Below are 57558 nucleotides of genomic sequence, written 5' to 3' on the forward strand. Positions count from 1 at the left end.
GACTGAAATCGCCTTATATCACGCGCTTGGAGCGCTACCTGCCCCGAAAACTACCCATGAATTTTTCTGACGAGGCTGTTTTATTTACTCATGCCGTTGGTTGTTCTTGAGGGCATTACCTGTATAGCGGCCTTTGCGACGTGCACGCTCCTCACGATGACTTGCAGGGCGCGCCTTTTGGAGGTGGCCCGCGGTCAGGTAATGGCATCGAGTTCTATCCAGAAGGTGCTGCCCTGGCCGATAGTACTGTCTATACCGATAGCCCCGCCCATCATTTCGATGAGATGGCGGGTGACGGCCAGGCCGATGCCGGTGCCTTCAATCTCTGTGGTTGCATCAAGCCGCTCAAAGTCAGCAAACAGGCGTTGCTGATCGGTATCTGAAATGCCCGGTCCGGTATCACGAATGCTGATGCGAATGCGTTGCTCACGGGTTAATTCCGCATCCAGGTAAACCGAGCCTTGTTCCGAATTGTACTTGATCGAGTTGGCCAGAATATTGATAACGGCCTGCTTGAGTCGCAGCGGGTCAACCTTGAGGCGTAGCGCAGATCCATGGATGTTGTTTTCTATCGTGATCCCCTGTTTATCTGCAAGCGGGTGCATCAGTTTGACACATTCCCGGGCAAGCTCGTGCAGCTCGAATTCAACCGGAAACAGATCCATCCGCCCCGACTCGATACGGGCGAGATCAAGAAGCTGGTTGATGAGGTTCAGCAGGTGTTTGCCGCCCGCGACAATTTCATTGACGTGCGCGTGCTGGCTGGCACTGAGTGGTTCTTTCTGGTCGTATTCGAGCAGCTGCGAGAAACCGAGAATCGCATTCAAAGGTGTGCGCAATTCATGACTCATGCGGGAGAGAAACTCGGTCTTGGTCTGACTGGCGGCCTCAGCCTCTTCTTTTGCGCTTTGTAACTCGGCGGTACGCGATTCGACCAGTGCTTCAAGTTCGGCCTCGCGGGCCTCGGCAGCCTGCTCTGCGAGCTTGCGGATCGAGATGTCGCGTACCACCAGAACCCGGGCACCGGAAGTATGGCCATCAATTTCATGCAAGGGTCGCGCACTGACTTCTACCGGGAAGAATCGCCCATCTCGAGCCGTGCATGAAGCCTCTTTATCAAATTCGGGCAAACCGTCGGCATCGATGCCTTGCAGATTGAGAACGGCGCCAAGCGGCTGGCCACTTGCGGCGGCGATGCTGTAGCCGGTCAGGTGCTCAGCCGCCTCATTCATGTCAATGACTGTGCCATCTATGTCACAGCTGATGACACCATCGGCAATCGAATGCAGTACGGTTTCGGCATATTCTTTCTCGCGAAACAACTGCTGTTCGGAATGGGCAGTGTGACGGATGATATAAATAGCGATTGCTATTCCGGCGAGGATAACGACAACGGCCATGAAAGTAATGACATACAGCGAGGTACGCAGCTCACGGCCGATATCCAGCGTCGCCTGGCGGGTGCTTTCACGTTGCATGGCCTGGAGCTTGCCGGCATAGGCATAATTGGCCCGTTGCAGGGGGACGGCGCGGGTCACAAACACCTGACGGGCCTCGTCGAAACGCTCCTGATCAATGAGTTTGATGATCTCATTATGCGACTGCGCGATCTCAAAGGACTTGAGCCGTGCCGTTTCCAGTAGCCGCTCCTCTGCAGCACTGAGCTGGCTTTGCCGCAGGGCGTCGCGGGCCAGAACGAAGCGGGTACCATGGCGGTTGAAGCGCAGAAATTCCTCATCACGTTCAAAGGGGTCATCCATGAGCAGCATCTGGCTGAGTGAGATTGAGCGGTTGCGGCCGGCCAGGCGCATATCGTGAAGCAGGTCATTTTTAAGGTTATTGCTGCTGATCACCTTTTCAAGGCGCTGGGTTCCCGAATGGATGTGCATGGCCGCCAGCGCGGTAAACAGTGCTACCAGGCCGAGCACAAGGGCAAAGGCACCGACGAGGGCCGTTTGGGTCGTTCGAAATTGCATTCAGGCGCTCCGCGTTTATTCTTCTATGCCTGGCCGCGCGGGTTATTATCGGTTAACCGGCCTGGACGAAGGCGTTACTGGCATATCCATTCGCCAAGTCTTCCGTTAAAATACACACCTTCCACGTATTTATCGACCGAATCACATTATTTTTGAGATAAGAACATGTCGACACGGATAAAAATCTGCGGGATCACGCGCCCGGAAGATGGTATTGCAGCGGCACTGGCCGGGGCGGATGCCATCGGCCTGGTCTTTTACCCGACATCACCCCGGGCGGTGAGCATCGATCAGGCCGCCAGGATCTGCGCAGCATTGCCGCCGTTTGTCACTACAGTAGCGCTGTTTGTCGATGCCGGGCAGCTTGCTATCGAGGACGTGCTGGATGCTGTGCCGATCGACCTGTTGCAATTCCACGGCAACGAAACACCTGCCCAGTGTGAGGTATTCGCGAAACCCTATATAAAGGCCATCCGCATGAGTGAAGAGGCGAACCTGGCCGAAGCCGCCGCTGAATATGCCTCGGCGCGCGGCCTGCTGGTTGATGCCTGGTCGCCGACCGAGGCCGGCGGTACCGGCGAATGCTTTGACTGGGCGCGTGTCAGCCCGGCTATGCGTGACGGGCTGGAAACCCCTATAATCCTTGCTGGTGGTCTGCACCCGGGTAACGTTGCCGAGGCCATCGCCACCGTTAAACCATACGCTGTTGATGTGAGCAGCGGGGTAGAGATAAGCAAGGGCAGCAAGGATATCGACAAAATCACGGCCTTTATGCAGGCCGTCAGACAGGCAGACAACACATGAATGACGAAGCAAACGCCAAAGACTACATGCACATGCCCGACGCGCGTGGTCATTTTGGACAATTCGGGGGCCGTTTTGTCTCCGAGACGCTGATGGAGGCGATTGATGAGCTGACCGCGGCCTACGAGAAGTACAGCAAGGACCCCGATTTCCTCGCCGAGTTTGACTACGACCTCGAACATTATGTCGGCCGCCCGTCGCCGCTGTACCATGCCGAGCGCTGGAGTCGTGAGCTCGGCGGCGCACAGATCTATCTGAAGCGTGAAGACCTCAATCACACCGGCGCGCACAAGATCAACAACACCATCGGTCAGGCGCTGCTCGCCAGGCGCATGGGCAAGAAGCGGGTCATTGCCGAGACCGGCGCCGGGCAGCACGGCGTGGCTTCGGCCACAGTCGCGGCCCGCTTTGGCATGGAGTGTGTCGTCTACATGGGCGCTGAAGATATCCAGCGACAGGCCCTGAACGTCTATCGTATGAAACTGCTCGGTGCCAAAGTGGTGGCGGTGGAATCGGGCTCGAAGACGCTAAAAGACGCGCTCAACGAGGCCATGCGTGACTGGGTTACCAATGTTGACGATACCTTTTATATTATTGGCACCGTGGCCGGACCGCATCCGTATCCGACCATGGTGCGTGATTTCCAGGCAGTGATCGGCCGCGAGGCTCGTGCGCAGTGCCAGAAACAGACCGGTCGCCTGCCGGATGCGCTGATTGCCTGTGTTGGCGGTGGTTCGAATGCGATTGGCCTTTTCCATCCTTTCCTCAATGATGCAAGTGTGAAGATTTATGGCGTCGAAGCCGCCGGTGACGGTCTCGATACCGGTCACCACGCCGCACCCTTGTGCGCCGGCAAGCCAGGTGTGCTGCATGGTAACCGCACCTACCTGATGGAAGACAACGACGGCCAGATCACCGAGACCCATTCCATTTCCGCCGGCCTCGATTACCCGGGTGTGGGGCCTGAGCACGCCTGGCTGAAAGATGTCGGTCGCGCTAACTATGTGGCGGTGAATGACGAAGAGGCGGTGGCGGCCTTTCATGACCTGACCCGTATCGAGGGTATTCTGCCCGCCCTCGAGTCGAGCCATGCCCTGGCCTATGCGAAAAAGCTCGCCCCGACCATGGGCAAGGAAGAAATAATAATCATTAATCTGTCCGGTCGTGGTGACAAGGACATTCATACCGTCGCGGCACGGGAAGGTATTCAGTTTTAATCATGAGTCGTATTACAGCAAAATTTGAGGCCTTGAAAGCCACCGGGCGAAAGGCCTTGATACCTTATGTGACGGCCGGTGACCCTAATCCGAACGTGACCGTACCGCTCATGCATGACATGGTCGCAGCCGGTGCCGACATCATCGAACTTGGCGTGCCGTTTTCCGATCCGATGGCCGATGGACCTGTGATCCAGAAAGCCAGTGAGCGCGCCCTTGTGCATCACACCAGTCTGCGCGATGTGATCAGCATGGTGAAAGAGTTTCGCAGTGTAGATAACGAGACACCCGTGGTGCTCATGGGCTACCTGAACCCGATTGAGATCATGGGTTACGAGACCTTTGCCCGCGAGGCCGCGGGAGCCGGTGTCGATGGTGTCCTCACCGTGGATTTGCCGCCGGAAGAGGGTGAGGTTGCCATCCAGGCCTTTGCTGTCAATGGTCTGGACCCGATATTCCTGATTGCTCCGACGACGACCGCTGCACGTATGCAAAAGGTCTGTGATGCGGCGCGTGGTTTTGTCTACTACGTCTCGCTGAAGGGTGTAACAGGTGCGGCGACGCTGGATACGGCTGCCGTGGCCACGAAGATAGCGCAGATCCGCCACTGTACGGAGATGCCGGTCGGGGTCGGGTTTGGTATCAAGGATGCCGAGACGGCCGCTGCGGTGGGCACCGTGGCCGATGCCGTGGTGGTCGGTAGCGCCCTGGTCAACCAGGTGGAGGCACATATCCTTGAACCCGAGGCGATTTCGCCGGCTATCTGCGCCATCCTGGGCAGTATCCGCAAGGCGCTGGATGGCCTCTAGCAGTCGGCATCGGCTGGGCAATCTGGCAGGATAGGTCTATAATCAAATCTGCCCGTTTCAATTCGGGTGACTTCTCAGAAATATGATAGAACATTATGAGCTGGTTCGAAAAATTACTACCATCAAAGATTCGCACCGATAGCACGACACGCAAGAGCGTGCCCGAAGGCCTGTGGAAGAAATGTGCAGCCTGTAACGCGGTGCTGTACCGGGCCGAGCTCGAGCGTAACCTGGATGTCTGCCCGAAGTGCGATCATCATATGCGCATCGGTGCCCGTCGTCGTCTCGAGACCTTCCTCGACCCTGAACCGCGTGTTGAACTTGGCCGCGAACTCCGCCCTGTTGATGCCCTCAAGTTCCGCGACAGCAAAAAGTACAAGGATCGCCTCACCAGCGCACAGAAGGCCACGGGTGAAGAAGATGCCCTGATCGTGATGCATGGCCAGGTCAATGGTATTCCACTGGTGGCATGCGCATTTGAATTTCGCTTCATGGGTGGCTCGATGGGTTCCGTGGTCGGCGAACGTTTCCGTCGCGCCGCTGAATTCTGTATCGTCGAAGAATTGCCGCTGGTCTGCTTCTCCGCCAGTGGCGGCGCGCGTATGCAGGAGGCCCTGTTCTCCCTCATGCAGATGGCCAAGACCAGCGCCGCGCTGGCCAGGTTGTCACGCCGCGGCCTGCCGTTTATTTCGGTGATGACCGACCCGACCATGGGGGGAGTCTCGGCCAGTCTGGCCATGCTCGGTGATATCAACATGGCCGAGCCGAATGCCTTGATTGGTTTTGCCGGCCCCCGCGTGATCGAGCAGACCGTGCGCGAGACCCTGCCGGAAGGTTTCCAGCGGAGTGAGTTTCTGCTTGAACATGGAGCTATCGACATCATCGTCGATCGCCGCCAGATGCGGGATAAGGTCAGCCAGCTGCTGGCCATGCTGACACGTCAACCGGCTCCCGTGCTGGCGACTGCCGCCGAACGTGAGGCAAAACATGCCGAAGACGCCGACGTCACTGAAATACCTGCCGTTACCACGCCGGTATGATCAACTGATGCCCCTGGCTAACACGCAGTTCTGACAGCATGCCGGCACTTGACGCCACCACTTCATTGAGCGACTGGTTAACGTGGCTCGAGACACTGCACCCCACTGAAATTGAGCTTGGTCTGACCCGTGTCGCCGAGGTTTACCAGCGCATGGGCTGCCGGCGTCCTGCCCGCTACGTCATCACCGTGGCCGGCACTAATGGCAAGGGCTCAACAATTGCCATGCTGGAAAGCATTTTGCTCAGTGCCGGTTACGCGGTTGGCAGCTATACCTCGCCTCACCTGCATCACTACAGTGAGCGGGTTCGCGTCGATGGCGTCGACAGGAGCGACAAGAGCCTGTGCCGCGCCTTCACACGGGTGAACGCGGCACGCGGCGAGGTGTCATTAACCTATTTCGAGTTTGGCACCCTCGCCGCCCTGGATATATTCAGCCGCAATCATCTCGATGTCGCGCTACTTGAAGTCGGTCTCGGCGGTCGACTGGACGCCGTCAATATTATCGACCCGGATATTGCCGTGATCACCAGTATCGCGCTTGACCATGAAGAATGGTTGGGCAGTGACCGTGAGGCGATAGGCCTTGAAAAGGCCGGCATCATGCGGGCGGGGATCCCGGTAGTGTGCGGGGACCGCCAGCCGCCACAAAGCCTGTTGCAGTGCGCGGCAGACTTGAAGGTCAGCCTGTCTTGCCTCGGCCAGCAGTTTGGGTATGAAGCCGACACTGAAACCTGGACCTGGTGGAGCGATAACGGGCAGGGTCAGTTGAGCCATGTCGGCTTGCCGCAACCCGCGCTCTCCGGTGGCTTCCAGCTCGACAATGCGGCCACCGTGCTGGCGACCCTGCAATGTCTCAGAGAGGTACCCGTGGATCGGTTCGATATCGAGGAAGGCCTCAAACATGTCCGCTTGCCGGGGCGTTTCCAGCTCCTGGCGACGACGGCCATCCCCAGCATTTATGACGTGGCGCATAACCCGCATGCGGCCGCTGCCCTGGCGCTGAGTCTACAGGCGCAGCGGGTGACGGGGCGCACCCGCATGGTATTTGGTGCCATGGCCGACAAGGATATCGCCCTTATCGTGAACGAGTTGTCCGCCGTTGTGGATCGCTGGTACCTGGCCGCGCCGCGGATTGCCCGTGCCGCACAACCCGAACAGATATCGACTATATTGCGGGAGCAGGGTATCAGCGAAGACAATATGCAATCGTATGCAGGTGTCAGCCAGGCCTTTGAGGCGGCGCAGGCCGAGGCGGAAGAAGATGACCGCATTGTGGTCTGTGGTTCCTTCTATACTGTGGCAGAGGCATTGCCAGCGCATGTATAATGCTTGCAGCAGGGAAACAGAGGTATAGGTAGTGGACGATATTAATCTCAAACAGCGACTCGTCGGGGCCGTGGTGCTCGTCTCGCTGGCCGTGATCTTCATCCCGATGATTCTCGATGGCCGTGATCCGACGGTGAACTACATTACCAAGAGCAACATTCCGCCCAAACCGGAGCGTGACTTTGTCTCCCGCGTCATCCCCCTGAATCCCTCGCCCGTTCCGCAACCGGAATTGCTGAGCGAAGCACCGGCGGTGGAAACCGGACTGCAGGTCGATGATACCCCACCAGCGGAGACAGACACCGAAACACCGGCAGAGGCGCCAGCTGCCCCGAAGCCGGTGGCCAAACCCAAACCTGAAGCCGTGGTTGCCGCCAAACCGGAGATAGTCGTCAAGCCCAAAACCGGTCTGAGTGCGTGGGCCGTGCAGGTGGGTAGTTTCAGTTCAAAGGAAAATGCCTATGCCTTGCGTGACAAGCTGCGCAAGCAGGGCTTCACCGTCTTTGTTGATACCATATACAGCAAGGACACACCGGTTTTTCGGGTCCGCGTCGGACCGGAAATCAAGCGTGAACAGGCCGATGCCTTGCAGGCAAAACTGGCCAAACAACTCAAGGCCAGGCCCATTGTTGTCCAACACCCCTGAGCAGATGAGTATACTGAGACATATTGTTGCGCCTCTGCTAGGATCCGCCGCTCTGATTACCGGCCTTTGATGAGCCGGCGGAGTTAAAGCATGATCTGGGTAGATTACGGCATTTTAATTATCGTGGCACTGTCGGCAGTGATTAGCGTCATGCGCGGTTTTGTCCGCGAAGCCCTGTCACTGGCGGCCTGGGTGGCGGCCTTCTGGGTAGCCTTCAGTTTTCATCAACACCTGGCCGTCCTTTTCACCGATTATATTGACGCACCTTCCATCCGCCTGATTTCCGCCTTTGCCCTGCTGTTTGTGGTGACCCTCGTGATTTGTGCCATTATTAATAACCTCGTGGCCAAACTGGTGAAGCAGTCCGGCCTGAGTGGCACGGATCGTATGCTCGGCGTGATATTCGGTGTGGCACGCGGCGCGGTCATTGTCGCGATCCTGGTTTTGCTGGCCGGACTGACACCCTTGCCCGCAGACCCGTGGTGGAAGGAATCCACATTTATTGTTCATTTTCAAACCATGGCGTTATGGCTGCGGGATTTCCTGCCGCCGGATATTGCCGGAAATTTCCAGTACGATTGAGGGCGCTTTATGTGCGGGATAATCGGAGTAGTCGGTCGTAGTGCGGTCAACCAGACCCTGTATGACGGCCTGACAGTCCTTCAACATCGTGGCCAGGATGCGGCCGGCATCATGACCTGCGAACAGGGACACCTGCATCTGCGCAAGAGCAACGGCCTGGTGCGTGACGTCTTTCATACTCGCCATATGCTGCGCCTGCGCGGCAACATGGGCATTGGTCATGTGCGCTATCCGACTGCCGGTTGTTCTTCGTCTGCGGAGGCGCAGCCGTTCTATGTGAATTCCCCGTTTGGTATCAGCCTGGCGCACAATGGCAACCTGACCAATGCCGATGAGCTCAAGCGCGAGGTGTTTGAAGAAGACCTGCGCCACATCAACACCTCGTCCGACTCGGAGGTGTTACTGAACGTATTTGCCCATGAGTTGCAGTCACTGGGCAAGGTTCGGATCACCGAGCAGGATGTATTCCAGGCGGTAGCCCGTGTCCACCAGCGTTGCCGTGGTGGTTATGCCGTGGTCGCCATGATCACCGACTTTGGCATTGTTGCCTTCCGTGACCCGAACGGCATCCGGCCACTCTCTTTTGGTTGCCGCCAGACCGATGCCGGCCCCGAGTGTATGGTCGCCTCCGAGAGTGTTGCCATCGATGCCGTCGGTTATGACCTGATCCGTGACGTGGAGCCGGGTGAAGCCGTATTTATCGATATGAATGGTGATCTGCATACCCAGCAGTGCGCGCGGAATGCGCAGCTTAATCCTTGCATCTTTGAACATGTTTATTTTGCGCGTCCTGATTCCATCATGGATGACGTGTCGGTATACAAGGCGCGCCTGCGTATGGGTGAAAAGCTGGCCCAGAAGATCCAGCGCATCTGGCCGGACCATGATATCGATGTAGTTATCCCGATCCCGGATACGAGCCGTACCTCGGGCCTGCAAATGGCCAACGAACTGGGCGTCCTCTACCGCGAAGGCTTCATCAAGAACCGCTATATCGGACGCACCTTTATCATGCCGGGGCAGAAGCAGCGCAAAAAATCGGTGCGCCAGAAACTTAACGCGATTGAACTCGAGTTTCGTGGCAAGAATGTCATGCTTATTGATGATTCGATCGTGCGCGGCACAACCTCGAAACAGATTATCCAGATGGCCCGCGAAGCCGGTGCCAGAAAGGTTTACTTTGCCTCAGCCTCGCCGCCGGTACGCTATCCGAATGTCTACGGTATCGATATGCCCAGCACCTCGGAGTTGATTGCACACGACCGTACCGATGAAGAGATATGCAAGGTAATCGGTGCGGATCGCCTGATCTACCAGGATCTCGACGACCTGGTAGCCTCGGTGCAGAGAGGCAATCGGGAAATTACCCGCTTTGATACCTCCGTGTTCAGTGGTGAATATGTCACCGCCGATGTGACGACACAATACCTGCACCAGCTGGAATTATTGCGCTCCGATTCGGCCAAGCATGAGCGCGAGGAAGGCGATCATGATGGCATCGACATGCATAACACCGATTAAGGGGGGACAGGTCAAAATAGTATTTACATTCGGCCGCGCCTGACCCATCACTGCTGTGTTGCGTTTCTTGGCAAGGACGATGCCATTACCTGCGAAACGCGCCTTGCATTGATGGCCCAGGCACGCCCTCGGTGTGGACAACATTATTTCGACCTGCCCCCCCAAGCGGCAGGATTGACAGTCTGGCAGGGATTGCCTAAACTTCTTTGATATTGAACGCGCCGATTTGACTCAGCTTGCGGGCGCATTATAAATACAGCTAAAGAGGGGCAACCTGCTTTAGCGATCGCTGGCGGGTTTTTTTGTGCCTGCCGGACGTGTATAACATGTTTTAAATCTTCCGCGAACGCGGAATGAGGAGCCAGGATGTCAGATAAATCAGACAAGTCAGATTACCGTTTTAGCACACGTGCTGTGCGCGCCGGCCAACATCGCACAGGGGAAGGCGAGCACTCGGAACCGATTTTTACTACTTCAAGCTATGTGTTTGACAGTGCCGAGGAGGCGGCGGCCCGTTTTTCGGGGACAGAGCCTGGCAATATCTATTCACGTTTCACCAACCCGACCATACGGACCTTCGAAGAGCGTCTCGCCGCACTTGAAGGAGGGGAGCGTTGCGTGGCAACTGCCTCGGGCATGGCTGCCATTCTGGCGACCTGTCTCGGTCTGCTGAAGAGCGGCGATCATATTGTCGCCTCGCGGAGTATTTTTGGCACCACGGTCGTGCTGCTTTCCCAGCACATGGCTAAATTTGGTATCGAAACGACTTTCGTTGACCTGACTGACCTTGGCGCATGGGAAGCGGCGATACAGGAAAATACGGTATTCCTGTTTCTGGAAACCCCCTCCAATCCCCTGGGCGAGGTAGCTGATATTGCCGGACTGGCAGACATTGCCCATGCCCGCGATTGCCTGCTGGTAGTGGATAACTGTTTGTGTACGCCGGCCCTGCAACGGCCCCTGGAGCTGGGTGCGGATATCATCATTCATTCCGCGACCAAGTTTATTGACGGACAGGGGCGCTGTATCGGGGGGGCTGTGGTTGGTACCGAGGAGATCGTCGGCAAGGATATCTTTGGTGTAGTGCGTACCTGCGGGCCGGCCATGAGTCCGTTCAATGCCTGGATCTTCCTGAAAGGTCTGGAGACACTGAGTATACGCATGCGTGCCCATTCCGGGAATGCGCAACAGCTTGCCGAGTTTTTGCAGGCCAGTGCGGCAGTAAAGGCCGTGCACTTTCCGGGACTGGCGTCCCATCCCCAGTATGCGCTGGCGAAGAAGCAGCAATCCGCTCCCGGTGCGGTATTGTCGTTTGAACTGGTTGGCGGCAAGGAAGATGCCTGGCGCTTTATCAATGCTACCGAACTGGTTTCGATTACGGCCAATCTGGGTGACACCAAGACCACGATCACGCACCCGGCGACGACCACACACGGGCGCCTGACCCCGGAGCAGAGACTCGAATCGGGTATTACCGATGGCCTGATCCGTATCGCGGTCGGCCTGGAAGATATCGAGGACCTGAAGCTTGATCTGTCGCGTGGTTTCAGTGCGATTGCGTAAATAATAACAAAGAGACTGGATATGTTTGAAAACCTGAACATGGCGTCATTGCTTGAGACCTATGCCGTGCCGTGGGGCATTAATATCATTCTCGCGCTGGTTATTTTTGTTGCGGGTCGTGTGGCGACAAAAATTATTACCAGGGTGATTCGCAAGCTGCTTATCCGTGCGGACATGGATGACATGCTGGTCAATTTTGTCTGTTCGATTCTCAAAACGGCCTTATTGTTGTTTGTCATTATCGCGGCCCTGGCCCAACTCGGCGTCGACACCAATTCATTGATTGCCTTGCTCGGTGCCGCCGGTCTGGCGATTGGCCTGGCGCTGAAGGATTCGCTGCAAAACTTTGCCTCGGGGGTGATGTTAATCATCTTCCGGCCTTTCAGGGCCGGTGACTTTGTCGAAGCCGCCGGCATTTCCGGTACCGTGGAAAGGATCAGTATTTTCAGTACGCAGATGAGGACCGGTGACAACCGCGAGATAATCATACCGAACAGTAATATCTATAGTGGTACGATCACGAATTACTCCGCCCGTGATACACGTCGTATCGATATGGTATTCGGCATCGGCTATGACGATGACATCCGCAAGGCCCGCGATATCCTGCAAAACCTGGTGGATAACGATGCGCGTATCCTCAAGGAGCCGGAAGCGCAGATTGCCGTCTCCGAGCTGGCCGACAACAGTGTCAATTTCATTGTCCGTCCCTGGGTAAAAAGGGATGACTACTGGTCAGTGAAGTTTGATATGAATGAAAGCGTCAAACTGGCCTTTGATGAAAACGGGATATCGATTCCTTTCCCGCAGATACAAATGCATATGACCAGGGAATAACATTAAAACCGGTGTATGGCCGGATGGTCAGTCCGGCGGCAAGCTGGCCTGTGTGACGATATAAGCGCGGTGCCAGTGTAGAATCACACATCTCATGTCCAGACATCATAAAAACCTGTTGAGTATCTTCAATCATGCCTTGCAGGCGGTAAATGGCCGGCGCTGCGTGGCGGCGGCCCTGCGTGAAAGTCCGATCACCGGGCCCGTAGTGGTGATCGCAATCGGCAAGGCGGCGCTGAGTATGGCGCAGGGGGCCGATGAGGTACTCGGTGAGCAGATTACGGACGGCCTCGTCATTACCCGGCATGGCCACGGCGGGCCTTGTAGGCTGCCCTGTCTCGAGGCCGGCCACCCGGTGCCGGATGAAAAAAGCTTAATCGCTGGCCAGGCCCTGCTCGACTGCCTGGCGCGTAGTCCGGCCGGGGCCACCTTCCTGTTCCTGATCTCGGGTGGGGCCTCGGCGCTGGTCGAAGTCTTGCCAGAGGGTATCGATGCCGGCGACCTGGCGCGAATGAACGACTGGTTATTGGCCAGCGGCATGGACATCGCGCGCATGAACCGGGTGCGCAAGGCGGTGTCACGGATCAAGGGTGGCCGTCTGGCTCATTATCTGCAGGGACAGGCCGCTGTGGGGCTATTGATTTCCGATGTGATCGGTGACGACCCGGCAGTGATTGGTTCCGGCCTGCTGGCACCGAGCGCCCCTGACATAATGGGGCTGGCGGATATTCCTCTGCCGGGCTGGTTCATGAGCCTGACCGAACTGGCCGAGCCAATGCCGACGGCGGCGGCAACGTGTTTTAAAAATATCCGGCTGAAGGTCATCGCCAACCTGAACCGGGCCTGTGCGGGAGCAGCAGACAAGGCCGATGCGCTTGGCTATGACGTGTTTCTGCACCCGGACCTGTTTTGCTGTGATGCCGAATCCACCGGCCGGCGACTTTCCTCTGCCCTCATGAACGGGGCCGAGGTCTTGCATATCTGGGGCGGCGAAAGCGTGGTGGAATTACCGGCGCAGCCGGGTCGCGGCGGCCGTAACCAGCACCTGGCCTTGTCGGCGGCAATAAACCTCCACGGGCATGCGGGTTGCCTGTTGCTTGCCGCCGGCACCGATGGCAGTGATGGCCCGACCCCGGATGCAGGCGCATTGGTGGACGGCGGCACCGTGTCGCGTGGTGAACAGGCCGGTCTCGATGCCCGTGCTTGCCTGCAAGCCTTTGATGCAGGAAGGTTTCTCGAGGCCAGCGGGGATTTGATCAGCACCGGGCCGACGGGGACAAATGTCATGGATATCGTACTTGGACTGAAAACCCATTAAGCTTGGCTTATGTCTAACCTGTTTGATGCCGCGGGCCAATGCCTGGCCTGCTGTGACCCTGATGAAAAGTGCACGCTGAGCAATACCGTTGCCAGCGCCTGGCAGGCCGGCGAGCTGGATTGCACCGGCACGGTTGCCCCCCTGCCGATCGGCGAGCCGGGTCGGCCGCCGCGCCCGGAACTGGTCACGCCCCGTGAGCTGAATTCGCGCAAGCTGGGCAGCCGTGCGGGACAAGCCGCGCTGATCCATGCCATTGCCCATATCGAGTTTAATGCGATCAACCTGGCCTGGGATGCGGTATATCGTTTTCGTGACATGCCCAGGCAGTTTTATGCAGACTGGCTCCGGGTCGCCTGCGAAGAGGCCAGCCACTTCCGTCTGCTGCGCACACACTTGCAGACACTCGGTTATGATTATGGGGATTTTGTCGCCCATAATGGCCTCTGGGAAATGGCACAGAAGACCGCGCACGACGGCATGGTACGCATGGCCCTGGTGCCACGCGTGCTCGAGGCGCGCGGGCTGGACGTGACCCCGGGTATGATCAAGCGTCTCGAGAGCCTGGGTGACCATCGCGCTGTGGAGATTCTTGATATCATCCTGCGGGAAGAGGTTGGTCATGTCGAGATTGGCACGCGCTGGTTTCGTTATCATTGTGAACAGCGCGGCCTCGACAGCGAGCAGACCTTCAAGGCCTTGCTGGAAGAATATATGCCGGGTTCGGTGCGCGGCCCGTTTTACTACGCGGCGCGCAGGCAGGCCGGATTTACGGAAACAGAAATGCAAATGCTGGAAGATTCAGCGAACAGGAGAGAACAGTGAAGAACATAATCGTGGGATTGATGACAATCATGTTGGTTGCCTGTGGTGACAACCAGGACACGGAGACTGAACCGGCTGCACCGGATGCAAATGCATTGCAGGGCCAGGTAAAGAAGCTGCCGGCAACGGCGATGCTGCTCTATGATGTAAACGAACCTGGCACAGAGCCCTACCAGTCACGGATTATCGTTAACGATGCCTTTATCCGGCTGGATGAAAACGATGATGGTAATGACTTTGTGCTCGTCGATCGCAAGCAGAAGATTGTCTACAGCGTCTCAAGTGATAATGATGCGATTCTCGTCGTCAACAATCACCCGGTGGAAATGACGGCACCAATGGAATTCAGGTTATCGATAGACAAAAAAGCCGATGATAATGCCCCGCAGATCGATGGCAAGGATGTCGTGCAGTATGTTTTCAGGGTTAATGGTCAGGCCTGTAATAATGCGATGATTGCAGAAGGCTTGCTCATGAACGTGACGGAGGCGCTTTCCGAGTATCGGCATATTCTTGCCGGCCAGCATGCCTCCACACTGAAGAATGTCCCTGCCGATGTGCGTAATGCCTGTGACATGGCTTCATATATCTTCCATCCGGATCGACACCTGCAGTTCGGGTTACCGGTCCAGGAGTCGGATTATAGTGGCTATAAACGGAGCCTGGTGGATTTTAATGATGATTGGGCAGCTGATCCGAAACTGTTCATATTACCGGCAGCGTTTGGTCGTTTTTCAATTGATGATCTGAATGTCCCGGCCGAATCCGAAGAGGTTACGCCGGGAACTGTCTGAGCTCACAGCCTTTTTCGTCGCAAAACAAGACACTGCCGACCTCATTCCAGTCACCGAGCACAATACGCTGTGCAGGTACGCCGTCGAGCTTAAAGCTGTGAATGGCGGGGCGGTGAGTGTGGCCATGAATCATTTGCGTGACACCATACTTGCGCATCAGCTCGGCCACCGCTTGCGCATTCACATCCATGATCGCCTCCGGCTGGTCACGCAGGTGCTCACGACTCATGCTGCGATACTCGTGTGCCAGTTCGATGCGTTTGTCCAGGGGCAGGGCCAGAAAATCGTCTTTCCATTTCCTGCTGCGGAGTAATTTCCGGCTCTCCTGGTGTTTGATATCGTCTGTGCACAGGCTGTCACCGTGTAATAACAATGTGGGCCTGCCATAGAGATCAATCACGCTGGGGTCGGGCAGGAGCTGGCAACCGGTGCGGGCGGCAAAGCCGTCGGCGAACAGAAAATCCCGGTTGCCCTGCATGACATAAAGTGGCACCCCCTGATCACTCAGGCGCCGTAGTTGGCGGACAAACTGCCCGGTTTCAGGGCGCTCATCATCATCGCCGACCCAGGCCTCGAACAGGTCACCCAGAATGTAGAGGGCCTCGGCCTGCGCGGCCTGCTCGGTCAGGAATCGTTCAAACAGCCGTGAGAGTTCAGGCAGGCATGCATCAAGGTGCAGATCGGAGATGAACAGGGTGGCTGCCATTCGTAGCGGCTTTTTACTCGACGATTTCTACACGTTCGATGATAACGTCTTCAACCGGCACATCCTGGTGCATGCCGCTGCTACCGGTCGCCACGTTCTTGATTTCCTCAACGACATCCATGCCATCGGTTACCTTGCCAAATACACAATAGCCCCAGCCCTGTGGAGTGGGTGAGCTGTGATCCAGAAAGCTGTTGTCTTTAACGTTAATAAAGAACTGCGCAGTTGCAGAGTGTGGATCGTTGGTGCGCGCCATGGCGATACTGCCGGTGACATTGGATAGGCCGTTGTCCGCTTCATTCTTGATCGGCTCACGGGTTTCTTTCTGGACCATGCCGGGTTCCATGCCACCGCCCTGAACCATGAAGTTGCTGATTACGCGGTGGAAGATAGTGCCGTCATAAAAGCCGTCACGGGCATACTGCATAAAGTTTTCAACAGTGAGCGGGGCTTTTTCAGCGTCGAGTTCGAGCGTGATAATCCCATGGTTGGTGTGTAGTTTAAGCATAGTATTTACCTTGTTTAAGAGTGAGTGGCTTATTCGACGGTGACTTTTTTGATCAAAACCGCTGTCAGGGGAACGTCACGAGAGGGCAGCGGTGTGTCTGCACCGGTGGCAACCTGGCGGATTTTGTCAACCACGTCCATTCCTTCAACAACCTGACCGAATACGGCATAACCAAAGCCGCGTGGTGTTGGCCCGCGGTGATCGAGGGAAGGGTTGTCTTTTACATTAATGAAAAACTGCGAGGTGGCTGAATGAATAACGCCGGTACGGGCCATGCTAATCGTGCCGCGAAGATTTTGCAGTCCATTGTTGGCCTCATTGATGATCGGCGGCCGGGTGGGTTTCTTATTATAGTGTTCGTCATAGCCACCGCCCTGGATCATAAAGCCATCGATCACCCGATGGAAAATGGTGCCCTCATAAAATCCTGATTGCGCGTAACTGAGAAAGTTCTTTACCGTAATGGGTGCCCGGGCCTTGTCGAGCTCGAGGACGATATCACCCATGCTGGTTTGCATGTGGACACGCACCTTGTCGGTATCCGCCGTCAGTGCCTGGACAGGCAATAACAGGGCGAGGCCCACGGTCAGGAGGAATTTAACGATTTTGTGCATGTTTCCTGGATTCTCTGCTATATAGGTTTTTTCTGAACTGAGACTAATAATATAGGCTTTGCGCCCATCATGAAAGCCGTCGCCGTTGTCGGCTGTGAGCAGGGTTTTGTCCGGAAGCGGGCTTTCCGTTACCATTCCCCGCCATAGAACCATTGCAAGCGGGCCGCTGCCCGGGAGAACTCGACAACCGTGCTGGAAATCTACAACACCCTGACGCGCAAGAAGGCGCCGTTCAAACCAATCGATCCGGAGAATGTCCGCATGTACGTCTGTGGCATGACGGTTTATGACCTTTGCCATCTCGGTCATGCCCGCGTGCTGGTGGTGTTCGATGTGGTCAATCGCTACCTGCGGCATGTCTTTGGCGATGACAAGGTGACCTACGTGCGCAACATTACGGATATCGATGACAAGATCATCGCCCGCGCCAACGAAAACGGTGAGGCATTTGATGTGCTTACCGGACGCTTTATCGACGAAATGACCAGGGATGCCGACGCGCTGGGCGTGCAACGGCCCGATATTGAACCGCGTGCCACCATGTATATGCAGCAGATCATCGACATGATCCAGACGCTCATTGAAAAGGGCAGTGCCTATGCTGCCGGCAATGGTGATGTCTATTACGCGGTAAATCACTTTGCTGACTACGGTGCCCTCTCCGGCAAACATCTCGAAGACCTGCGGTCCGGCGCACGCGTTGAGGTCGATGAAGCAAAAAAAGATCCCCTCGACTTCGTCTTGTGGAAGGCCGCCAAACCAGGCGAGCCGGATTGGGATTCACCATGGGGCAAGGGCCGGCCGGGCTGGCATATCGAGTGTTCGGCCATGTCGACACACTGTCTTGGACATCATTTTGATATCCATGGTGGCGGTATGGACCTGCAGTTCCCGCACCACGAAAATGAAATCGCCCAGTCCGAAGCCGCGACCGGTGAAAAGTTCGTCAATGTCTGGATGCATAACGGTTTTGTGCGTATCGATGATGAAAAGATGTCCAAGTCACTGGGCAACTTCTTCACCGTGCGCGAGATTCTCGCCCGCTATGCACCGGAGGTGGTGCGTTACTTCGTGCTCAGCAGCCATTACCGCAGCCCGTTGAATTACTCGGATGTCCATCTGGACCAGGCGCGGGCGGCACTGGAGGGTTTTTATACGGCGCTGCGCGATCTGGATCCGGACCTGAATGCCGATGGCGGCGACTATGAAGCCCGTTTTATCGCCGCCATGGACGACGATTTTAACACCCCCGAGGCACTGGCCATCCTTGCCGAGTTACGCCACGCCATTAACAAGGAAAAAAATGCCGGTGCGACCGACAGGGCCAATCAACTGGGCGGCGTGATGGTCCGGCTCGGTCGTCTGCTTGGCCTGGTGCAGGATGCCCCCGAGACCTGGTTGACCGCCGCGGCCGGCGAGCAGGCGGATGAGCTGGACGCGGCTGAAATTGATACCATGATCGAGGCCCGCGATGCGGCCCGTGCGGCAAAAGACTGGGCCGAGGCGGATCGCCTGCGCGAGGCGTTGACGGCTATGGGGATTATCCTCGAAGATAGTTCGGGGACGACGCGCTGGCGCCGGGGCTAAAACCGCCGAGCACCGCGAGGCGCGGAATTTTACGCCTGATTGGCTGTCGTAAAATCAGGTTTGTATGGATAATCAACGAGGAAAAGTCATGCGTGTAATCCTTTCAATGTGTCTATTGATCTTTGCGGTGACCCCGGCCTGGGCGGCCGGGTCGAACAGGGCCATGAAAGAGGACAAGACGCAAGTCAACGACTGGAACAGGTTTGCCAGTGACCTGTATGCCCTCCATAAGGAGCAATTATCCGCTCACAAGGTAAAAGAAACAGTGAAAATGGGGGGATACCGGGGCAGGAAGGATTTCTACAAAGAGGTCACCTATGCCGATGCGCAAACCGGTCGCGTTCTGAGCCGCATTCAGTGGGAAATAGAGAATCCCGGGAATATTCACGTTATCGAAGTCTTTCAGTATGACCAGGAAGGTCGCGTAAGCCTCGACTACACGGCGGCTTTTCTGCCAGGCTTTCGCAATGCCCCCGTTCAGACACTGGTCGCCACTCACGCGTATAACGAAGACCTGCACGCTTTCCGAACGTTCGATGCGAGTGGTGATACGGTATTCGAGCGTTGCACAGGGACTTACAAGGGCAAGACCATCGCGCTCGATTTCGAAGACTACCAGATCGAAACCATGCGTCTTGAGCCTGCCGGCATGATGAAAAGCTCGGCATATCAAGCCTGTTTTGGCTCGCTCGAACTGACCGCGGCCAGCTTTTTACCGCCGCGTAAACAGTAGCGACCTAATCGACGTCGCGTGCCTCGGCCGCGTCGACGGTGTTTTCCAGCAGGGTGGCAACTGTCATGGGACCGACCCCACCCGGTACCGGAGTGATCCAGCCGGCGCGTTCCGCGGCCGGGGCAAATTCGACATCTCCGACCAGGCGACCGTCTTCGAGGCGGTTGATACCGACATCGATCACAATGGCCCCGGGTTTGATCCATTCTCCCTTAACAAATGCGGGAATACCGACACCGGCCACCACCAGGTCGGCGGCCGCAACCTTGGTGGCCAGTTCACGGGTCTTGCTGTGACAGATCGTCACCGTGCAGCGGGCCATGAGTAACTCCAGGGCCATTGGTCGACCGACGATATTCGAGGCCCCGATGACCACTGCATCCAGACCGGCCAGCGTCTGACCCGTGCTTTCCAGCAAAGTCATGATGCCGCGGGGGGTACAGGGGCGCAGCAAGGGTCGGCGTTGAACGAGACGGCCAAGATTGTAGGGATGAAAGCCATCTACGTCCTTGGCCGGGTTGATCCGCTCGATCACCGTATCGGCATCAATGTGTTCCGGTAGTGGTAACTGCACCAGAATACCGTCGACGCCGGGCTCATTGTTGAGGCGGTCGATGAGGGCGAGCAATTCGGCTTCGCTGGTGTCAGCGGGCAGATCATAAGAGTGGGATAACACCCCGGTTTCTTCACAACGCTTGCGTTTGCTGCCCACATAAACACTGGATGCGGGGTCGTTACCGACTAATACTACGGCCAGGCCGGGTGCAGGCTTGCCGGCAGCAATACGCGCCTCAACGCGCCTGGTGACCTTGCCGAGCAGGTCGGCGGCGATTTGCTTGCCATCTATGCGGTGTGCGGTCATGAAGTCATCCCGTCCGGATCATGAAAGGCCGGGATTATACCTGAATTGCAAGCCGAATTGACGCGGCGTTTTCCTGCGCGTATTATCCCGTTCCCTGCTCAGCAGACCCCCTTGGTCTTGAGCAGGAAAAGTCGGGATTTAACAGGCGGTTGCTCGCCGTAATCTCGCCATAAATCGGGGTATAGCGCAGTCTGGTAGCGCGCCTGCTTTGGGAGCAGGATGTCGGGAGTTCGAATCTCTCTACCCCGACCAAATTATTGGTCGTTTGTTTCAGGCTATTGCCGGAGACAAACGCGGTTGCAGTAGAGAGATTTGAACTCCCGACGAAAGTCATAAGGTGAGTTCGACCAGCACCGGAGGTGCGCAGAACGCCGCAGGCGGCCCGAAGGGCGAGCGTAGCGAGTAATCTCTCTACCCCGACCAAATTATTGGTCGTTTGTTTTCAGGTTATTGCCGAGAATAAACGTGGTTGCAGTAGAGAGATTTGAACTCCCGACGAAAGTCATAAGGTGAGTTCGACCAGCACCGGAGGTGCGCAGAACGCCGCAGGCGGCCCCGAAGGGGGTGAGGGCAAAGCCCGAATAATCTCTCTACCCCGACCAATTTCTGTTGCACTGGCAAGATACAGGCTGGTCGCACGACAGGCGCTATGAGGCGTATAATTACTGGTCATGCGCCCGTAGCTCATTCGGATAGAGCATCTGCCTTCTAAGCAGAGGGTAGCAGGTTCGAATCCTGCCGGGCGCGCCATTTTTGATGGGGCAGACCCCGGAAGGTCGGCCTGATGAGGAACCTCAACCACGAGGATTCGAACCTGCGTTATATACAGGTGAGGTTCGACAAACCGGTGAAGCCGGTTTGGACAGCGCGAGAAGGTGTCCGCCCGGCAGCGGACAGATGATTTTATGGTGAGCGTAGCTCAGTTGGTAGAGCCCCGGATTGTGATTCCGGTTGTCGTGGGTTCGAGCCCCATCGTTCACCCCATTTTCCGGCCCTGGGATTGATACCAGCCGGTGGCTATGGTTCAATGCGCGACTGCCTTGCGCCATAGGCATGAGTTTCGGGTCGTTAGCTCAGTTGGTAGAGCAGCGGACTCTTAATCCGCGGGTCGACAGTTCGAGCCTGTCACGACCCACCACGAAACCGAAGGGTTGCGGCTTGCCGCAACCCTTTTTTGTATCCAGTCCGGTTTCTTCCCGGGCTGAGCCGGGCGAGAGGTTATGCGCGCCTCCCCGGAGCCTGATATAATGAGGCGATTAAGGTGTCCTGCCGAGGGTATTTTTCGACGGGCCCGGACACAGTACGAGCGGAAGTGGTGAAATTGGTATACACGCCAGATTTAGGTTCTGGTGCCGCGAGGCGTGAGAGTTCGAGTCTCTCCTTCCGCACCAAATTCTTTTTATAATACAAGCCCCTGGCAAAATGATTAAACGCCGGTAAGAGCCGGGTTGAGGATATGACACATGCAGATTTCTGTTGAGAAGCGTGACGGTCTTGAACATCGAATGACTGTCGAATTGCCAGCTGAAGGTTTTGAGCAAACGGTTGAGACTCGCCTGGCAAACCTGGCCCGTACGGTAAAAATGCCCGGCTTCCGTCCCGGCAAGGTGCCGTTGCGTATCGTCAAGCAACAGTACGGTGCGCAGGCACAAAAGGAAGCGCTTGATGAGGCTGTCCAGTCCAGTCTTTACGAAGCCTTCAACAAGGAAAACCTGCGTCCGGCCGGCGCACCGAGTGTTGAGTTCCTGCCGCTTGAAGAGGGCAAAGGCCCGAAATACGCCGTTACCTTTGAAGTCATGCCAGAGGTCGAACTGGCTGACATGAGCGGTGCCAGGATCGAAATCCCCGTAGCGGAAATCACCGAAGCGGACGTTGACAAGACCATCGATCGTATTCGTGAACAACGCCAGGAATGGAAAGAAGTTGAGCGTGCCGCTAAAGACGGTGACCAGGTGATGGTCGATTTTGTCGGCACCAAAGACGGCGTCGCTTTTGAGGGTGGTACCGGCAGCAAGGTCCCGCTGGTGATTGGTTCCGGTCGTTTCATCAGTGACTTTGAAAAGGGCGTAGAAGGTGCCAGCGCCGGTGACGTGCGCAATATTGACGCGACCTTCCCGGAAGATTATGGCAACAAGGAACTGGCCGGCCAGACCGTGCAGTTTGAGATCACCGTTGGTGCGGTTATGGAGTCCGTGCTACCTGAAGTCACCGATGATTTCGTCAAGGAACTCGGTGTTGAAGAAGGTACCGTTGAGGCTTTGCACAGTCAGGTGAAGGAAAACATGGAACGCGAACTGAAATCCGTGACCCGTGAAATCACCAAGACCAACGTCATGGACGCCCTGATTGAAAAGAACAAGATTGACTTGCCGCAGGTCATGGTCAAGGAAGAGATGCAGCGTTTGGCCAGGCAAATGGAGAATATGCTTGCCCAGCAAGGGATACCGATGCCGAAAGACAAGCCAATGGATCCCGAACTCTATCGTGAGCAGGCCGAGCGCCGTGTCACGCTGGGTCTGCTGATGTCGGAACTGGTCAATAAAGAAGGCATTGTTGCCGCTGATGACAAGGTCCGTGAGGCCGTGGAAGAAATTGCCGCGCCCTATGAAGACCCGAAGGAAATCATTGACCATTACTATGGGGATCGGAATCGGCTTGCCGAGGTTCAGGCTGTAGTGATGGAACAAGCCGTGGTAGATTGGATACTGGAACGGGCCGAGACGGTCGAAAACAAGACAACTTTTGAAGAGATAATGCAGAGCCGCAGCTAGCGCTGGCCGGCCTGCTAAAGGAAGGCAGTTCATGACCGATATATATAACAGTGGCCTTGTGCCAATGGTGGTAGAGCAGTCATCACGTGGCGAACGCGCTTATGACATCTATTCCCGGTTGCTCAAGGAACGCGTGATTTTCATGGTAGGGCAGGTTGAAGATCACATGGCTAACCTGATTGTCGCGCAATTGTTGTTTCTTGAATCCGAAAATCCGGACAAGGATATCCATCTGTATATCAACTCGCCGGGTGGTTCGGTGAGTGCCGGTCTGGCTATCTATGACACCATGCAGTTCATCAAGCCGAATGTCAGCACCTTGTGCGTGGGCATGGCGGCGAGTATGGGCGCACTGCTACTGGCCGGTGGTGAAGCCGGCAAGCGCTATTGCCTGCCGCACTCGCGCATGATGATCCATCAGCCCCTGGGTGGTGTTCAGGGCCAGGCCGCGGATATCGAGATTCATGCCCGGGAGATGCTACTGGTCCGTGATCGTCTGAATGATATCCTGGTCAAGCATACCGGCCAGGACATGGAGACTATCCGCCGCGATACCGACCGCGACAATTTCATGAGCGGGGAGATCGCCGTTGAATATGGCCTGATTGACCAGGTTCTGACCAGCCGTGATATGGCCAACGTGACCGAACCGGGTGCCTGAAGAGGCTGAATCAAGACGCGAATAACGCGTAATTTTCAGGTTATTTGCCCTTGAACGGCACAGATTTTGCCTTATATTTACATTATGACGGCCAGGTGACACAGACGCTTGCATATTGATGCAAATCGCTGCATGGTTTAACCTGAAATAACGGAACGCCTGTAATAACAGGTAATTAGAGGTAGCATTATGAGCGACGAGCGGAACAATAACGGTGATGACGGCGAAAAGCTGTTGTATTGCTCGTTTTGCGGCAAGAGTCAGCACGAAGTCCGCAAGCTGATTGCCGGTCCGTCAGTATTCGTCTGTGACGAGTGCGTGGAGCTATGCAACGATATCATCCGTGAAGAGGTCCAGGAGAAGTCAGCGGTTGCCAAGGGCAACAAGCTACCGACCCCCCACGAGATTAACCAGATTCTCGATGAATATGTCATCGGCCAGGAACAGGCGAAGAAGGTCCTGTCTGTGGCGGTATACAATCATTACAAGCGTCTTGAGGTCGGGGCCGCCTCTGCCAACGAAGTCGAACTTTCAAAAAGTAATATTCTACTGATTGGCCCGACCGGTAGCGGTAAGACCTTGCTGGCTGAAACACTGGCGCGTCTGCTGAACGTACCGTTTACGATCGCCGATGCGACGACGTTGACCGAGGCCGGTTATGTCGGTGAAGACGTCGAAAATATCATTCAGAAATTGCTGCAAAAATGTGACTACGATGTTGACAAGGCCCAAACGGGTATTGTTTATATTGACGAAATCGACAAGATTTCACGCAAGTCAGATAACCCGTCTATCACCCGTGATGTGTCGGGTGAGGGTGTGCAGCAGGCCTTGTTGAAGCTTATCGAGGGCACTGTTGCCTCGGTACCACCACAAGGTGGTCGTAAGCATCCGCAACAGGAATTCCTGCAAGTGAACACCGCCAATATCCTGTTCATTTGTGGTGGTGCCTTTGCCGGTCTCGACAAGCTCATCCGTGATCGTTCCGAGAAGGGCGGTATTGGGTTCTCTGCCGAATTGAAGGGCCAGGAAGAAAGCAAGAGCATTGGTGAGACCCTGCATGATGTCGAACCGGAAGATTTGACCCGCTATGGTCTGATTCCGGAATTTGTCGGTCGTCTGCCGGTGGTGGCCACGCTTGAAGAACTCGATGAGGATGCCCTGATACAGATTCTTACCGAGCCAAAGAACGCGATCACCAAGCAATACCAGCGGCTGTTTGATATGGAAAATTGCGAACTGGAATTCCGCGACGATGCCCTGCGCGCTGTCGCACGCAAGGCCATGGAACGCAAGAGTGGCGCTCGAGGTCTGCGCTCCATTCTTGAACATGCACTGCTCGATACAATGTATGACCTGCCGTCCGAGGATGATGTCCAGAAGATCATTGTTGATGACAACGTCATCAAGGGGGAATCCGAACCTCTGAAGATGTACGAGCAAACTGACCACGCTGCATCCTCTGAGTAATAAAAAGACCCCGCCTCTTCGGGGTCTTTATTGTTAAATCCAGTTTACGTTCCGAGTCCGGTCCAGTTAGCTTGAAATATGCCGACAGCATCCATATGTAGGGTGTATAGTGGCCCGCGAGCAAGCGTCTACCGCTAGTACTATTTCAACTTCAGAGGGCATGCCCCTCAAATAGCGAGGCTCCATCATGGAGAACCAAGACAAAGCATCAGAAGTTATTGACGAACAGCTTAGCGTGATCCCGGTATTGCCGCTGCGTGACGTGGTTGTGTATCCACACATGGTAATCCCGCTCTTCGTCGGTCGTGACAAATCCATCAAGGCCCTCGAATCCGCAATGGAGAATGACAAGCAGATCATGCTGGTGGCGCAAAAGAGTGCCACCCAGGATGACCCGCAGGTCGACGATATGTATCGCATCGGCACACTGTCCTCGATCCTGCAATTACTCAAGCTCCCCGACGGAACCGTTAAGGTACTGGTCGAGGGTGCCGAGCGTGCCCGTATCCTGCACTTCCTTGGTAAGGATGAGTACTTCAAGGCCCAGATCACACCATTGAAATCCGAAGAGCTGGAAGAACGTGACAGCGAAGTGCTGGTCCGTTCAGTCATGAACCAGTTTGACCAGTATGTGAAACTGAACAAGAAGGTACCGCCGGAGATCCTTTCGTCGCTGTCCGGTATCGAGGATCCGGCACGCCTGGCCGATACCATTGCCGCGCACATGGCGCTGAAGATCGAAGAGAAACAGGCCGTACTGGAGATCGTCGATCTGCGTGAGCGTCTTGAGCACCTGATGGGCATCATGGAGTCGGAAATCGATATCCTCCAGGTGGAAAAACGCATTCGCGGTCGTGTCAAACGCCAGATGGAAAAGAGCCAGCGTGAGTATTACCTGAATGAGCAAATGAAGGCCATTCAGAAGGAACTCGGTGACCTCGACGAGGTGCCGAATGAAATGGAAGAACTGCAACAGAAAGTAGAAAAGGCAGGACTTTCCAAGGAAGCCAGGGAAAAGGCCGATGCCGAACTGAATAAACTGAAGATGATGTCGCCGATGTCAGCCGAGGCTACCGTGGTCCGGAACTACATCGATGCCCTCACTGGTGTGCCATGGAAGAAACGCAGCAAGGTAAAGAATGACATAGTAGCCGCGCAGAAGGTGCTTGATGAAGACCACTATGGCCTGGAAAAGGTCAAGGAACGCATCCTTGAGTATCTCGCCGTACAACAGCGTGCACGCAAACTGAAAGGCCCAATCCTGTGCCTGGTTGGCCCGCCGGGTGTCGGTAAGACCTCGCTGGGACAGTCCATTGCCCGGGCCACGGGCCGCAAGTTTACGCGTATGGCCCTGGGTGGCGTGCGTGACGAGGCCGAAATCCGCGGTCACCGCCGCACCTATATCGGCGCGATGCCGGGCAAGATTGTGCAGAAACTTACCAAGGTGGGTACCCGCAACCCGTTGTTCCTGCTCGACGAGCTGGACAAGATGTCCATGGATTTCCGTGGCGATCCGGCTTCCGCCCTGCTGGAAGTCCTGGACCCGGAACAAAATCATGCTTTCAATGATCACTATCTGGAAGTTGATTATGACCTCTCGGATATCATGTTTGTGGCGACGGCCAACAGTCTGAACATTCCGGCACCATTGCTGGACCGTATGGAAGTGATCCACTTGTCGGGTTATACGGAAGATGAAAAGCTTAACATCGCCAAGCGTTACCTGGTGCCAAAACAGATCAAGAATAACGGTCTGAAAGAGGATGAGATCCATATCGCTGATGGTGCGTTGCTCGATACAATTCGTTATTACACCCGCGAGGCCGGCGTACGTAATCTCGAGCGCGAGATATCCAAAATCTGCCGCAAGGTAGTCAAGGAAGTCCTGCTCAAGCCGAGTGACAAGAAGGTCAATGTCACGGCCAAGAACCTGGATAAATACCTGGGCGTGAAACGTTTCCGGCATGGACTGGCGGAAGAGCACGATCAGATTGGACAGGTTACCGGCCTGGCCTGGACCGAGGTCGGTGGTGAGTTATTGACCATCGAGGCCGCGGCCATCCCGGGCAAGGGCAAGCCTCTTTATACCGGTCAGCTTGGTGACGTGATGCAGGAGTCGATTCATGCGGCCATGACCGTGGTGCGTACCCGTGCCGAGGCCCTGGGTATCGATCCCGAGTTCTACCAGAAGTACGATTTCCACATCCATGTCCCTGAAGGTGCCACCCCGAAGGATGGTCCGAGTGCCGGTATCGGCATGTGCACCGCGTTGGTATCCGCGCTGACAGGAATTCCGGTTCGTGCTGACGTGGCCATGACCGGAGAAATCACCCTGCGTGGTGAGGTTCTGCCGATTGGCGGTCTGAAGGAAAAACTGCTGGCGGCACATCGTGGCGGGATTACCACTGTTTTAATCCCGGAAGAAAACACGCGTGACCTGGTGGATATTCCGAAAAACATCAAGGACAAGCTCGACATCCGCCCGGTGCGCTGGATTGACCAGGTGCTGGAACTGGCCCTGGTAAGCGTGCCAGAGGCACTGGAAAAGAAGGTCGAGGCGCCTGTCAGCAAGACCAAGGCGATCAGTAAGAACAAGCCGGTGCATCACCACTAAGCTGACAGTTTGTCCTGACGCTGCACCGGAACCCGGCAGGGAGATACTTGTCGGGTTCTATCTTCAAGCGGAAGATTGACTTACTTATGGGCCGATGTTGGGACTCGATATGAAGGTTCTTCGCTAAGCTACTGATGCGAAGGAGTCTCAGGAAATTATTTTTCGCATGGCCTGGATCACGTTTTTCCAGGGCAAAGATTGGCATACTTTACTTGCTTGACAGCCATCAGGGGCTATGGGATAACAAAAGAACTTGCGTTGTTTTCACAGAAGAAAAAACGCAAACTCAAGCCATACAGGCGTTCTTCACAACATAGCCTGATTACAGATAATAAATTACTCATCATAATAGCGGGGATCTACAATGAATAAAGCCGAATTAATCGATGCCGTCGCAGAATCAGCGGATCTTTCCAAAGCATCTGCAGCCCGGGCCCTGGATGCAGCCCTTGACACCATCACAGCCGCCTTGCAAGCCGGCGATCAAGTTACCCTGGTCGGCTTCGGAACTTTTTCCGTACGGCCGCGTGCTGCCCGCACAGGACGTAATCCACGCACCGGTGAAGCCATCGAAATCAAGGCCTCAAATAATCCGGGATTTAAGGCTGGTAAAGCGTTAAAGGATGCCGTAAACTAGCGCGCCTCTCGAGTAGGGTGCTTAGCTCAGCTGGGAGAGCGTCGCCCTTACAAGGCGAATGTCGGGGGTTCGATCCCCTCAGCACCCACCAGTTCGGAGCGGTAGTTCAGTTGGTTAGAATACCGGCCTGTCACGCCGGGGGTCGCGGGTTCGAATCCCGTCCGCTCCGCCATTAATATGGCCTCAAAGGGCGCACCTTTCACAAGGTGCGCCCTTTGTGTTTATATCCTATATAATTATCGACCTTAATTTAAAACGGTACGGGCGGACCCTGAAAATGGTGGTTCTGGCTCGACTAAAAACCTTATTCAGAGTGAGTAACCATGCTGCAGTCAATTCGTGATCGCGCCCAGAGCTGGGTTGCCTGGATCATCGTCGTGTTTATCGTCATTGTGTTCGCCTTGTGGGGCATTCAGGATTATATGGGGGGCGGACAGAAAGTCGATATAGCCGAAGTGGAAGGCATCGCAATCAGTGAGCAGGATTTCCAGCGCCAGTTCCAGGCTTACCGCGAGGAGCAACGCCAGCAGCTGGCCCGTATGCTCGGCGATGATATGGATAACCCCCTCTATAAACAATTACTTAACGAACCGGCGATGCGCAAGCGCGTGCTCGATGGCATGATCCTGAATCGGCTCATGACCGTGGCCGCACTGGATGCCGGCCTGCGCGTCAGTGATGAACATCTCAACGATATTATTCGCAGCATTCCGGCTTTCCAGCGCGATGGCCAGTTTGATGCCGATATCTATGCCCAGCAGCTGCGCTACCAGGGAATGTCGACCAGTAGCTTCAAGAGCCGACTTGAACAGGATGAGATTAATCGTCAGTTGCAGGAGGCTGTCGCCGGCAATATCTTTGTAACCCCGCAACAGGTGGATACGTGGCTGGCACTGCAGAACCAGCAGCGCACACTGAGTGCGCTAACCCTGCGCGCTGAGGATTACCGTCACGAGGCCAGGGTCGATGATGAGCTGATCCGTTCCTATTACGAAGACAATATCGCCCAGTTCATGACTGACGAAGAAGTCAGTATCGAGTATGTTGAATTTTCAAGCGGCAAACTCACAGAGCAGATAGATATATCGGAAGAAACCTTGCGTGAGTGGTATGCCGGACATGTCGAGAACTATGCGGTTGCCGATGAACGTGTCCAGCGCGAAACCCTGTTGGCTATTCGCGAAAGGGCCCAGGCGGGTGAGGATTTTGCCGCCCTGGCAAAAGAATTTTCCGAGGACAAGGCCTCGGCGGAAAACGGCGGCGACATTGGCTGGTTAACCCGGAACGTAATGGAACCAGCGTTTGATAAGGTGCTGTTTTCGATGGAAGAGGGCGAGATTAGCGGGCCGGTACGGACATCTTTTGGCTTACACCTGATCAAGCTCACCGGTATCAAGGCTGAGCAGCGCCGCGCCAGTCATATTCTTCTCAAGGTAGACGAGAAAAAACTGCGCACGCGCAGCTTTGAAGAAGCACGTGAGGAGCTCGAGGCCGACTACCGTGCTCGCCAGGCCGAGCGCCTTTTTGTCGAGCAATATGAATTACTTAATAACCTGAGCTATGAACAGCCGACAACGCTGGAGCCGGTTGCGACAGAACTCAAACTTGAGATCAAGTCGACGGATATGTTCAGCCGCCTCGGTGGCGAGGGTATCGCTGCTAACCCGGCGGTGGTCAGCGCGGCCTTTTCCGAGGATGTGCTAGACGGTAACAACAGTGAACCACTCGAGGTGGCCCAGGATAAAGTCATCGTTCTGCGCATCAAGGAACACAGACCTGCCCAGGCCAGACCACTCGAGGAAGTCAGTAATGTCATCATTGAGCGTCTGCTGAATGAAGCTACCCGGGAAATTGCGCGTGAGCGCGGAGAAGCCTTGCTCGACAAACTCAAGGACGGTATCGCCCGGGAAGACGCGGCCAGTGAGCTCGAGGCTACGTGGACGGCACCAGAATCGATCTCCCGTGACGCCGGCCAGACCCGGCGCGCAGTAGTCAATGCGCTGTTTGCCATGCCGCCCCCGGCCGCCGATCGGCCCAGCTATTCCGGTGTCGTCTTGCCTAACGGCGACTACAGCGTGATCGCTTTCAGTGCAGTCACCGAGTTTGAGCCGGCTAATGTTGACGAGACACAGCGGCAAACCGCCAGGCAACAGCTTGGAGCAAGCATTGCGGAGTCAATGCTGAGCGCCTTGCGGGTGGACCTGCGCCTTGGCGCCGATGTGGAGATCTATCAGAAGAAACTGAACGGAACCGCTGATTAAAAAATAAACAGGCGTTCTCGCTAAAGGGAAGAGGGATGAAACTACACTGGCAGATTCTGATCGCCCTTGTACTGGCCGTGATCGCGGGACTGGCAACGGGCGTGGAGGGGAGCCTGCTGGGCCTGCGTTTCTATGATGTTTATACCTTTATCGGTACCCTGTTTCTCAATGGCCTGAAGATGATCATCGTGCCGCTGGTGGTTTCCTCGATCATTGTCGGGATCGCCGGCATTGGTTCCTCGAGGGCTTTTGGTCGTCTTGGTGGCCGCACCTTGATCTATTACCTCGCGACGACGTTTATTTCTGTGAGCATCGGTCTCCTCGTCGTGAATACCCTGACGCCCGGCATTTATGAAGGTCAGCCACTCAAGGATGTGATCAATCTGACTGCCGATGTCTCGGCGATCGCCGACAAGGTTGAGGGTCGTGGTGCCGGGGATCTGGTTGACGTATTTCTGCGCATGGTGCCGCCAAACGTCGTTGCCGCGGCGGCTAACGGGCAGATGCTGGGGCTGATTTTTTTCAGCCTGCTATTCGGCTTTTTTGTTGCCCGCGTGGGTGAGCCGCATGCCGAGAACCTGTATGGTTTCTGGGCCGGCATCTACGAAGTCATGCTGCAGATCACCCTGTTCATTATGCGTTTTGCGCCGATCGGCGTGTTCGGGCTGGTCGCCGTGGTAATGGCGGATACCGGGGCCTCGGGCTTTCTGGACCTCATGGAGGTACTCGGGCTGTTTTTCTTCAGCGTGCTCCTTGCCCTTGCGCTCCACTTCCTGGTGGTCATGCCGCTCATCCTGCATTTTGTTGCCGGGGTCAATCCCGTGCGCCACTACCGGGCCATGGCACCGGCCTTGCTGACGGCCTTTTCCACGGCCTCGTCTTCGGCGACCTTGCCGCTGACAATCGAGTGCGTGGAGAAGAATGCCGGCGTTTCCAATCGCACCAGCAGCTTTGTACTGCCCCTGGGCTCGACCGTGAACATGGATGGAACGGCGCTCTATGAATGCGTCGCGGCGATGTTTATTGCCCAGGCCTATGGCCTCGATCTGAGTCTCACCCAGCAGTTTGTGATCGTGCTGCTGGCCCTGTTGACCTCGATAGGCGTGGCCGGGGTACCTTCAGCGAGCCTGGTGGCAATTACGATTATCCTTGGTTATATCGGTCTGCCGCTTGAAGGCATTGCGTTGATTTATGTCGTCGACAGGCTTCTCGACATGTGCCGTACGGCCGTGAACGTCTTCAGCGATTCCTGCGGGGCAGTGGTGATTGGGCGCCTGGAAGGGGAAGAGGGGATATTGAAGAATTGATGATTACAGATTGATGATTGATGAATGTTTAAAACCTGTAATGTGCTCTATGCGAACTTTGCGGTTAATTGGTTTTTCAGGAAAGAAGGTCATATTTTGCATCACTGCTGTCCCGTTAATTCCCTCTCCCTTCGGGAGTGGGGTAGGGTGAGGGGATTTAGATTCGATAACATATTGTTTTATTTACTCCCTCATCCTGGCCTTCTCCCAATGGGAGAAGGGATAATGCCGATTAGAGGGTGATGAAATTTCATGTGTTCATGCGCATCAATCAATCTGGTTACCTTATTTCCCCGAAGCTTACCACTTGTCAGGCTTATGTTAACGGGACAGCAGTGATTTTGCATATAGCACTAATCTGACTTACAAACACTGATTTTTAAATCATCAATCATCATTCATCATTCATCATTCATCAATCCTCAACCATCAGTCGCTCTTCGCTGGGGCGGCGAAGTCCATGCCGACAATGTTGTAACCACCATCGACGTAGGATATTTCACCGGTCACGCCCGAGGCCAGATCGGAGCATAGGAAAGCCGCGACATTGCCGACTTCCTCGGTCGTGACGACCCGGCGCATTGGTGCGGTGGCGGCAAACTGGTCGAGCATGCTGCGAAAGCCACTGATCCCCGAGGCCGCCAGGGTGCGGATGGGACCGGCCGAGATGGCGTTGACGCGGATGCCGTCCGGACCCAGGTCCTGGGCCATGTAACGGACATTGGCCTCGAGGCTGGCCTTGGCGAGGCCCATGACATTGTAGTTGGGCACGACGCGCTCGGCGCCGAGGTAGCTCAGGGTCAGCAGGGCGCCATTGCGGCCTTCCATCATGTTGCGCCCGGCCTTGGCCAAGGCGGCGAAACTATAGGAACTGATTTCGTGGGCGGTATTAAAGCCGGCCCGGGTCACGGCATCGAGGTAGCCACCCTCGAGCTGGTCTTTGGGCGCGAAGGCGACCGAATGCACGATAATATCGAGGCCGTCCCAGAAGTTGTCGAGGTGCTCAAACACGGCATCGATCTGCGCATCGTCACTGACATCACAGGCCAGGGTGATGTCAGAATCGAATTCAGCGGCCATTTTCTCGACCCGACCCTTCAGTTTGTCGTTCTGGTAGGTGAAGGCCAGTTCGGCCCCTTCACGATGCATGGCCCTGGCAATGCCGTAGGCAATGGAACGGTTGCTGGCCAGGCCAACGATTAAGGCGCGTTTGCCTTGTAAAAATGACATGTGTGATACCTTTCGTCAGTGAATACGAGCGTGTAGCATTAAGGAACGTTACAGTACCCAAAATTGTCCTTAAGGTGAAGGATAATGTAGCAAACCGGGCCGTGAGCAGGGATAAATCGGAATAGAAATGCCTAATAAAACAGTGAAATGGCGAATCGGTATACTAATGCTTGCGTTCTGGCTTGGCGGCTGCGGCGAGGGCAACTGGAATAATCCTTACCCACAGGCGGATAGTAAGGCAAACGTCCTTTATTCCTCGTTCGAGGAGCGGCCCAAGCATCTCGATCCGGCCGTCTCCTACAGCGCGACCGAATACCAGTTTATTGCCCAGATCTATACCCCGCCCCTGCAATATCACTACCTGAAGCGACCTTATACCCTGATCCCCCTGGCGGCGGCAAAGATGCCCCGCGTACGCTATCTGGACGAGCGTGAGCAGACCTTACCGGCGACGGCCGAGTCTGCCGAGATAGCCTTTAGTGAATACATTATTGAGATCCGCCCGGGCATGCGTTACCAGCCGCACCCGGCCTTCGCCCGTGACGAGCAGGGTCGTTTTCTTTACCATGCGCTCAGCGAGCAGCAGCTGGATGCTATCTATACGCTGGCCGACTTTGCGCAGACCGGTACGCGTGAACTGGTCGCCGAGGATTTCGTCTATCAGATCAAGCGCCTGGCTCACCCCGGCCTGCATTCGCCGATTTTCGGCGTCATGTCAGATTATATCGTTGGCCTGCCGGAGTATGCGAAGACTCTGAAACAGGCTCGTGAGCGCGAGACCGCAGGTCTTGAGAACAAGAAGGATTATTACCTGGACCTGAAGCAGTATCCACTCGCCGGTGTGAGTGTGCTGGACCGCTACCGTTATCGTATCCGCATCAAGGGCAAATATCCGCAACTGGTCTACTGGCTGAGCATGCCCTTTTTTGCGCCGCTGCCGGTCGAGGCCGATCGGTTTTATTCACAGGCCGGCCTGGTTGAGCGCAATATCAGCCTCGACTGGTATCCGGTGGGGACCGGCCCCTACATGCTCACGGTCAATAACCCCAATCTAGAGATGGTGCTCGAGCGTAACCCGTATTTCGATGGTGAGGTGTATCCGGGTGAGGGCGAACCCGGTGATGCCGAGGCCGGCTTGCTGGTGGATGCGGGGGCCCCGCTACCGTTTATCGACAAGGTGGTCTACCGCCTCGAACGCGAAACGATTCCTTACTGGAGCAAATTCCTGCAGGGCTACTACGACAGTTCCGGTATCAGTTCGGACAGTTTCGATGAGGCAGTCAGTATCACCACGCAGGGCGAGCCGACCCTGACCGAGGAAATGGAGGCGATGGGTATCCAGCTACAGACGGCGGTCACCACCTCGACCTTTTACACCGGCTTCAACATGCTCGACCCGGTGGTTGGGGGCGACTCGCAGCGAGCACGGCTGTTGCGCCGCGCCATCGCGATCGCCACCGACTACGAAGAATTTATTTCCATTTTCAATAATGGCCGTGGTCTTGCGGCACAAGGGCCGTTACCGCCGGGCCTGTTCGGTTATCGTGAAGGCAAGGCGGGGATAAACCCGTACGTGTATGACTGGGTGAATGGACGCCCGAAGCGTAAATCCATCGAGGAGGCACGCCGGTTGCTGGCCCGGGCGGGCTACCCGAATGGCATTGATAGAGAAAGCGGTGAGGCGCTGGTGATCAATCTCGATACCGCAGCCAGCGGCCCGGATGCGAAGGCGCGTCTCGACTGGTGGCGAAAACAGTTCCGGAAACTGAATATTGACCTGGTCATCCGCAGTACGGATTACAATCGCTTTCAGGACAAGATGCGCAACGGTACGGCCCAGATCTTCCAATGGGGCTGGAATGCCGACTACCCGGATCCGGAAAACTTTATGTTTCTGTTGTATGGGCCAAACAGCAAGGTTGGCAAGAGCGGCGAGAATGCGGCCAATTACGATAATGCCGAGTTCAATGCCTTGTTCGACAGGATGAAAAACATGGACAATGGTCCGGCAAGACAAGCGATCATTGACGCGATGGTTGACATCGCGCGGCGTGACGGCCCATGGTTATGGGGCCTGCACCCGAAGGCATTCAGTCTGCATCATGCCTGGTACAAGAACAGCAAGCCTAACCTGATGGCGAACAATACACTGAAATACAAGCGCATCGAACCGGAGCTGCGCGCGAAACAACGCATGACCTGGAACAAGCCGGTTACCTGGCCGCTATGGACCATGTTACTTGTCTTTGTGGCGCTCATTCTGCCCGGCATCATCAGTTACCGGCGCAAGGAACACGGCATCGGGGGGAGTGGCTGATGCTGGCATATATCATTCGCCGTATCCTGTATGCGATCCCCATTCTCATTGGTGTAAATCTGCTGACCTTTGTGCTGTTTTTTGTCGTCAACACACCCGAGAACATGGCGCGCGTTAATCTCGGCGTCAAGCATGTCACGCCAGCGGCAATCGAGAAGTGGAAGACCGAACATGGTTATGACAGGCCCTTGCTCTATAACAGGCAGGCAGCGGGCACGGCGAGCCTGACCGACACCATCTTTTATGAAAAGTCGGTACGCCTGTTCGTGTTCGATTTTGGCAAGGCCGACGACGGCCGCGATATTGGTTATGACATCTCGCAACGTATGTGGCCAAGCCTGGCCATCGCGCTGCCGATGTTCCTGGTCGGCCTGCTGGTGAATATCACCCTGTCGATGTTGCTGGCCTTTTTCCGCGGCACCTATATTGACATGAGTGGTGTGATCCTCGGCGTGATCCTGATGTCGGTCTCCACCCTTTTTTATATCATCGGTGGTCAGTATCTCATTGGCAAGCTCTGGCACCTGGTGCCGATCTCCGGCTACAGCGTTGAGTGGCCGACAGCGATCAAGTTCCTTGTTCTGCCGGTGGTGATTGGCGTCATCGGGGGTATCGGCAGTGGTACCCGCTGGTATCGCACCATCTTCCTGGAAGAGATCAATAAGGACTATGTGCGCACAGCCCGTGCCAAGGGCCTTTCCGAGTTGCGCGTGTTATTCCGGCATGTCTTGAAGAATGCCATGATCCCGATCCTGACCGGTGTCGTGGTAGTGATTCCGTTACTGTTCATGGGCAGTCTGTTGACCGAGTCCTTTTTCGGTATCCCGGGGCTTGGGAGTTACACCATTGATGCTATCCTCGCCCAGGATTTCTCGATTGTGAAGGCCATGGTTTTTCTTGGCTCGGTGCTTTATATCATTGGCTTGATCCTCACGGATATCTCCTACACGCTGGTCGACCCACGGATAAGGCTGAACTGATATGAACAAGGCCTTTGACTACCACTGGTGGGACATTGACCTGGTAATTCTCTGGACTGATGCCCTCATTTATATTCTTGTTGCTGCAGTCAGTATTTTTGTTATCTATGCCCGCCGGCATGAACACCTGCGCGCACCCTGGCGACAGATCTTGCAACGTCGCCTGGCGATGAGTTCGCTACTCATTCTGATGGCCTTCGTGGTTATCGGCTTGCTCGACTCGTTGCATTTCAAGGTGCCCGAGGCCCAGCGTGATGACGGACGTTTTCAGTATTCAACAGAGGTCTATAGCCTGTTTGACCGACTGGCGCTGCCGCTGAGAAATCGTACCGAGAAGACTTATTCAGAGCCGTTTGCCTACCGGTTGTATGCAAAGGAGAGTATTGAACTGGCCGATGGCACTATCCGCCGGGATTACCCCCGCCTGCAATATGGTGCTGCGCACCTCGACGACCCTGAAAGGCAGCGGGCGGCTGACATAAAGCAACGTAGCCTGGTAGTCCTGGCGAAGGCTATGCTCGCCGCCCTGATCATTGTCATCATCCTGGGAAGCTGGCAAGCACGACGCAACAAGACAACCTTTATGACCAGCCTGCGGCATATGTTAACCGGGCAGACCAATTGGCCATGGCGCTCGGTAGTGGCCACGCTGTTTTTTATTTTTTTGTTAATCATATTCAGTATTGAACTCGGCAGCCATTATCATATTCTCGGCACCGACAAGGTGGGGCAGGATGTCCTCTATCTTGCCTTGAAGAGTATTCGCACCGGTCTTGTGATCGGCACGCTGACAACGCTGGTCATGCTGCCGTTTGCCATCCTGCTCGGCATCATGGCTGGCTATTTTCGGGGCTGGGTCGATGATGTCATCCAGTATCTGTATACAACCCTGAGTTCCATTCCCGGCGTGTTATTGATTGCCGCGGCCATCCTGGTTATGCAGGTGTATATCGAGAATAACCCGCAACAGTTTGCCACCGTGCTGCAACGCGCCGATGCGCGCCTGCTGTTTCTGTGCATGATCCTTGGTATTACCAGCTGGACCTCACTGTGCCGCCTGCTGCGCGGCGAGGCACTTAAGCTACGCGAGGCGGATTATATCCAGGCCGCGCAGGCCTTTGGTGTCCGCAGTATCAGGATCATCTCGCGTCACCTGTTGCCGAATGTCATGCATATTGTCCTGATCGTGATCGTGCTCGATTTCAGTGGCCTGGTGCTGGCCGAGGCCGTGCTGGCCTATGTCGGTGTAGGCGTCGATCCATCCATGAACAGCTGGGGTAATATGATCAACAGTGCGCGTCTCGAGATGGCGCGCGAACCGATTGTCTGGTGGTCCCTGCTGGCGGCCTTCATGTTCATGTTCATGCTGGTGCTGGCGGCAAACCTGTTTGCCGATGCCGTGCGTGATGCTTTTGATCCAAGATTGAGAAGTAGCTAAATATGAGTTGGGAACGCAAAGAACGCCAAGGCGCAAAGGACGCAGAGCAAAGTGATTGATATTATCTATGATAACTTATAAGCATAAACATGTAGGTTTTGATTTTATTATTCTTTGCGCACTCTGCGTCTCTGCGAACTTTGCGTTCATTTCAGGAATTAATCCATGACGGATACGTTATTACAAATAAGGGATTTGAAAACGTGGTTTGATACCCCGCGTGGTACGGTGCGCGCGGTCGATGGTGTCAGTTTTGATATCCGGCATGGTGAGACCTTTGCCCTGCTGGGTGAATCCGGTTGTGGCAAATCGATAACTGCTCTGTCGATTATGCAACTCGTACCCGCGCCGGCCGGGCGTATTGCCGGCGGTAATATTAATCTCGACGGTAAAGAGCTGCTGCAATACTCCGAGGTGCAGATGCGGCAGGTACGTGGCAGTCGTATCGCCATGATCTTCCAGGAGCCGCAGACTTCCCTGAACCCGGTACTGACGGTCGGTGACCAGGTTCGCGAAACCATCTATCAACATACACGCCTGCGAAATAGCGCCGCGCATCAGCGTGTGCTCGAATTGCTCAATGCCGTGGGCATCCCTGATCCTGCGCGCCGCTACGGTGAATACCCGCATCAGCTTTCCGGCGGCATGAAACAGCGCATCATGATCGCGATCGCGCTGGCCGCCGAGCCGGATGTCCTGATTGCTGATGAGCCGACGACGGCGCTGGATGTAACAATACAGGCGCAGGTGCTGGAACTGCTGAAAAAGCTGCAGCAGGAAACCGGCATGGCGATCCTGTTGATCACTCACGATCTCGGTGTGGTCGCCGGCATGGCGGATCGCGTTGCGGTGATGTATGCGGGACAAATCGTCGAACAGGCCAGCCGCGAGGATTTCTTTGCCCATCCGCGTCACCCGTATTCGGAAAAACTGTTCGCCTCGTTGCCGGGCGATATGAAGCGCGGCCAGCCACTCGCCGTCATCCGCGGCAGCGTGCCACCTCTTTATCAAACCTTCAGTGGTTGTCGTTTCGTTGAGCGCTGTGATTATGCCTGGGAGGCCTGTCATAATACGCCGCCACGCTGGCAGGAGAGTGGTATCCGCTGTCACCGCTACGATGAGACGATTGCCGGTGCCACCGGGGCCCGGGCGACTACAGCAGCCAGCCCGCCGCTGATGGTTACGTCCTCGACCGGGGAGCCGCTGCTGCAGCTCAAGGAACTAAAGATTCATTTCCCTGTGCACAAGGGGCTGCTGCGCCGGGTCAGCGGCTATGTAAAGGCCGTCGATGGCCTGTCGCTGAGCATCCAGCGCGGCCATACGCTGGCACTGGTGGGTGAGTCCGGCTGTGGCAAGACTACCGCGGGCAAGGGTCTGTTGCGATTGCTGCCGGTTACAGGAGGCAGTGTTGAATACGAGGGGCACGATCTGGCCAGGCTGAATGCCGGTGCGCTGCGGAAATTACGCAGTGATCTGCAGATTATCTTCCAGGACCCGTATGCCTCGATGAACCCGCGCATGCTGGTTGGTGACATCATCGCTGAGGGCATGGTCGCCCAGGGCATGGTTGCCGGACGCGAACAACGCGAGCAACGCGTGTGTGAATTACTGGCCAGGGTCGGCTTGCCGGCGGGCAGTACGCAGCGTTACCCGCATGAGTTTTCCGGTGGACAGCGGCAGCGTATCTGCATTGCCCGGGCACTGGCTGTCGAGCCGAAGTTAATTGTCTGTGATGAGCCCACCAGCGCACTGGATGTTTCCGTGCAGGCGCAGATACTGAACCTGTTGCAGCAGTTGCAGGCCGAGATGGGCCTGTCTTACCTGTTTATCACGCATAATATCTCCGTGGTCGAATATCTCGCCCACGACGTCGCGGTTATGTACCTTGGCCGTATTGTCGAGCAGGGCAGTGTCGAGGAAGTTCTGCATAGCCCGAAACACCCATATACGCAGGCATTATTATCCGCAGTGCCGACGATCAACGCGGATGAACAGCGCGAAGTCATCCGTCTCGAGGGTGATATGCCCTCACCGCTGAATCCGCCTTCGGGTTGTCACTTTCACCCGCGGTGTCCACAGGCCTTCGCCATTTGCCGGGAGCAATATCCAAAGACAACAAGCCTGGGGCGGACACATAGGGTCAAATGTCACTTGTATGATAGCGAAAAGGCCTGAACCCTTCATCCTGTAACGCAATGAATTCATGCGGCAAGATGCTCGGTATGTCACTGCCAGCCAGCCAGCTGATATCTTGATTGAAACACCGGATACGAAACTGATCGCGTGGGATAAGCTGCCCGGTCTGGTTATTATTATGTCGTGTGCTTTTGATGCGTAGCGCGTATGCTGGGCGCTTTTCCCCCTTCTCCGGGGCAGGTCGAGGTACGTAATGGAAGGTATAAGTGACATCAAGATAAGCGGCATTGACGAGACCCGCCCGCCCCGGATCCGCAAAGAGCCATACATCAACCTCTTTTTCAAACTCATCCACCAGGCGCCGAAGGACTGGTGCGAAGACTTCAATCGACTCGTGTTGAAAGGGGAATATCCTATCAAGATTGACCCCTCTAAGGGGCTGTGTATCGAAACCTGGGTGCGCAAGCCCGAAGAGATAGAAAAGGCACTGGAAGGTCTGAAGGTGGCGGTCGATAGCTGTAACAATGCATACATTGCCCGTATTCAGGCTATGGCAAACACCGCCGCTGATGTGGGTGACAACTCAGAGGAATCGGGGGAACAGGGGAACCTGAACCGGATTGTTGCCGGTTTGAATTTCGAGGACTGAAATATCACCCGAATAAGTGATGAGCACTATTGTCCATGCGTAGCCTGATTACGCATACTCTGTTTGTCGGCCGCAGGCAATATGTACACGGAAAGTACATTGTAACCCTGCTGCCTGTCCCTTACCCAAAGCACGCAGGAGCGGCAAGTTAATGGCCAAATGGATCATGTTGCTGGGCGTTACCTTGCTCGTCATAGGGGCAATCATGAGTTATGCCCCCTGGTTGGCCAGCTGGTTTGGAAAATTGCCCGGTGATATCCGGATCGAGACGGAAAAGGGCATTATTTTCATTCCCATTACCTCGATGGTGATTGTCAGCATCGTGCTGACCTTGCTGGTGAACCTGTTCAGGCGTTGATGCCGGAACCGGCAACACACTGGATGGTCGTGATTCGTCGTGACACGGCCAGGTCACCCGGGTTTGCAGATAAGGCACAATCCCCACATCGCTATAACCGCGTTTTTTCATTGTGGTGTTACTGCTACACTTTGCACACGTAAGGCTGATGGGTGTTCGGTAACAGGCTGACATCAGCATTATCCGTTCAGAAGAAGGGCAGACAATGAAGATATGGGTAGACGCGGATGCGTGTCCGGTGGTAATCAAGGAAATCCTGTTTCGGGCCGCTACGCGTACCAGGGTGCTGGTGACACTGGTCGCCAACCAGCCCATCCGCACACCACCCTCGCGCCACATCAAGACCGTACAGGTACCGCTAGGTTTTGATGTCGCTGATGATGAAATCGTCAAGCGACTGGATGCCGGTGACCTTGTCATTACCAGCGATATTCCACTGGCGGCAGAGGTGATTGAGAAAGGCGGCTACGTACTTAGCCCGCGTGGTGAAATGTATTCCGCTGAGAACATTCGTGACCGGCTCAATATGCGGGACTTTATGGATAGCCTGCGTTCCAGTGGAATAGACACCGGTGGCCCATCAGTGATGAGCCAGGGCGATCGGCAGGCCTTTGCCAACCACCTGGATCAATTCCTGACCAGGTACGCATAATCAAACACTCGCTCCGGGGAACAGGTTATGAAACTGGAAGACGAAGCCGTGACGCTATCTTTAATGGGATAAGAAGGCTCTGACAGAGCCCAAATCCGGTCGGCCGTGTTTGAGCGTATATTTACGTAAGCCAAGGATAACTAATTGATCTATAAAATATTAATTGTCCAGACTGGAATTAATGATTATTACAAACCGGCCGCTATAATATAAAAATACGTAACACAATACCGGGGCTGCTCAACGGGGTGAGTGAGTCTCCTATGCCATTATTTTCAGCTCAGTAGTTCCGATGCTTTAGATAATAAAATCAGGTGGTTATAAATGCGCGAAGAAGCAGGCCTAACCAGTACACGGCACAGCGGCAACGAAAAACGCATGTTTGAGCGCCACCCGGTGGATATTGATGCGATTATCAAATCCGCGAACCGGGGTGAATCCAGGCGCAAGATACGCGATTTTTGCATCGGTGGAATGCTGCTTGTTGAAGATGACTACCCTGATGAAAGCAGTGCTCGCCCCAATTCCAACGAAGCCGTGAATGACCTCATCCAGATTCAGTGCACGCTTCCTGCCGCGGCTGAGAAGGAAGGTCGTCCCTGCCTGTTCGAAGCGCGCGTAGTGCGCATTGATGCCGTCAGTATCGGTGTAGCCTTTATAAATCCTGACCTGGTCGCCTTGCAAGGTCTCATGGACTACGTGAAGGCCTCAAATCAATCAGTATATGCCGCGGCAACGCCGCGAGTCGAGGTAGATGGCGAATACCGGCAAATCGCTCAACAATGTTGTGCGATGGTAAAGGCCGGCCTGGAACCACTGATGCTCACCTCGATCGAGACGCTTGTGAGCAGGCTCTTTGAATCGTCCAGAGAGACCCGGGATACTATTGAGCAAAATAGTTACTTCGAGGCACTGGGAATATTAAACAAGTTACAGAGCCAGCTGGTTAAGCGATTTGTCTCATCAGCGAATGCACAGCTTGATGTCAATGCACTGGTTAAGCCCCCTTCTGCACAGGAATCGGCAACAAATCTATCCCTTGACGAATTGTCGCTGGTAGAAGAGGAAACACTGGATAATTGGCTGGCCGACACCGGCACGATTGAAGCGGTTGAACGCACGCACAGGGAAGAGTTTGATGCTCTCAATAAACGCCTGAGTGTTGTTTTCGATAGTGACGTGGATAGAAAGAACAGCCCGTTTGGGCCATCACTGTATTCACAGTCATTTCAGGAGGCGATCCAGGATATAGGTCTCCGCCATAATGTCAGTCTGTTCGCCTACAAGGTTTTCAAGGATGTGTTTATCGATGAACTGGGTGAGCTCTACAGGCAGATGAATGCGCTGTTGGTGAGCAGCGGGATCCTGCCTGAATTCAGGTATTCCCTCCCCACGCAGGAACGCGAACCCGAGACACCTGCAGCTGGCGGTAAGCCGGATATTGCCCTGCTGGATGCCGAGCCGGTTGCTGAAGAGGGGGTGACTGGCAGCCAGGGTAGTAGCCAGGGCAGTGCGGGAAGAAATTCCCCGGCATTGCCTGAAAGTGAACAGGATATCTATGCACTTGTCGACGAGCTACGTGAACTCAGGTCTCGACTCGGTGCACGTGAACAGGATACCCGGCAGGGGCAGCCGGGACACGAGACCGACACCAGTGGCGTGAATACCTGGCTAGCCGACTCGGCTGCCGGCAAAGTAGCGGATTCGTCTGCGGAACAGAGTCGGGCCGAGAAAGTGCTGTTTACACAGAGCGAAGTGCTGCGGGCGCTATCGAATGTTGAGCAAAATATAACCAGGCTTGACAGGTCGGAGATTCGCAAGAGCATTGCCGCCGCGCTAATGAGCAGTTCAGACGCCAGCGGCAAGCAAGTGGCGGGCCGTGAAGAGCGTATCATTAATGTATCAACCAGCATTTTTGACACAATGCTCTCCGACCTGCAGGTCCCGGTAAATATGCGCGAGTGGCTTGGCAGGCTGGAGATGCCGGTTCTGAAAATGGCTATTCATGATGACTCGCTTTACAAGGACAGTGATCACCTGGTCAGACAGGTCGTAAACAAAATTGCGAAACTCGGGCTTCTGGTAGGGGAGGAAGAAACCGAGGGACAGACAGGCATCAGAAATGCGCTGGACTGGTTAATCAATCTTATCAATAAAGATTTTGATGGAACCAATACAGTTTTCAGACGCGTGTCCGATCAGCTGGATGTCCTGGTCAAGGCCCAGAACAAGAAGTACAAGGACAACATCCATAAGGTCATTCGTTATATTGAAGCGCATAAGGGCGACCTGGCCGTTGATGAGGACCTGGCGGATTCGCAACAACAGGATGATGCGGCTGCTCTCGAGGAATGGCGGCGACGTGTCGGCAGGTTGGCGGAGAATGACTGGATACTGTTTGACGCGAATTCAGACAACCCTGTCAGGTTGAAAGTTGCCTGGCTGGCAAAACATACAGGAAAAATTGTTTTTGTTGATGCTGAAGGCAGGAAAAAGCGGGTATTGCAACTGGATAACCTTGCCCACAGTCTGTCACTTGGTAACGCGCAGACAATTGACGATGCGAACACGCCGACAATGGACCGGGCTCAGTATACAACGCTGCAGAAGCTGCACAGAGACCTGATATACCAGTCGACACATGATTCACTGACAACACTTATTAACAGGCGTGAGTTTGAAAAACAGCTTGTTACTGCACTGGCTGAGTCGCGTGGTGCAGGCGTTCAACATGCCTTGTGTTTTCTGGATATTGATCAATTCAAGGTAATCAATTCCAATCATAGCAACAGGGCAGGCGATGAACTGCTCATGCAACTCGCCGGTTGGGTCAATACCTGTCTTGCCGAGTGGGGAAAGACCACTTTTGCCCGTCTCGGGGGTGACGAATTCGGCATTATTTTCCATGAGTGCTCGCTGGAGGATTCGCTGGCCCGTGCAGAAGAGTTGATAGAATATATACATAAACAAACATTCGAATGGCAGTCGCAACGTACCTCGGTCAGTGTCAGTCTCGGGCTTACACAGATAACCGAACTCAGCGATGACATTTCCGGCCTGATGCAGGCAGCAGAATCAAGTTGTGATATCGCCAGGCAGACCGGCGGTAACCGCTTGCAACTCTATTATGCCGGCAGCGCCAGCCTGAGCCGGCGTAAGCAGATGATAAGCTGGGTAACAAAAATTGATGATATTCTCGATAGCGATAGCCTGCAATTGCGCTGCCAGAAGATCCAGCCAATCAATATGAGAGCCGGCGAAATCGAGCATGTTCATTACGAGATACTTCTCGGGTTGAAACCCGAGCATGGTGACTTGCCATCTATACAGGAGTTTATTGAAGCGGCCGAATACAGTAATCGCGTTGGCGATATCGACCGCTGGGTGGTTAGATCAACCCTTGCATGGTTGGCAGAAAATGAGCAGGTTCTGGATATCATCAATGCCTTCTCGATTAACCTTTCAGGTAAGTCATTAAGTGATGAGACGTTTATTGATTTCGTGCTGGAACAGATCGAAGAAAGTGATATTCCTGCTGAATGCCTGTGTTTTGAAATCACCGAAACGGCGGGTATTGAGAACCTCTCGGATGCCGCACACTTTATTAATACTATCAAGGACACCGGTTGCCGCTTCTCGCTGGATGATTTCGGTAGTGGCATGTCATCGTATGCCTATCTACGTGACCTGCCAGTCGATTACCTGAAGATAGACGGCATGTTTATAAAAAACATCCATAACAATGAAAGCGATTATGCGGTTGTGAAATCAATCACAGAGGTCGCCCACTTTATGGGCAAGCGAGTGATTGCCGAATATGTCGAGAACGATGATATCGTAAATAAGTTAACAGAAATCGGTGTGGATTTCGCACAAGGCTTTGGTATTGACAAGCCACACCTGATTGGGGAACTTATTTAGAGACTATAATTGATGGTATCTCCTGAAAAATAACCGCTAACTACTTTGCCTGGTGACATCTACAAAAAGCTTCAGGCGTTGCCCGGGCTGTAAATATTTGCCTTTGCTGAGCATAGTGTTCCAGCGCATGAGATCAGCGATTCGCACACGGAAACGCGTCGCGATGCGGGCCAGTGAGTCTCCACGGCGTACCGTATAGTTCACACGCTGTATGACAGGGTTGCTGCCCGGCGGTGTTGCCCGTGGGCCCTGGTGCGTTGCAAGTTGCGCTGACCTGGTCCAGATTACGAGCTCTTTGCCCAGGGGCAAGGTGTCACGTGGCGCCATGGCATTCCATTTCGCCAGCTGCCGAACCCCGACCTTGTATCTTTTTGCAATATCCCAGAAATTATCACCGGCTACGACACTGTGAATAGTTTTGTGACGGCCTGATTTTGGAGCATTCAGGGTACGTTGCGTGCGCTGTTCCTCACTCAAGCGATAGGTGCGTGGGCTTTTTGCGGCAATCGGGATCATGAGGTTTTGTCCCTTGCGCAGGAAACTGCCACGTAGTTTGTTACTGCTCTTGAGTAAGGCGATGCTGATACGGTATTTGTCGGCGATGTGGCTAAGTGTCTCACCGGATTTTACCTTGTGATGAGCCCAGCGCATGCGCTGATCCATGGGCAGGCTGGCAAGCTTGCTGGCGAAGGTATCGGCTTTGTCTACCGGCACTAGCAGGTAGTGCGGACCTTTCGGTGCCGTCGCCCAGCGATTATAACCGGGATTGAGCAGGTACAGTTCATCGAGTTCCATGCCGGCTAGTTCGGCGGCCAGGGCGAGGTCGATCTGGCCGCCGATATCGACCTTGGTGAAGTAGGCGGTATCGGGAATCGATTCCAGTTCCAGCGAATAGGCCGCAGGGTCTTTAATTATGCGGGCGATAGCCAGCAGGCGTGGTACATAACCGCGGGTTTCGGCGGGCAGGCGCAAGGAAAAGAAGTCTGTTGGTTTGCCCTGCCGCTTGTTACGGCGGATGGCCTTGCGCACCGTGCCTCCACCGGAATTATAGGCGGCCAGGGCCAGCATCCAGTCACCATCGAGATCGCGGTGCAGCTGCTGCAGATAGCTAAGTGCAGCATCGGTTGCGGCATACACATTGCGGCGTCCGTCATACCACCAATTCTGCTCCAGGCCATACATACGGCCGGTGCCGGGGATAAATTGCCAGATCCCGGCGGCGCGGCCATGTGAATAGGCAAACGGTTTGAAGGCGCTTTCCACCACGGGTAACAGGGCGATCTCGGCGGGGATGCCACGGCGCTCGGCCTCGCTGACTATATAATAGAGATAGGGTCTGGCCCGCTCGGCGACACGGTTCAGATAACCCGGGTGCCGGGCATACCAGTCAGTTTCCTGGTCAATCCGCTTGTGGACCACCTCGGGCAGGGCATAATTGCTGCGCAGGCGAGCCCACAAGTCCGCTTGTGGCGGTGGGCTCTCGGCCTGCGCATCGGGTTCGGCGTGGTCGACAACCGCCTGCTGGGGGGCGTCGGCCTGAACCTGGGCAATGGCCTCGTTGATTTCAGCGTCACTGGCGACTGTGGACGTGTTTGGCGGGGTCGTGGTGCAGGCGACAATCCATAGTAAGGGCAGGGCACCAAGCAGGCGCAGAGACATGATGTACTTCATCGAGGTGTTTTTCCTTACAGAAATCATTACTTATTTGTCGCCTATGGTAGGTACCTGTTGCCGGTGGGTCAACCTGTTCATTTATGCCTGGTTAGGAGTAAAACATGGCGGGGAGCGGGCTTCTGTGCACCTTGTCACAGCATCCCGGTCAGCGGATATGGAGCCTTTCCGATAGAAAGGCTATGCTGTGAGGGTATGCCAGAATTCAATACCGATATTTCGACCAATCCGGATACAGAGGACAATCTGCCCGCCTGGTATAGCAGTTATTTAGGTGGCCTTCTGGCGAGGGCCGAGCACGAGGCCGTGGATACACTGCTGCCCGACCTGTTTGGCTATCATCTCGTGCAATTGAGTGGACATGGCGAATCGCTGTGTGAGAACAGCCGCATATCACATTGCGTAGTAGTGAACGATGTAGCCGGCTCCGAGACAGGCCTGTTGGCCGACAACGCCGCCTTGCCCTTTGCCTCGGAGAGCGTCGATGTGGTGGTAATGCCACATAGCCTCGAGTTTCACCCCAACCCGCATGCTATCCTGCGCGAGGTAGATCGCATCCTGATCCCGGAAGGGCACGTTGTGCTCATCAATTTTAATCCGTTCAGTTTCTGGGGCCTGGCGCGCCTGTTATCAGGCTGGCGTAATAAAATCCCCTGGCGCGGGCAATATTATACCCGCACACGGCTACGAGACTGGTTGTCGCTACTCGGTTTCGATTATATCTCCGGACAACAGGTATTTTTCCGGCCACCCGTTCAACACGAGAAAATCATGCAGAAACTTGAATTTATGGAGCGCCTTGGTCAGCGTTGTATGCCACTGCTTGCCGGCGTGAGCATTATGCTTGCCAGGAAGCGAACCAGCACGCTGACCCCGATTCGCTCGCCATGGCGGAAGAATATCCGGCAACAGGCACTTGTCGAGCCAACCGCACGAGGTATCCATTATGACGACCCGCGTTGAAATTTTTACCGATGGTGCCTGTCGTGGTAATCCCGGGCCAGGCGGTTGGGGGGCCTTGTTACGCTATGCTGGCAAGGAAAAAACCCTGCGCGGGGGGGAACGCCTGACCACCAACAATCGTATGGAACTCATGGCCGCGATAAGCGCGCTCGAAGAACTCAAACGCCCGTGCAAGGTAGAACTTACCACTGACTCAAAGTATGTTATGCAGGGCATTACCGAGTGGTTGGAAAACTGGAAAAAACGTAACTGGAAAACTGCCTCCAGGCAGCCGGTGAAAAACGTCGACCTCTGGCAGCGCCTGGATGCGGCGACTCAACGGCATGAGATCAACTGGCACTGGGTCAGGGGCCATAACGGCCACCCCGAAAACGAACGTGCCGATGAACTGGCCAATGAGGCCATTGATGCAATGTTAAAAGGCTAGTCAGTCCGGCCCGGCACGGTCGGGCACTGAAAAAATACCAGACAAGGACACGCGGTTATTGCCGAAAAGCGTGACCTGGCTCATGCTTTGTTAATTTAATTTTATTCTGAACTACATTTCAGTACCCGCTTCAGGTTCGCTTCAGTTCCATTATCTATGATCATCGTCATTATAAGGTATGTCGACAAGGATCGTAATGATGCTGCATGTGGCACTGAAAGATGATGACGGCGGAAAAAACAGCCTGTATTACAATTCGCGGCGTCTGAAACGTTTTACCGCACTCACCCCAGGGATGATTGCGATCACCAGTCTTTATTCCCCTGAGCGCCGTCGCGTGGAACGCTTTCTTGAGCGAGAATTCCGCCACACCTATAACGCAAATATCACTGAACACTACCCGACCCTCATGAGTGTGCAGAACAATGACGGGACCATCCTTGGCGCCCTTGGTTTTCGCTGCGCGAATACTGAGAAACTGTTCCTGGAGCAGTACCTCGATACACCGGTCGAGACCGCCCTCTCTGCAGCGACTGAATCCGGACTGACGAGAAACGCTATCGTGGAAGTCGGCAACCTCGCTTCACACGCAAACGGTGCTTCCATCTTCATGTTTACTGCGCTGACGGCCTACCTTGCACAACGTGGCAAACAGTATATAACCGTGACGGCGACGGACTTTTTGCATCGTTACTTTACGCGACTGGATGTGGACCTGTTGCTCCTGGGTTATGCGGATCAAACACGGTTGCCGGATGGCGGGCATTCCTGGGGGACTTATTACCAGACAGAACCGCGCATTATCGCTGGGCATATTACGTCGGCTTATGAAAAGTTGCAGAAACATCTGCAAATGAGCATGGTCGAGGAAACCGCCCTGTTGCACGCGAAGCTGCATTTACAGTCGAATGGCAGGGCTGACGAAGAATGAGCGAGGTCCTGCGCATGCTTGGCCGGCACAGCAGCGAGCAGGGCAATGCCGCGGCGCTGTTTGACGGGATGATTACTCTCACTTATAGCCAGCTTCATCAGAAGGTAGATGAAATGGCGATAACCCTGAGTGAATATTCGGGGCAGTGTGCCGGCATAGAACTCGACAATGGTATTGCCTGGGTGTTACTTGATCTTGCTTGTATCAAGGCGGGCCTTGTTACGATCCCGCTGCCAGCCTTTTTTACTGATGCACAACGTGAGCATGCCTTGCAGAGTGCAGGGGCCAGGCTGTTGTTTTCATACAGGCCGGGAGGGCAGGCTTCGCTACTCACCAGCAACGGGCAGCCCATCTCAATTCATCTTCTGGATAATTCCGCAAGTAAACTGCCCGACGGCACCACAAAGATCACCTATACATCGGGGACGACGGGTGAACCCAAAGGGGTTTGTCTCTCGCAGGCCGGCATGGAGCAAGTGGCGACTTCGCTGGTAAAGGTGCTTGGGCAACAGGCCGCGGTGAGAACCGCTGCCGTGTTACCACTGGCGATATTGCTGGAAAACATTGCCGGTTGTTATGCCACCTTACTGGCGGGTGGTTGTTATGACGTGCGGCCACAGGCCAGCATTGGTTTTGGTCATGGCATGATCCCGGATTTTGTACAGTTGCATGATTACCTGCGTGACTCGGCTGCATGCAGTTGTATCCTGGTACCCGAATTATTACGGGGTTTGATGCAGGTGAGCGCAGAGAGCGGACACGGTCTGCCGGCAATGGGTTTTATCGCCGTTGGCGGTGCGCGGGTTTCTGCTGCATTGCTCGAACAGGCAGAGCAACTGGGCCTGCCGGTATACCAGGGCTATGGCCTGAGCGAGGCTGCCTCGGTGGTGTCGGTGAATACCCCGACCGCGAATCAATGCGGGTCAGTCGGGCAATGCCTGCCCCACCTGTCTGTACAGATTGCCAAGGATGGCGAGATCCTGATTCAGCAGCCGGCTTTCCTCGGTTATGTCGGTGCGGACGAGACAACAGCGGTTCTTCACACCGGGGATATCGGCGTGCTGGATGAGAAGGGTTTTCTGCATATCACCGGGCGTAAGAAAAACATCATTATAAATTCCATGGGCAGAAATATTGCCCCGGAGTGGCCAGAGAGCGAACTTCTGGCACAGCCACAGATCGCCCAGGCCATCGTGATCGGCGATGCAACGACAGGATTATCGGCCTTGTTAGTCCCCAGTGCCGCATCCATCAATGCCTCGCAACTGGCGGAGGCCGTCACGCGCACCAACCTTGGCCTGCCGGAGTATGCCCGGATCCATCATTGGCAAATATCAGCGCCGTTCACGCTGGCGAACAAGACCTTAACCGGTACCGGCCGACCACGGAGGGCAGCGATCCTCGATGACTGCCAAAAGAGCCAGACAAACAACATAAATAGCATTGCATAAGGACGATATGAAGACATTTTTTGAAATTCTGACAGCAGCAACTGAAGCAGAACGTATGCAGCTTTACAGTGTGCCGCAGATTACGGATGCCAGACATGGCAACATAACCCGGGACAGTTATCTCGCTTACCTGGAACAGGCTTATCATCATGTGAAGCATACCGTGCCATTGATGATGGCAGCCGGTTCACGCCTGCCGGAGAGCAAGGAATACCTGCGCGAGGCGCTGGTGGAATATGCCGAGGAAGAAGTCGGTCACCAGGAATGGATATTGAACGATATCAAACATGCTGGTGGCAATGCCGAACAGGTGCGCCGCGGTGAGCCCAACGCAGCAACGGAATTAATGATTGCTTATGCCTATGATTATGTATCACGCATCAACCCGGTTGGTTTCTTCGGCATGGTATTTGTGCTCGAGGGCACGAGTATCCAGTTAGCTACAAGTGTCGCTGACAGCCTGCAAACCGCGCTTGGTCTGCCCGAGAATTGTTTCAGTTATCTGGCTTCGCATGGTTCGCTTGACCTGGAGCATATGAAGTTCTTTGAAAACCTGGTCAATCAGATCGATGATCCCGATGACCAGCAGGCTATTATCCATGTTGCCAGGCGAATATTTATTTTGTTTGCCAGAGTCTTCGAAAGTATCCCCCACAAGGAGACGTTAAAGCATGTCGTTTAATAATCAACATGTAGTAGTAACGGGCGGTGCAGGTGGCATTGGCAGCCTGTTGTGCCAGGACTTTGCAAGGCGAGGTGCGAAGGTCACCGTAATAGATCGTGTTGAACATATTGACGCCGCTGCTGAAGTGAGTCTGCTTCAGGCAGACCTTGCCAGCATGGAGGGGATACAAAAGGTCTGTGCAGCTCTTGCGGACCAGCAAGTAGATATTCTGGTTAATCTTGCCGGTGTGCAGTATTTCGGGCTGTTTGAAGAACAGTCACCGGAACAGGTGATGTTGCATTATATGGTGAACCTGGTGGCGCCGGCTATGTTGACACAGTCGGTATTGCCATCAATGAAGGTGAACGGCAGCGGTCATATAGTGAATGTCGGTTCGACCTTTGCTTCAATCAACTTTGCACACTTTGTCACCTATTCCAGTTCCAAGGCTGGGCTGAAGGGTTTTAGCGAGGCCTTGCGCAGGGAAGTTGCCGCTGATGGCATCCAGGTAACCTATGTCGCACCACGTGCGGTGAAGACGGCTCTGAATAACGAAAAGGTCATGCAGCTGGCCGCGGTAATAAAGATGAACATGGACAGCCCTGAATATGTGGCGGGCAAGATTATGCAGGCGATCAGTGGTCGCAAGAAGGAGCACTTTATCGGTTTCCCGGAGTCCCTGTTCGTGCGGGTGAACGCGCTGTTACCACGTATTGTTGACCAGGCGCTGGCGGCCAATGACAAAAAGGCCAGGACAATTATAAAACAGACAGAGGTGATATAGGACCATGAAAATGATTAAGTCGATAGTTTCCATTTTTGCCGTATTGGTGTTTTTCAGCACTGTCCTCCAGGCGGAGCTGGTGCAGTCGTTGACGGGTAATCCGGAACTCGATAACGACATTCGCCAGCTGCAACAGGAATGGGCCATGATCAAGTACAGGGAAAAAGATGAGGACCGACAGGCCACCCGGATGGAGGCATTGGCTGAAAAGGCCGCTACGGTAACGGCCCGTTACCCTGATTTTGCCGAACCCAGGATATGGGAGGCGATTATCGTCAGTAGCCAGGCCGGTATCCAGGGTGGGCTGGGGGCCTTGAGCCTGGTCAATCACTCCAGGGCCTTGCTTGAAGAGGCCGAAAAGATTAAGCCAGAGGCCCTCAATGGCTCGGCCTATACCTCGTTGGGTTCCCTGTATTATCAGGTACCGGGCTGGCCACTGGGTTTTGGTGATGATGGCAAGGCGCGCGCCTACCTGGAACAGGCGCGGGCGCTGAACCCGGACGGTATCGACCCTAATTACTTTTATGGTGATTATCTTATCGACCAGGGTGAATATGACAAAGCTATCCAGATACTGGAGCAGGCCCTGCGCGCACCCGAACGGCCGGACCGACCGGTGGCTGATGCCGGGCGTCGTGAGGAGATTATGCAAGCTATTGCCAAGGCCAGGCAGAACCTCGACAATAACTAGAATTTCGACGTGATCGGGCAGCCGGTGCGAAGGTTCCGGCAGCCCGTTTTTTTTTGTGTCCCCGTGCAGCTAAACAAGAGCAGACATGCGATTACTTCTGATCGAAGATGACCCGCAACTCGGCAAGGCCATCTACCAGGGTCTGAAACAGGAATACACGGCAGATTGGTTCAAGAGCGCTGAAGAGGGGAAGGCCGTTATTGCGGCCTCCGCTTACGATATCATCGTGCTCGATATCAATCTGCCCGGCATGTCCGGCCTGGAGTGGTTGCAGTCCCTGCGTCAGCAGAAGGTGACTATCCCTGTGTTGTTGTTGACGGCGCGGGATGCGCCTTCGCAACGTGTGGCAGGACTGGATGCCGGTGCGGATGACTACCTGGTTAAACCCTTCGATTTTGATGAGTTACTGGCAAGAATCCGCGCCTTGCTAAGACGTAAAGGGAGTTATCAGGAAAAGATATTGCAGTATAAAAACATTGCCATGGATCTGGATGGCAAGACGGTCAGCAAGGATGAAGAATTGGTCTCCCTGTCAGCACGGGAATTCGAGATTCTACGTTTGCTACTGGAGAATGCCGGGCGATGCCTGAGCCGGGAACAAATCGAACAAAAGATTTATAACTGGGATGATGAATTCGGTAGTAATACGGTTGAGGTACATATTTCGGCTATTCGTCGCAAACTGGGTAAGGAGTTGATCAAGACCATTCGTGGTATTGGTTATATCGTGGAACGAGAAGCATGAAGCGTTGTTCGCTGCGCATCCGCCTGTTGCGTATTCTGCTGATTCCGGTGGCGCTCGCCTATGTGATTATTGGTATCTCTTCCTATTACAGTGCCTACCATGAAGCTGAAGAGATCTATGATGCCCAGTTAACACACTTCGCCAAGGTTTTACGCGCCCTGACGCAGCGCGAAGTTGAAGAAAATGATGTGTCTGCAAAGCGGGTTATGATTAATGACGAGCTCGAATTGCATGAGTATGAAAAGAATTTTGCCTATCGAGTCTGGCTGGGAAAGCAGATCATCCTGCACTCCAGTAATGCTGAGCGTTTTGGCCCGGCTGCGGCTGCAGAAGGTTTCCTTGAACGAATCATTCAAGGGCAGCGCTGGCGTTTTTTTGTTCTCCGTGACAATAATGTAACGGTTGAAGTGGCAGAGCGTTATGAAGTACGCATCGACCTGATTCAGCATATTCTCCAGGGGATTTTCCTGCCGCAATTATTGATCATCCCATCGCTGGGTCTGATTATCTGGCTGGGAGTCATCAGCGGATTACGGCCATTAAAGGCTTTGTCGGACCTGATTCGACGTCGTAACCCGGATAACCTGGAAAGGATCGATGCACCGATCGTGCCGCAGGAGATTGCCCCGGTAGTTGATGCCATTAATGATCTCATGAAGCGGGTCAGTGATGTAATGGAGCGGGAGAAACAGTTCTCAAATTATGCCGCACATGAACTGCGAACCCCCCTCGCCGCACTGAAAACGCAGTTACAGGTCGCCCTGCGCACCGAAGACGCCGGACAGGCCCGGACAATGTTCAGGGAGCTGCTGCCAGCAATTGATCGTATGCAACATCTGGTTGAGCAATTGCTGTCCTTCGTCCGTATCAAGGCAGACTGTAATTACGAGCATCGCGTGAATCTGGTTGAAGTTTGCCAGGAAGTGCTGCGAGACCTCGCCCCGCTCGCTGTGCGGACGCGACGTGAATTGATCAGTGAGCTGACGGCCCCGGCGATCGTCAAGGGTAATGCCGAGATGTTATCCGTGCTGGTCAGGAACCTGGTGAGTAACGCCCTCAAGTACACGAGCGAGGGCGGACATGTGCATATCTCGTTACAGACTCGTGCCGGTGACGTAGAGCTGCGTGTAGCTGATGACGGTATCGGCATCGCGGAAAAAGACTGTTGTAACATCTTTGAGAGTTTCTATCGTGTGGCCGGCACCGATACCGAGGGGTGTGGCCTGGGGCTGGCCATCGTCAAGGCGGTAGCGGATATGCATCATGCAAAGATCGAATTGACAGAAGGCCTGGGCGGCAGAGGGGCCGGTTTCACTATTACTTTCCCGGTTTTCCCTGTGTAGTTTATCCAAGTCAATAATTTATCGGGGATTTTCATACTGCGGCGGGTCAGGGTACGGTTCGACTTGCGTGTGCTTATGGCTAGCCTGTATCTTTACCCCCCATGAGACAAATCGTACTGGATACAGAAACCACCGGCCTTGACCCGCGCGAGGGACACCGCATTATCGAGATCGGCTGCGTGGAAATGCTCGACCGCCGCCTGACCGGCAATGACTATCACCAATACCTGCAACCGGATCGCGAGATCGATGCCGGGGCCATGGAAGTGCACGGCATCAGCAATGAAATGCTGGCCGATAAGCCGCGTTTTGCCGAGATCGCCGATGACCTGCTGGCTTACCTGAAGGGTGCCGAGCTCATTATTCATAATGCCCCGTTTGATATCGGTTTTCTGAATCACGAATGGCGCCTGCTCGATGACAATGCCACGCCATTGGGCAAACTGTGCCAGGTCACTGACAGCCTGGCCATGGCGCGGCAGAAGCACCCGGGCCAGAAAAATACCCTTGATGCCCTGTGCAAGCGCTACGATGTTGATAACTCGCAACGCGAACTTCATGGCGCATTACTCGATGCCCGTATCCTCTCCGATGTTTATCTTGCCATGACCGGTGGACAGGGTGCCCTGTCCCTGGATAGCTCAGTGGATGCAAGCGGTATGCGCAAGCACGAAGAGATTCGCCGTATTGACAGCCACCGCCCGGCCCTGCGCGTGATTGAACCGAACGCTGAAGAGATGCAACTACACGCAGAACGGCTCGATGCAGTGGATAAGGCCTGCGCGGCAGGCGCCGTCTGGCGCCGGGACAAACAGGCCGGAGAGGATTGTCAGGATTAAATTCTGTAAATTCTTGCAAATAAAAAGGCTCGTCACTGCATGTGACGAGCCTTTTTATTGTGGACGATTCATCCAACCTGTAATACAGGGAATGAATGTTTAATTCTCCTGTAACCAGAACTAGGATGTTCTATAACTATTTGAAATATCGAATAAAGTTTCCATTTCCCCTGGCGTCTCAGGGATGGTTCATTAGTGGTAAAAAAGGGCAATAACTACTAATATATAGACCCTTACGTCTAAAACAATAAAATTATTCGAGCGAACCAACACTATGCCGGTCTCCTATACAACTGCATCCAACCGGAGGGGATGTAAAAAACATATTGTTTATCAGACGCTTGCTGCCATTTCTATGGTTCTTGCCTTTACAGCCTGTAGTAATGATGCAGAAGACAAGATGTCGAAAAATGAAACCGCGGTGGAGCACGCCGGGAAACATCTTGATGCACGTTATGTATGTCCTATGCACCCTCATATTATTAAAGACAAAGCGGGAGAGAGCTGCCCGATTTGCGGCATGGATCTGGTCGAAAAGAAAAGTGATATAACAGCCGAAACCTACCCTGTTGTGGAGTTGACCTCGGATATCGTACAAAAACTTGGTGTCCGCACCAGTCGGGTTGAAAAAGGCCAGTTATGGAAACTTATCAAGACTGTTGGTTATGTGGGGTTTAACGAAGATCGTTTAAAGACCATCACAACAAAAACAGATGGCTGGATAGAAAACCTGGCAGTACGCGTAAAAGGATTATATGTCCGCAAGGGTCAGCTCCTGTTCGAGCTTTATTCTCCTGAGTTTCTAAGAGTGCAGAAAGAGTTTATTGCAGCGCAGAAAATGGATGAGTCAGGTATTCGGCGTCATTATTCAAGTCGCAACGAAAGCATTCCTTCAAGAGATCATTTGCGATATATGGAAATCCCGCAAAGCATGATTAATGAAATGGCCCGCAAAGGCAAAGTGCGACACCGAATTCCGTACTATGCGCCGATGCAAGGCACAGTAATCAGGCATAATATTAATAAAAATCAGTACATCTCCGAAGGTGATGAACTTCTGACGATAGCTGATTTTTCAACTCTATGGGTTGAAGCCAATGTCTATGAGCATCAGCTAAGCTGGTTGCGCCTGGGTCTGAATGCAGACATCGAAGTAAAGGCCTTACCGGGCAAAAAGTATAAAGGCGAAGTAAACTTTATTAACCCGGTACTGGATGCCAAAACCCGTTCATTAAAAGTTCGCTTGCGAGTGCCAAATACTGATGGTGGATTAAGGCCTAATATGTTTGCCCATGTAAAAATATGCCTCGTCAGAAAAATTCATGGGTAGTTTTCGGGGCAGGTAGCGCTCCAAGCGCGTGATATAAGGCGATTTCAGTC

General features: G+C 54.6%; 48 protein-coding genes and 7 tRNA genes. 48 read left to right on the forward strand and 7 right to left on the reverse strand.

Features of this window, described 5'->3' with window-relative positions; translation table 11 throughout:
- Positions 1–194 precede the first annotated feature (194 nt).
- Positions 195–1976: a sensor histidine kinase gene (locus RQ738_RS02200; RefSeq protein ID WP_314161751.1), complete on the reverse strand. Its 1782-nt coding sequence runs from the start codon at positions 1974–1976 to the stop codon at positions 195–197.
- 165 nt (positions 1977–2141) lie between these two features.
- Here RQ738_RS02200 and RQ738_RS02205 point away from each other — a divergent pair, with 165 nt between their 5' ends.
- The 13 genes from RQ738_RS02205 (at position 2142) to RQ738_RS02265 (ending at position 15257) form a co-directional block, all read left to right on the forward strand.
- The gene (locus RQ738_RS02205; protein WP_314161752.1) at positions 2142–2780 is read left to right on the forward strand and encodes a phosphoribosylanthranilate isomerase; all 639 of its coding nucleotides are present in this window, start codon (positions 2142–2144) and stop codon (positions 2778–2780) included.
- Entirely contained in the window at positions 2777–3997 is a 1221-nt protein-coding gene (trpB, locus tag RQ738_RS02210; RefSeq protein ID WP_314161753.1) for a tryptophan synthase subunit beta, read from the forward strand. The genes RQ738_RS02205 and trpB overlap by 4 nt, the downstream gene beginning before the upstream one ends.
- Before the next feature lie 2 nt (positions 3998–3999).
- Complete coding sequence (gene trpA / locus RQ738_RS02215) at positions 4000–4806, forward strand: tryptophan synthase subunit alpha (protein ID WP_314161754.1); 807 nt, start codon at positions 4000–4002, stop codon at positions 4804–4806.
- Positions 4807–4901: 95 nt separating this feature from the next.
- Positions 4902–5846, forward strand: a complete 945-nt coding sequence (accD, locus tag RQ738_RS02220) for an acetyl-CoA carboxylase, carboxyltransferase subunit beta (RefSeq protein ID WP_314161755.1) — start codon at positions 4902–4904, stop codon at positions 5844–5846.
- 38 nt (positions 5847–5884) lie between these two features.
- On the forward strand, positions 5885–7174 hold the full coding sequence (gene folC, locus RQ738_RS02225; protein ID WP_314161756.1) for a bifunctional tetrahydrofolate synthase/dihydrofolate synthase: 1290 nt from the start codon (positions 5885–5887) through the stop codon (positions 7172–7174).
- A 31-nt stretch (positions 7175–7205) separates the two neighbouring features.
- Positions 7206–7820, forward strand: coding sequence for an SPOR domain-containing protein (locus tag RQ738_RS02230; protein ID WP_314161757.1), 615 nt, complete (start codon positions 7206–7208; stop codon positions 7818–7820).
- A 90-nt stretch (positions 7821–7910) separates the two neighbouring features.
- Positions 7911–8402 (forward strand): CvpA family protein, encoded by a 492-nt coding sequence (locus tag RQ738_RS02235; RefSeq protein ID WP_314161758.1) that lies wholly within the window; start codon positions 7911–7913, stop codon positions 8400–8402.
- A gap of 9 nt (positions 8403–8411) precedes the next feature.
- Entirely contained in the window at positions 8412–9923 is a 1512-nt protein-coding gene (gene purF, locus RQ738_RS02240) for an amidophosphoribosyltransferase (protein WP_314161759.1), read from the forward strand.
- Between the two features lie 366 nt (positions 9924–10289).
- Complete coding sequence (locus RQ738_RS02245) at positions 10290–11486, forward strand: O-succinylhomoserine sulfhydrylase (RefSeq protein ID WP_314161760.1); 1197 nt, start codon at positions 10290–10292, stop codon at positions 11484–11486.
- A 21-nt stretch (positions 11487–11507) separates the two neighbouring features.
- Complete coding sequence (locus RQ738_RS02250) at positions 11508–12323, forward strand: mechanosensitive ion channel family protein (protein ID WP_314161761.1); 816 nt, start codon at positions 11508–11510, stop codon at positions 12321–12323.
- Between the two features lie 94 nt (positions 12324–12417).
- On the forward strand, positions 12418–13641 hold the full coding sequence (locus tag RQ738_RS02255) for a glycerate kinase (RefSeq protein ID WP_314161762.1): 1224 nt from the start codon (positions 12418–12420) through the stop codon (positions 13639–13641).
- A gap of 9 nt (positions 13642–13650) precedes the next feature.
- Complete coding sequence (locus RQ738_RS02260; protein ID WP_314161763.1) at positions 13651–14463, forward strand: ferritin-like domain-containing protein; 813 nt, start codon at positions 13651–13653, stop codon at positions 14461–14463.
- A complete protein-coding gene (locus RQ738_RS02265) occupies positions 14460–15257 on the forward strand; it encodes a hypothetical protein (RefSeq protein ID WP_314161764.1) in 798 nt (265 codons plus the stop codon). The genes RQ738_RS02260 and RQ738_RS02265 overlap by 4 nt, the downstream gene beginning before the upstream one ends.
- Here the strand turns inward: RQ738_RS02265 and RQ738_RS02270 are convergent.
- From RQ738_RS02270 to RQ738_RS02280, 3 genes are read right to left on the reverse strand one after another with little or no spacing between them, the layout of a single operon-like run.
- A complete protein-coding gene (locus tag RQ738_RS02270; RefSeq protein WP_314161765.1) occupies positions 15238–15963 on the reverse strand; it encodes a UDP-2,3-diacylglucosamine diphosphatase in 726 nt (241 codons plus the stop codon). The two genes, RQ738_RS02265 and RQ738_RS02270, sit on opposite strands and share 20 nt — an antisense overlap.
- Positions 15964–15976: 13 nt before the next feature.
- On the reverse strand, positions 15977–16471 hold the full coding sequence (locus RQ738_RS02275) for a peptidylprolyl isomerase (RefSeq protein ID WP_314161766.1): 495 nt from the start codon (positions 16469–16471) through the stop codon (positions 15977–15979).
- Between the two features lie 29 nt (positions 16472–16500).
- On the reverse strand, positions 16501–17085 hold the full coding sequence (locus RQ738_RS02280; RefSeq protein WP_409929512.1) for a peptidylprolyl isomerase: 585 nt from the start codon (positions 17083–17085) through the stop codon (positions 16501–16503).
- Between the two features lie 189 nt (positions 17086–17274).
- Here RQ738_RS02280 and cysS point away from each other — a divergent pair, with 189 nt between their 5' ends.
- Together cysS and RQ738_RS02290 are read left to right on the forward strand one after the other, a co-directional pair.
- Positions 17275–18672 carry a cysteine--tRNA ligase gene (gene cysS, locus RQ738_RS02285; RefSeq protein ID WP_314161767.1) on the forward strand — a complete coding sequence of 466 codons (1398 nt, stop codon included), beginning with the start codon at positions 17275–17277 and terminating at the stop codon, positions 18670–18672.
- Between the two features lie 88 nt (positions 18673–18760).
- Positions 18761–19405, forward strand: a complete 645-nt coding sequence (locus tag RQ738_RS02290) for a hypothetical protein (protein WP_314161768.1) — start codon at positions 18761–18763, stop codon at positions 19403–19405.
- A 4-nt stretch (positions 19406–19409) separates the two neighbouring features.
- Here RQ738_RS02290 and folD read toward each other — a convergent pair whose 3' ends face one another.
- Entirely contained in the window at positions 19410–20267 is an 858-nt protein-coding gene (gene folD, locus RQ738_RS02295; protein ID WP_314161769.1) for a bifunctional methylenetetrahydrofolate dehydrogenase/methenyltetrahydrofolate cyclohydrolase FolD, read from the reverse strand.
- Positions 20268–20442: 175 nt separating this feature from the next.
- Here folD and RQ738_RS02300 point away from each other — a divergent pair.
- The 14 genes from RQ738_RS02300 to RQ738_RS02365 all read left to right on the forward strand — a co-directional run bounded on the left by RQ738_RS02300 (position 20443) and on the right by RQ738_RS02365 (position 31988).
- Positions 20443–20519 (forward strand) — tRNA-Pro (locus RQ738_RS02300).
- 421 nt (positions 20520–20940) lie between these two features.
- Positions 20941–21017: transfer RNA gene (locus RQ738_RS02305), tRNA-Arg, on the forward strand.
- A gap of 158 nt (positions 21018–21175) precedes the next feature.
- Positions 21176–21251 (forward strand) — tRNA-His (locus tag RQ738_RS02310).
- Positions 21252–21329: 78 nt separating this feature from the next.
- A tRNA-Lys gene (locus RQ738_RS02315) sits at positions 21330–21405 on the forward strand.
- A gap of 168 nt (positions 21406–21573) precedes the next feature.
- Positions 21574–21658 (forward strand) — tRNA-Leu (locus RQ738_RS02320).
- A 72-nt stretch (positions 21659–21730) separates the two neighbouring features.
- Positions 21731–23038 (forward strand): trigger factor, encoded by a 1308-nt coding sequence (gene tig / locus RQ738_RS02325; RefSeq protein ID WP_314161770.1) that lies wholly within the window; start codon positions 21731–21733, stop codon positions 23036–23038.
- A 31-nt stretch (positions 23039–23069) separates the two neighbouring features.
- Entirely contained in the window at positions 23070–23699 is a 630-nt protein-coding gene (gene clpP, locus RQ738_RS02330) for an ATP-dependent Clp endopeptidase proteolytic subunit ClpP (protein WP_314161771.1), read from the forward strand.
- A gap of 189 nt (positions 23700–23888) precedes the next feature.
- Entirely contained in the window at positions 23889–25169 is a 1281-nt protein-coding gene (gene clpX / locus RQ738_RS02335; RefSeq protein WP_314161772.1) for an ATP-dependent Clp protease ATP-binding subunit ClpX, read from the forward strand.
- Between the two features lie 187 nt (positions 25170–25356).
- Positions 25357–27783 carry an endopeptidase La gene (gene lon / locus RQ738_RS02340; RefSeq protein WP_314161773.1) on the forward strand — a complete coding sequence of 809 codons (2427 nt, stop codon included), beginning with the start codon at positions 25357–25359 and terminating at the stop codon, positions 27781–27783.
- A gap of 364 nt (positions 27784–28147) precedes the next feature.
- On the forward strand, positions 28148–28420 hold the full coding sequence (locus tag RQ738_RS02345; RefSeq protein ID WP_314161774.1) for an HU family DNA-binding protein: 273 nt from the start codon (positions 28148–28150) through the stop codon (positions 28418–28420).
- A 15-nt stretch (positions 28421–28435) separates the two neighbouring features.
- Positions 28436–28511: transfer RNA gene (locus RQ738_RS02350), tRNA-Val, on the forward strand.
- A gap of 4 nt (positions 28512–28515) precedes the next feature.
- Positions 28516–28592: transfer RNA gene (locus tag RQ738_RS02355), tRNA-Asp, on the forward strand.
- 151 nt (positions 28593–28743) lie between these two features.
- Positions 28744–30681, forward strand: a complete 1938-nt coding sequence (locus tag RQ738_RS02360) for a SurA N-terminal domain-containing protein (protein WP_314161775.1) — start codon at positions 28744–28746, stop codon at positions 30679–30681.
- Between the two features lie 35 nt (positions 30682–30716).
- On the forward strand, positions 30717–31988 hold the full coding sequence (locus RQ738_RS02365) for a dicarboxylate/amino acid:cation symporter (RefSeq protein ID WP_314161776.1): 1272 nt from the start codon (positions 30717–30719) through the stop codon (positions 31986–31988).
- Between the two features lie 429 nt (positions 31989–32417).
- On the opposite strand, the gene RQ738_RS02370 is transcribed toward RQ738_RS02365, so the two are convergent.
- On the reverse strand, positions 32418–33218 hold the full coding sequence (locus RQ738_RS02370) for an enoyl-ACP reductase (RefSeq protein WP_314161777.1): 801 nt from the start codon (positions 33216–33218) through the stop codon (positions 32418–32420).
- A 166-nt stretch (positions 33219–33384) separates the two neighbouring features.
- Between RQ738_RS02370 and RQ738_RS02375 the strand changes: the two genes are divergently transcribed.
- From RQ738_RS02375 to RQ738_RS02410, 8 genes are all read left to right on the forward strand, one after another.
- A complete protein-coding gene (locus tag RQ738_RS02375) occupies positions 33385–35535 on the forward strand; it encodes an ABC transporter substrate-binding protein (protein ID WP_314161778.1) in 2151 nt (716 codons plus the stop codon).
- Positions 35535–36515, forward strand: a complete 981-nt coding sequence (locus RQ738_RS02380; protein WP_314161779.1) for an ABC transporter permease — start codon at positions 35535–35537, stop codon at positions 36513–36515. Before RQ738_RS02375 ends, RQ738_RS02380 begins: the two co-directional genes overlap by 1 nt.
- Before the next feature lies 1 nt (position 36516).
- A complete protein-coding gene (locus tag RQ738_RS02385) occupies positions 36517–37953 on the forward strand; it encodes an ABC transporter permease (protein WP_314161780.1) in 1437 nt (478 codons plus the stop codon).
- A gap of 165 nt (positions 37954–38118) precedes the next feature.
- Positions 38119–40128, forward strand: a complete 2010-nt coding sequence (locus RQ738_RS02390; protein ID WP_314161781.1) for an ABC transporter ATP-binding protein — start codon at positions 38119–38121, stop codon at positions 40126–40128.
- A gap of 214 nt (positions 40129–40342) precedes the next feature.
- Complete coding sequence (locus RQ738_RS02395; RefSeq protein WP_314161782.1) at positions 40343–40738, forward strand: hypothetical protein; 396 nt, start codon at positions 40343–40345, stop codon at positions 40736–40738.
- Between the two features lie 151 nt (positions 40739–40889).
- Positions 40890–41096, forward strand: a complete 207-nt coding sequence (locus tag RQ738_RS02400) for a DUF2905 domain-containing protein (RefSeq protein WP_314161783.1) — start codon at positions 40890–40892, stop codon at positions 41094–41096.
- Between the two features lie 205 nt (positions 41097–41301).
- Complete coding sequence (locus RQ738_RS02405; RefSeq protein ID WP_314161784.1) at positions 41302–41748, forward strand: YaiI/YqxD family protein; 447 nt, start codon at positions 41302–41304, stop codon at positions 41746–41748.
- Between the two features lie 324 nt (positions 41749–42072).
- Positions 42073–45669, forward strand: coding sequence for a DUF1631 family protein (locus RQ738_RS02410; RefSeq protein ID WP_314161785.1), 3597 nt, complete (start codon positions 42073–42075; stop codon positions 45667–45669).
- A 36-nt stretch (positions 45670–45705) separates the two neighbouring features.
- On the opposite strand, the gene RQ738_RS02415 is transcribed toward RQ738_RS02410, so the two are convergent.
- Positions 45706–47340: a LysM peptidoglycan-binding domain-containing protein gene (locus RQ738_RS02415; RefSeq protein WP_314161786.1), complete on the reverse strand. Its 1635-nt coding sequence runs from the start codon at positions 47338–47340 to the stop codon at positions 45706–45708.
- A 195-nt stretch (positions 47341–47535) separates the two neighbouring features.
- Here RQ738_RS02415 and RQ738_RS02420 point away from each other — a divergent pair, with 195 nt between their 5' ends.
- The 11 genes from RQ738_RS02420 (at position 47536) to RQ738_RS02470 (ending at position 57508) form a co-directional block, all read left to right on the forward strand.
- The gene (locus tag RQ738_RS02420; RefSeq protein WP_314161787.1) at positions 47536–48303 is read left to right on the forward strand and encodes a class I SAM-dependent methyltransferase; all 768 of its coding nucleotides are present in this window, start codon (positions 47536–47538) and stop codon (positions 48301–48303) included.
- On the forward strand, positions 48287–48730 hold the full coding sequence (rnhA, locus tag RQ738_RS02425; RefSeq protein WP_409929513.1) for a ribonuclease HI: 444 nt from the start codon (positions 48287–48289) through the stop codon (positions 48728–48730). Before RQ738_RS02420 ends, rnhA begins: the two co-directional genes overlap by 17 nt.
- Positions 48731–48926: 196 nt before the next feature.
- A complete protein-coding gene (locus RQ738_RS02430) occupies positions 48927–49661 on the forward strand; it encodes a thermostable hemolysin (protein ID WP_314161788.1) in 735 nt (244 codons plus the stop codon).
- A complete protein-coding gene (locus RQ738_RS02435; RefSeq protein WP_314161789.1) occupies positions 49658–51112 on the forward strand; it encodes an AMP-binding protein in 1455 nt (484 codons plus the stop codon). Before RQ738_RS02430 ends, RQ738_RS02435 begins: the two co-directional genes overlap by 4 nt.
- 7 nt (positions 51113–51119) lie before the next feature.
- On the forward strand, positions 51120–51794 hold the full coding sequence (locus RQ738_RS02440; protein WP_314161790.1) for an iron-containing redox enzyme family protein: 675 nt from the start codon (positions 51120–51122) through the stop codon (positions 51792–51794).
- Positions 51784–52560, forward strand: a complete 777-nt coding sequence (locus tag RQ738_RS02445; protein ID WP_314161791.1) for an SDR family oxidoreductase — start codon at positions 51784–51786, stop codon at positions 52558–52560. The genes RQ738_RS02440 and RQ738_RS02445 overlap by 11 nt, the downstream gene beginning before the upstream one ends.
- A gap of 4 nt (positions 52561–52564) precedes the next feature.
- On the forward strand, positions 52565–53251 hold the full coding sequence (locus RQ738_RS02450; RefSeq protein WP_314161792.1) for a tetratricopeptide repeat protein: 687 nt from the start codon (positions 52565–52567) through the stop codon (positions 53249–53251).
- 85 nt (positions 53252–53336) lie between these two features.
- Positions 53337–53996, forward strand: coding sequence for a response regulator (locus RQ738_RS02455; RefSeq protein ID WP_314161793.1), 660 nt, complete (start codon positions 53337–53339; stop codon positions 53994–53996).
- Positions 53993–55339 (forward strand): ATP-binding protein, encoded by a 1347-nt coding sequence (locus RQ738_RS02460; protein ID WP_314161794.1) that lies wholly within the window; start codon positions 53993–53995, stop codon positions 55337–55339. Before RQ738_RS02455 ends, RQ738_RS02460 begins: the two co-directional genes overlap by 4 nt.
- A 101-nt stretch (positions 55340–55440) precedes the next feature.
- Positions 55441–56178 carry a DNA polymerase III subunit epsilon gene (dnaQ, locus tag RQ738_RS02465; RefSeq protein WP_314161795.1) on the forward strand — a complete coding sequence of 246 codons (738 nt, stop codon included), beginning with the start codon at positions 55441–55443 and terminating at the stop codon, positions 56176–56178.
- Positions 56179–56452: 274 nt separating this feature from the next.
- Positions 56453–57508 carry an efflux RND transporter periplasmic adaptor subunit gene (locus RQ738_RS02470; RefSeq protein WP_314161796.1) on the forward strand — a complete coding sequence of 352 codons (1056 nt, stop codon included), beginning with the start codon at positions 56453–56455 and terminating at the stop codon, positions 57506–57508.
- The last annotated feature ends 50 nt before the right edge of the window (positions 57509–57558 follow it).

It is taken from the genome of Sulfuriflexus sp., from assembly GCF_032250955.1.
Taxonomy (GTDB): Bacteria; Pseudomonadota; Gammaproteobacteria; order AKS1; family AKS1; genus Sulfuriflexus.

Coding starts and splice junctions, on each gene's coding strand:
- RQ738_RS02440 (WP_314161790.1), top strand. CDS start 51,120: ATGAAGACATTTTTTGAAATTCTGACAGCAGCAACTGAAGCAGAACGT.
- RQ738_RS02420 (WP_314161787.1), top strand. CDS start 47,536: ATGCCAGAATTCAATACCGATATTTCGACCAATCCGGATACAGAGGAC.
- RQ738_RS02270 (WP_314161765.1), bottom strand. CDS start 15,963: ATGGCAGCCACCCTGTTCATCTCCGATCTGCACCTTGATGCATGCCTG.
- trpB (WP_314161753.1), top strand. CDS start 2,777: ATGAATGACGAAGCAAACGCCAAAGACTACATGCACATGCCCGACGCG.
- tig (WP_314161770.1), top strand. CDS start 21,731: ATGCAGATTTCTGTTGAGAAGCGTGACGGTCTTGAACATCGAATGACT.
- RQ738_RS02470 (WP_314161796.1), top strand. CDS start 56,453: ATGCCGGTCTCCTATACAACTGCATCCAACCGGAGGGGATGTAAAAAA.
- rnhA (WP_409929513.1), top strand. CDS start 48,287: ATGACGACCCGCGTTGAAATTTTTACCGATGGTGCCTGTCGTGGTAAT.
- RQ738_RS02380 (WP_314161779.1), top strand. CDS start 35,535: ATGCTGGCATATATCATTCGCCGTATCCTGTATGCGATCCCCATTCTC.
- RQ738_RS02200 (WP_314161751.1), bottom strand. CDS start 1,976: ATGCAATTTCGAACGACCCAAACGGCCCTCGTCGGTGCCTTTGCCCTT.
- RQ738_RS02410 (WP_314161785.1), top strand. CDS start 42,073: ATGCGCGAAGAAGCAGGCCTAACCAGTACACGGCACAGCGGCAACGAA.
- RQ738_RS02345 (WP_314161774.1), top strand. CDS start 28,148: ATGAATAAAGCCGAATTAATCGATGCCGTCGCAGAATCAGCGGATCTT.
- RQ738_RS02275 (WP_314161766.1), bottom strand. CDS start 16,471: ATGCTTAAACTACACACCAACCATGGGATTATCACGCTCGAACTCGAC.
- RQ738_RS02260 (WP_314161763.1), top strand. CDS start 13,651: ATGTCTAACCTGTTTGATGCCGCGGGCCAATGCCTGGCCTGCTGTGAC.
- RQ738_RS02385 (WP_314161780.1), top strand. CDS start 36,517: ATGAACAAGGCCTTTGACTACCACTGGTGGGACATTGACCTGGTAATT.
- RQ738_RS02365 (WP_314161776.1), top strand. CDS start 30,717: ATGAAACTACACTGGCAGATTCTGATCGCCCTTGTACTGGCCGTGATC.
- purF (WP_314161759.1), top strand. CDS start 8,412: ATGTGCGGGATAATCGGAGTAGTCGGTCGTAGTGCGGTCAACCAGACC.
- dnaQ (WP_314161795.1), top strand. CDS start 55,441: ATGAGACAAATCGTACTGGATACAGAAACCACCGGCCTTGACCCGCGC.
- accD (WP_314161755.1), top strand. CDS start 4,902: ATGAGCTGGTTCGAAAAATTACTACCATCAAAGATTCGCACCGATAGC.
- trpA (WP_314161754.1), top strand. CDS start 4,000: ATGAGTCGTATTACAGCAAAATTTGAGGCCTTGAAAGCCACCGGGCGA.
- clpP (WP_314161771.1), top strand. CDS start 23,070: ATGACCGATATATATAACAGTGGCCTTGTGCCAATGGTGGTAGAGCAG.
- RQ738_RS02280 (WP_409929512.1), bottom strand. CDS start 17,085: ATGCACAAAATCGTTAAATTCCTCCTGACCGTGGGCCTCGCCCTGTTA.
- RQ738_RS02460 (WP_314161794.1), top strand. CDS start 53,993: ATGAAGCGTTGTTCGCTGCGCATCCGCCTGTTGCGTATTCTGCTGATT.
- folD (WP_314161769.1), bottom strand. CDS start 20,267: ATGACCGCACACCGCATAGATGGCAAGCAAATCGCCGCCGACCTGCTC.
- RQ738_RS02245 (WP_314161760.1), top strand. CDS start 10,290: ATGTCAGATAAATCAGACAAGTCAGATTACCGTTTTAGCACACGTGCT.
- RQ738_RS02255 (WP_314161762.1), top strand. CDS start 12,418: ATGTCCAGACATCATAAAAACCTGTTGAGTATCTTCAATCATGCCTTG.
- RQ738_RS02450 (WP_314161792.1), top strand. CDS start 52,565: ATGAAAATGATTAAGTCGATAGTTTCCATTTTTGCCGTATTGGTGTTT.
- folC (WP_314161756.1), top strand. CDS start 5,885: ATGCCGGCACTTGACGCCACCACTTCATTGAGCGACTGGTTAACGTGG.
- RQ738_RS02390 (WP_314161781.1), top strand. CDS start 38,119: ATGACGGATACGTTATTACAAATAAGGGATTTGAAAACGTGGTTTGAT.
- RQ738_RS02430 (WP_314161788.1), top strand. CDS start 48,927: ATGATGCTGCATGTGGCACTGAAAGATGATGACGGCGGAAAAAACAGC.
- RQ738_RS02435 (WP_314161789.1), top strand. CDS start 49,658: ATGAGCGAGGTCCTGCGCATGCTTGGCCGGCACAGCAGCGAGCAGGGC.
- RQ738_RS02290 (WP_314161768.1), top strand. CDS start 18,761: ATGCGTGTAATCCTTTCAATGTGTCTATTGATCTTTGCGGTGACCCCG.
- RQ738_RS02405 (WP_314161784.1), top strand. CDS start 41,302: ATGAAGATATGGGTAGACGCGGATGCGTGTCCGGTGGTAATCAAGGAA.
- clpX (WP_314161772.1), top strand. CDS start 23,889: ATGAGCGACGAGCGGAACAATAACGGTGATGACGGCGAAAAGCTGTTG.
- RQ738_RS02205 (WP_314161752.1), top strand. CDS start 2,142: ATGTCGACACGGATAAAAATCTGCGGGATCACGCGCCCGGAAGATGGT.
- RQ738_RS02235 (WP_314161758.1), top strand. CDS start 7,911: ATGATCTGGGTAGATTACGGCATTTTAATTATCGTGGCACTGTCGGCA.
- RQ738_RS02455 (WP_314161793.1), top strand. CDS start 53,337: ATGCGATTACTTCTGATCGAAGATGACCCGCAACTCGGCAAGGCCATC.
- RQ738_RS02360 (WP_314161775.1), top strand. CDS start 28,744: ATGCTGCAGTCAATTCGTGATCGCGCCCAGAGCTGGGTTGCCTGGATC.
- RQ738_RS02400 (WP_314161783.1), top strand. CDS start 40,890: ATGGCCAAATGGATCATGTTGCTGGGCGTTACCTTGCTCGTCATAGGG.
- RQ738_RS02395 (WP_314161782.1), top strand. CDS start 40,343: ATGGAAGGTATAAGTGACATCAAGATAAGCGGCATTGACGAGACCCGC.
- RQ738_RS02370 (WP_314161777.1), bottom strand. CDS start 33,218: ATGTCATTTTTACAAGGCAAACGCGCCTTAATCGTTGGCCTGGCCAGC.
- RQ738_RS02415 (WP_314161786.1), bottom strand. CDS start 47,340: ATGAAGTACATCATGTCTCTGCGCCTGCTTGGTGCCCTGCCCTTACTA.
- lon (WP_314161773.1), top strand. CDS start 25,357: ATGGAGAACCAAGACAAAGCATCAGAAGTTATTGACGAACAGCTTAGC.
- RQ738_RS02445 (WP_314161791.1), top strand. CDS start 51,784: ATGTCGTTTAATAATCAACATGTAGTAGTAACGGGCGGTGCAGGTGGC.
- RQ738_RS02250 (WP_314161761.1), top strand. CDS start 11,508: ATGTTTGAAAACCTGAACATGGCGTCATTGCTTGAGACCTATGCCGTG.
- RQ738_RS02375 (WP_314161778.1), top strand. CDS start 33,385: ATGCTTGCGTTCTGGCTTGGCGGCTGCGGCGAGGGCAACTGGAATAAT.